Origin of the sequence: Janthinobacterium sp. B9-8 (genome assembly GCF_000969645.2) — a bacterium.
Classification (GTDB): domain Bacteria; phylum Pseudomonadota; class Gammaproteobacteria; order Burkholderiales; family Chitinibacteraceae; genus Iodobacter.
Map to the genome: position 1 here is coordinate 3,217,885 of NZ_CP014222.1, position 57,671 is coordinate 3,275,555.

General features: G+C 49.2%; 45 protein-coding genes, 1 tRNA gene and 4 rRNA genes (2 of these 50 only partly in view). 19 read left to right on the plus strand and 31 right to left on the minus strand.

Annotated features, from left to right (window positions below; translation table 11 throughout):
- From VN23_RS14455 to rnhA, 6 genes are all read right to left on the minus strand, one after another.
- Nucleotides 1–631, minus strand: the 5' portion of a protein-coding gene (locus VN23_RS14455) for a substrate-binding periplasmic protein (RefSeq protein ID WP_046352168.1). 95 nt of this gene lie to the left of the window's left edge; 631 of the gene's 726 nt are visible here — the first part of the coding sequence; it begins with the start codon at nt 629–631; its stop codon lies beyond the left edge, outside the window.
- A 66-nt stretch (nt 632–697) separates the two neighbouring features.
- The gene (locus VN23_RS14460) at nt 698–1,621 is read right to left on the minus strand and encodes a bestrophin family protein (RefSeq protein ID WP_046352167.1); all 924 of its coding nucleotides are present in this window, start codon (nt 1,619–1,621) and stop codon (nt 698–700) included.
- 205 nt (nt 1,622–1,826) lie between these two features.
- Nucleotides 1,827–2,300 carry a 2-C-methyl-D-erythritol 2,4-cyclodiphosphate synthase gene (gene ispF, locus VN23_RS14465; RefSeq protein WP_046352166.1) on the minus strand — a complete coding sequence of 158 codons (474 nt, stop codon included), beginning with the start codon at nt 2,298–2,300 and terminating at the stop codon, nt 1,827–1,829.
- Between the two features lie 48 nt (nt 2,301–2,348).
- Nucleotides 2,349–3,050, minus strand: coding sequence for a 2-C-methyl-D-erythritol 4-phosphate cytidylyltransferase (gene ispD, locus VN23_RS14470; RefSeq protein WP_046352165.1), 702 nt, complete (start codon nt 3,048–3,050; stop codon nt 2,349–2,351).
- On the minus strand, nt 3,017–3,733 hold the full coding sequence (dnaQ, locus tag VN23_RS14475; RefSeq protein ID WP_046352164.1) for a DNA polymerase III subunit epsilon: 717 nt from the start codon (nt 3,731–3,733) through the stop codon (nt 3,017–3,019). Before dnaQ ends, ispD begins: the two co-directional genes overlap by 34 nt.
- A complete protein-coding gene (gene rnhA / locus VN23_RS14480; RefSeq protein ID WP_046352163.1) occupies nt 3,733–4,176 on the minus strand; it encodes a ribonuclease HI in 444 nt (147 codons plus the stop codon). The genes dnaQ and rnhA overlap by 1 nt, the downstream gene beginning before the upstream one ends.
- Before the next feature lie 107 nt (nt 4,177–4,283).
- Between rnhA and VN23_RS14485 the strand changes: the two genes are divergently transcribed.
- Nucleotides 4,284–4,574: a hypothetical protein gene (locus VN23_RS14485; RefSeq protein ID WP_046352162.1), complete on the plus strand. Its 291-nt coding sequence runs from the start codon at nt 4,284–4,286 to the stop codon at nt 4,572–4,574.
- Between the two features lie 8 nt (nt 4,575–4,582).
- Here VN23_RS14485 and VN23_RS14490 read toward each other — a convergent pair whose 3' ends face one another.
- Complete coding sequence (locus VN23_RS14490) at nt 4,583–5,353, minus strand: class I SAM-dependent methyltransferase (protein ID WP_046352161.1); 771 nt, start codon at nt 5,351–5,353, stop codon at nt 4,583–4,585.
- 6 nt (nt 5,354–5,359) lie between these two features.
- Between VN23_RS14490 and gloB the strand changes: the two genes are divergently transcribed.
- Nucleotides 5,360–6,112 carry a hydroxyacylglutathione hydrolase gene (gene gloB / locus VN23_RS14495; RefSeq protein ID WP_046352160.1) on the plus strand — a complete coding sequence of 251 codons (753 nt, stop codon included), beginning with the start codon at nt 5,360–5,362 and terminating at the stop codon, nt 6,110–6,112.
- 100 nt (nt 6,113–6,212) lie between these two features.
- A complete protein-coding gene (locus VN23_RS14500; RefSeq protein WP_052746612.1) occupies nt 6,213–7,769 on the plus strand; it encodes a lytic transglycosylase in 1,557 nt (518 codons plus the stop codon).
- Between the two features lie 133 nt (nt 7,770–7,902).
- On the opposite strand, the gene VN23_RS14505 is transcribed toward VN23_RS14500, so the two are convergent.
- Entirely contained in the window at nt 7,903–8,625 is a 723-nt protein-coding gene (locus tag VN23_RS14505) for an LOG family protein (protein WP_046352159.1), read from the minus strand.
- 339 nt (nt 8,626–8,964) lie between these two features.
- Between VN23_RS14505 and VN23_RS14510 the strand changes: the two genes are divergently transcribed.
- The gene (locus VN23_RS14510) at nt 8,965–9,441 is read left to right on the plus strand and encodes an SRPBCC family protein (protein ID WP_046352158.1); all 477 of its coding nucleotides are present in this window, start codon (nt 8,965–8,967) and stop codon (nt 9,439–9,441) included.
- Here the strand turns inward: VN23_RS14510 and VN23_RS14515 are convergent.
- On the minus strand, nt 9,438–10,208 hold the full coding sequence (locus VN23_RS14515) for an HAD-IIA family hydrolase (protein WP_046352157.1): 771 nt from the start codon (nt 10,206–10,208) through the stop codon (nt 9,438–9,440). The two genes, VN23_RS14510 and VN23_RS14515, sit on opposite strands and share 4 nt — an antisense overlap.
- Nucleotides 10,209–10,510: 302 nt before the next feature.
- Between VN23_RS14515 and VN23_RS14520 the strand changes: the two genes are divergently transcribed.
- Nucleotides 10,511–11,083, plus strand: a complete 573-nt coding sequence (locus tag VN23_RS14520) for an acetate uptake transporter (RefSeq protein ID WP_046352156.1) — start codon at nt 10,511–10,513, stop codon at nt 11,081–11,083.
- Between the two features lie 91 nt (nt 11,084–11,174).
- On the opposite strand, the gene rrf (VN23_RS14525) is transcribed toward VN23_RS14520, so the two are convergent.
- The 12 genes from rrf (VN23_RS14525) to rplU form a co-directional block, all read right to left on the minus strand.
- Nucleotides 11,175–11,288, minus strand: a 5S ribosomal RNA gene (gene rrf / locus VN23_RS14525).
- A 129-nt stretch (nt 11,289–11,417) separates the two neighbouring features.
- Nucleotides 11,418–11,531 (minus strand): 5S ribosomal RNA (gene rrf / locus VN23_RS14530).
- Nucleotides 11,532–11,662: 131 nt separating this feature from the next.
- A 23S ribosomal RNA gene (locus tag VN23_RS14535) occupies nt 11,663–14,553 on the minus strand.
- 332 nt (nt 14,554–14,885) lie between these two features.
- Nucleotides 14,886–16,419: ribosomal RNA gene (locus VN23_RS14540) — 16S ribosomal RNA — on the minus strand.
- The 16S, 23S and 5S rRNA genes sit together here, the layout of an rRNA operon.
- A 387-nt stretch (nt 16,420–16,806) precedes the next feature.
- Nucleotides 16,807–17,979, minus strand: coding sequence for a THUMP domain-containing class I SAM-dependent RNA methyltransferase (locus VN23_RS14545; RefSeq protein WP_046351472.1), 1,173 nt, complete (start codon nt 17,977–17,979; stop codon nt 16,807–16,809).
- The gene (locus VN23_RS14550; RefSeq protein ID WP_046351471.1) at nt 17,976–20,798 is read right to left on the minus strand and encodes an ATP-binding protein; all 2,823 of its coding nucleotides are present in this window, start codon (nt 20,796–20,798) and stop codon (nt 17,976–17,978) included. Before VN23_RS14550 ends, VN23_RS14545 begins: the two co-directional genes overlap by 4 nt.
- Nucleotides 20,798–21,445, minus strand: coding sequence for a hypothetical protein (locus tag VN23_RS14555; protein WP_046351470.1), 648 nt, complete (start codon nt 21,443–21,445; stop codon nt 20,798–20,800). The genes VN23_RS14550 and VN23_RS14555 overlap by 1 nt, the downstream gene beginning before the upstream one ends.
- Nucleotides 21,446–21,646: 201 nt before the next feature.
- Nucleotides 21,647–22,297 (minus strand): hypothetical protein, encoded by a 651-nt coding sequence (locus tag VN23_RS14560; RefSeq protein ID WP_156455207.1) that lies wholly within the window; start codon nt 22,295–22,297, stop codon nt 21,647–21,649.
- Nucleotides 22,298–22,378: 81 nt separating this feature from the next.
- Nucleotides 22,379–23,650, minus strand: a complete 1,272-nt coding sequence (locus VN23_RS14565) for a hypothetical protein (protein ID WP_046351468.1) — start codon at nt 23,648–23,650, stop codon at nt 22,379–22,381.
- A 110-nt stretch (nt 23,651–23,760) separates the two neighbouring features.
- Entirely contained in the window at nt 23,761–24,987 is a 1,227-nt protein-coding gene (obgE, locus tag VN23_RS14570) for a GTPase ObgE (protein WP_046351467.1), read from the minus strand.
- Between the two features lie 197 nt (nt 24,988–25,184).
- Complete coding sequence (gene rpmA, locus VN23_RS14575; protein ID WP_046351466.1) at nt 25,185–25,463, minus strand: 50S ribosomal protein L27; 279 nt, start codon at nt 25,461–25,463, stop codon at nt 25,185–25,187.
- Nucleotides 25,464–25,499: 36 nt separating this feature from the next.
- Nucleotides 25,500–25,811: a 50S ribosomal protein L21 gene (gene rplU, locus VN23_RS14580; RefSeq protein WP_046351465.1), complete on the minus strand. Its 312-nt coding sequence runs from the start codon at nt 25,809–25,811 to the stop codon at nt 25,500–25,502.
- Nucleotides 25,812–26,084: 273 nt separating this feature from the next.
- Between rplU and VN23_RS14585 the strand changes: the two genes are divergently transcribed.
- From VN23_RS14585 to VN23_RS14595, 3 genes are all read left to right on the plus strand, one after another.
- Nucleotides 26,085–27,047 (plus strand): polyprenyl synthetase family protein, encoded by a 963-nt coding sequence (locus VN23_RS14585; protein ID WP_046351464.1) that lies wholly within the window; start codon nt 26,085–26,087, stop codon nt 27,045–27,047.
- A 57-nt stretch (nt 27,048–27,104) separates the two neighbouring features.
- A tRNA-Pro gene (locus VN23_RS14590) sits at nt 27,105–27,181 on the plus strand.
- A gap of 297 nt (nt 27,182–27,478) precedes the next feature.
- On the plus strand, nt 27,479–29,050 hold the full coding sequence (locus VN23_RS14595) for a methyl-accepting chemotaxis protein (RefSeq protein WP_046351463.1): 1,572 nt from the start codon (nt 27,479–27,481) through the stop codon (nt 29,048–29,050).
- 67 nt (nt 29,051–29,117) lie between these two features.
- Here VN23_RS14595 and VN23_RS14600 read toward each other — a convergent pair whose 3' ends face one another.
- The 3 genes from VN23_RS14600 to treP form a co-directional block, all read right to left on the minus strand.
- Nucleotides 29,118–30,326 (minus strand): maltoporin, encoded by a 1,209-nt coding sequence (locus tag VN23_RS14600; RefSeq protein ID WP_046351462.1) that lies wholly within the window; start codon nt 30,324–30,326, stop codon nt 29,118–29,120.
- Nucleotides 30,327–30,433: 107 nt separating this feature from the next.
- Nucleotides 30,434–32,086 carry an alpha,alpha-phosphotrehalase gene (gene treC, locus VN23_RS14605; protein WP_046351461.1) on the minus strand — a complete coding sequence of 551 codons (1,653 nt, stop codon included), beginning with the start codon at nt 32,084–32,086 and terminating at the stop codon, nt 30,434–30,436.
- 428 nt (nt 32,087–32,514) lie between these two features.
- Entirely contained in the window at nt 32,515–33,972 is a 1,458-nt protein-coding gene (treP, locus tag VN23_RS14610; protein ID WP_046351460.1) for a PTS system trehalose-specific EIIBC component, read from the minus strand.
- Nucleotides 33,973–34,332: 360 nt separating this feature from the next.
- Between treP and VN23_RS14620 the strand changes: the two genes are divergently transcribed.
- Both VN23_RS14620 and VN23_RS14625 read left to right on the plus strand, forming a co-directional pair.
- Complete coding sequence (locus tag VN23_RS14620; RefSeq protein WP_046351458.1) at nt 34,333–35,091, plus strand: threonine/serine ThrE exporter family protein; 759 nt, start codon at nt 34,333–34,335, stop codon at nt 35,089–35,091.
- Entirely contained in the window at nt 35,092–35,550 is a 459-nt protein-coding gene (locus tag VN23_RS14625) for a threonine/serine exporter family protein (RefSeq protein WP_046351457.1), read from the plus strand. It begins immediately after the preceding gene.
- Here VN23_RS14625 and treR read toward each other — a convergent pair whose 3' ends face one another.
- Complete coding sequence (gene treR / locus VN23_RS14630) at nt 35,551–36,255, minus strand: trehalose operon repressor (RefSeq protein WP_046351456.1); 705 nt, start codon at nt 36,253–36,255, stop codon at nt 35,551–35,553.
- A 586-nt stretch (nt 36,256–36,841) separates the two neighbouring features.
- Between treR and VN23_RS14635 the strand changes: the two genes are divergently transcribed.
- Nucleotides 36,842–37,357: a GNAT family N-acetyltransferase gene (locus tag VN23_RS14635; protein ID WP_156455208.1), complete on the plus strand. Its 516-nt coding sequence runs from the start codon at nt 36,842–36,844 to the stop codon at nt 37,355–37,357.
- Between the two features lie 64 nt (nt 37,358–37,421).
- On the opposite strand, the gene VN23_RS14640 is transcribed toward VN23_RS14635, so the two are convergent.
- The 4 genes from VN23_RS14640 to ccoG all read right to left on the minus strand — a co-directional run bounded on the left by VN23_RS14640 (nt 37,422) and on the right by ccoG (nt 41,679).
- Entirely contained in the window at nt 37,422–38,066 is a 645-nt protein-coding gene (locus tag VN23_RS14640) for a hypothetical protein (RefSeq protein WP_046351455.1), read from the minus strand.
- A gap of 279 nt (nt 38,067–38,345) precedes the next feature.
- On the minus strand, nt 38,346–38,573 hold the full coding sequence (locus VN23_RS14645; RefSeq protein ID WP_046351454.1) for a hypothetical protein: 228 nt from the start codon (nt 38,571–38,573) through the stop codon (nt 38,346–38,348).
- 62 nt (nt 38,574–38,635) lie between these two features.
- Nucleotides 38,636–40,009, minus strand: a complete 1,374-nt coding sequence (locus tag VN23_RS14650; protein ID WP_046351495.1) for an aminotransferase-like domain-containing protein — start codon at nt 40,007–40,009, stop codon at nt 38,636–38,638.
- 302 nt (nt 40,010–40,311) lie between these two features.
- The gene (gene ccoG, locus VN23_RS14655) at nt 40,312–41,679 is read right to left on the minus strand and encodes a cytochrome c oxidase accessory protein CcoG (RefSeq protein WP_046351453.1); all 1,368 of its coding nucleotides are present in this window, start codon (nt 41,677–41,679) and stop codon (nt 40,312–40,314) included.
- Between the two features lie 720 nt (nt 41,680–42,399).
- Here ccoG and dgt point away from each other — a divergent pair.
- The 6 genes from dgt to VN23_RS14685 all read left to right on the plus strand — a co-directional run bounded on the left by dgt (nt 42,400) and on the right by VN23_RS14685 (nt 53,634).
- Nucleotides 42,400–43,638, plus strand: coding sequence for a dGTP triphosphohydrolase (gene dgt / locus VN23_RS14660; RefSeq protein WP_046351452.1), 1,239 nt, complete (start codon nt 42,400–42,402; stop codon nt 43,636–43,638).
- Nucleotides 43,639–44,062: 424 nt separating this feature from the next.
- Nucleotides 44,063–45,745: a ShlB/FhaC/HecB family hemolysin secretion/activation protein gene (locus VN23_RS14665; RefSeq protein WP_046351451.1), complete on the plus strand. Its 1,683-nt coding sequence runs from the start codon at nt 44,063–44,065 to the stop codon at nt 45,743–45,745.
- A gap of 551 nt (nt 45,746–46,296) precedes the next feature.
- Nucleotides 46,297–51,171, plus strand: a complete 4,875-nt coding sequence (locus tag VN23_RS14670) for a hemagglutinin repeat-containing protein (RefSeq protein WP_046351450.1) — start codon at nt 46,297–46,299, stop codon at nt 51,169–51,171.
- Nucleotides 51,172–51,459: 288 nt separating this feature from the next.
- Nucleotides 51,460–52,050, plus strand: a complete 591-nt coding sequence (locus tag VN23_RS14675) for a hypothetical protein (protein WP_052746535.1) — start codon at nt 51,460–51,462, stop codon at nt 52,048–52,050.
- Between the two features lie 35 nt (nt 52,051–52,085).
- The gene (locus tag VN23_RS14680; RefSeq protein WP_052746534.1) at nt 52,086–52,838 is read left to right on the plus strand and encodes a hypothetical protein; all 753 of its coding nucleotides are present in this window, start codon (nt 52,086–52,088) and stop codon (nt 52,836–52,838) included.
- 244 nt (nt 52,839–53,082) lie between these two features.
- Nucleotides 53,083–53,634 carry an NADPH-dependent FMN reductase gene (locus VN23_RS14685; protein ID WP_046351449.1) on the plus strand — a complete coding sequence of 184 codons (552 nt, stop codon included), beginning with the start codon at nt 53,083–53,085 and terminating at the stop codon, nt 53,632–53,634.
- A 306-nt stretch (nt 53,635–53,940) separates the two neighbouring features.
- Here the strand turns inward: VN23_RS14685 and VN23_RS14690 are convergent, their stop codons facing one another.
- The gene (locus VN23_RS14690) at nt 53,941–54,723 is read right to left on the minus strand and encodes a DODA-type extradiol aromatic ring-opening family dioxygenase (protein ID WP_046351448.1); all 783 of its coding nucleotides are present in this window, start codon (nt 54,721–54,723) and stop codon (nt 53,941–53,943) included.
- A 141-nt stretch (nt 54,724–54,864) separates the two neighbouring features.
- Nucleotides 54,865–55,272 (minus strand): DoxX family protein, encoded by a 408-nt coding sequence (locus tag VN23_RS14695; protein ID WP_046351447.1) that lies wholly within the window; start codon nt 55,270–55,272, stop codon nt 54,865–54,867.
- A gap of 778 nt (nt 55,273–56,050) precedes the next feature.
- Here VN23_RS14695 and VN23_RS14700 point away from each other — a divergent pair.
- Entirely contained in the window at nt 56,051–56,989 is a 939-nt protein-coding gene (locus VN23_RS14700) for a LysR family transcriptional regulator (protein WP_046351446.1), read from the plus strand.
- Nucleotides 56,990–57,182: 193 nt separating this feature from the next.
- On the plus strand, nt 57,183–57,671 hold the 5' portion of the coding sequence (locus tag VN23_RS14705; protein ID WP_046351445.1) for a hypothetical protein. 30 nt of this gene lie beyond the right edge of the window; only the first 489 of its 519 coding nucleotides appear in the window; the start codon lies at nt 57,183–57,185; its stop codon lies off the right edge, out of view.

Sequence of the window (57,671 nt, forward strand, 5' to 3'; positions counted from 1 at the left end):
GCTGAGGCATTTTTAATGAAGCTGCCACATACAACGTTGTACGCATCAGCACCTCCCCACGCACCAAGTCTTCCGCCGCCAAGCCCGCCTCTCTTTGTGCATAAAGCGCCGTATTCCACGAAGCCACCCAAACACCAATTCGCCCTGCAGCAAGCTTTTTAGCATTGGTTGCCTCCATTGATACCCCATCGATCGTGGCAGAAATAAGCGCTGCAGCCAGCCCCTCTCCTACAGAATTGTGCATCACCCCGATAACCTGCCTCTCCGCCTGCTCGCGACTTAAAGGCTGTGCCTGATATTTTTTATGACTAATCAGCACAAACACCTCATCCATTAAAGGTGCCACCCATTGATATTTATCTTCGCGAGAGGCCACCCGGCCCAGCGGAGTAACAAGAATGTCTGATCCTTGCATTGTCACTACCATCGCGCGGGCAAAAGGCATCACGCTTACCGCTGCAGACTCATTTAATCGCCTGGCCGCTTCCTGGAGTATTTCAACAGCAAGACCGCTGCCTCCTCCAACACCGTTCGTTGCAAAAGGAGGTACCTCAGCCCCCACCAGTTGCACACCATTTGCCGGGCAAGCCAAGAATAAAGAAAACAGTAAGCTGCATCGCCTTGCGTACATAGCCAGCCTTTTTCATCCAAAGCGCATCCAATAGCGATAACCCGCCCATCAAAGCAGGAGAGGGACTTAATCCAGAATATAATTTTTCTGCGGTAAACACGCAGGCGGTAGAGTGGTCTCTCCACGCATTTCTAAAAGGCTACGCTCGATGGTGCGGCAAATGGCATTCAGTGCTAAATCATTGGGCTCAAAACCAAAGGGTAACTCTAAAGAACTTGCGATATTTTCTAGCGCCATAAAAGTATAGGCAATAAACACTGTAATTAACGGTGTAAGAACACCACAGCTATCCACCAGCCCCAAGGGCAACAAAATACAATACATATAAATAGTGCGGTGAATCAGTACACTGTAGGCATAAGGAATAGGCGTAGTCATAATTCGCTCGCATCCGCCCTGAATATCAGATAAATGATTTAAATTAGCATCCATTGCCTGAAACAAAATAACGTCTATTTTTCCTGTGCGATACCAAACAGATAAATGCTGAGCCAATTGCACTAAAACCATTGAAGGAATATAACGCACAACACTTAACTCTTTTGCCAGTGGATAAGGCAATAAGCGATACAAATCAGAGCGAGGATCGGTACAACGTAGCTGGTGATTTAAAGCGTAAGCGAAAGCTTGTAATAATTGAGAAAACTCATGTAACTCCGCATGATCGGCAGGTAAAGAGGTCATCGACATAGCCTGCCTTTGCAAAGATCTAGCATTAATCAGCAACGCGCCCCAAAGCTTTCTTGCCTCCCAATAGCGCTCATAACTCGAGCTATTTCTAAATCCCAAAAAAATAGCTAAAGCAAGGCCAATTAAGCTAAAAGCACCTACAGATAATTGCAAACCAAAGCCTTGAGTAAAGCGATGAAAAATCACCACCCCCAAGGCACAGCTTAATACCAGCATCAATCGTGGAAAAATAGCGGGCAAAATCGATCCTCGCCAAGCGAATAAGAGGCGAAACCAATGTACAGGGGGATGCACAATCATAAGGAACACTTTCTTTAAACACAGCGCAGTCAGGATACGCTTAAAGAAAAGTATAAAAAAGACAAAGAAGTACCAATAAATTTAAATCAATTTGACTTTTATTTATAAATAAACTTTAAATATTAAATTGTATTTAAAGTTTAAATAGGGCTAAAAATCTAAGCTTCACTTGCAAAGATGCCCTGCCAGCAGCAGGGCAAGCTCATCATAGCGGCAAGAGCAGGCACACGGCCTGTGCTTCAACGGCTTCTGATGCACCCACTGGCCCTAATTTTTCATAGGTCTTGGCTTTTACATTCACTTGCCCTAGCGCCACACCCAAATCACTGGCGATATTGGCCACCATTGCCGCAATATGCGGAGCCATTTTAGGCTGTTGAATTAAGATAGACGCATCCACATTGCCAATCTGCCAGCCCGCCTCCTGCACACGGCGCACCGCTTCTCGCAACAAGACACGACTATCAGCCCCTTTAAACTCGGCAGCCGTATCAGGAAAATGCCGGCCAATATCGCCTAAGCCCGCGCCCCCTAAAACCGCATCGGTAATGGCATGCAGCAGGGCATCGGCGTCTGAATGGCCTAACAGCCCCTTATCAAAAGGAATATGCACTCCACCCAAAATTAATTTACGCCCTTCTACCAGACGATGTACGTCCCAACCTTGCCCTATTCTCATTGTTTTCTCTGTGTTGTTTAGCAGATTTCCACTCGCTTTATAACTTCTCTAGCAGCCAGCCGCCAAAATTAGCTCAGCCAAGCGCAAATCCTGTGGGTAAGTGACTTTTAAATTCCACGGGCTGCCCATGATTAATTTGGGCTGCAAGCCTAGTTTTTCTAAAGCACTCGCTTCATCGGTAATATCCGGCCCCATTCCTATCGCCAAGGCATGAGCCAATTGTGCTACGCGGAACATTTGTGGCGTTTGGGCTTGCCATAGGCCATCCCTTGGATGGGTATGTGCAATATGTTGGCCTGCCTGCGCCAGTTTTAAAGTATCCGCCACTGGCACTGCCAGAATACCGCCTACGGGGTGATTGGCCAGCTCAGCAATCATTTGGCTAACCAAGGCAGGGTCTAAGCAGGGCCGCGCGGCATCATGTACCAAGACCCAGTCATCAGGCCCTTGCAATGCGCGCAAGCCATTGAGTACCGATTCTGCACGGCTGGCTCCGCCACAGCGCAGCACTTCCAGACGCTTAAACTCGCGCCAATCAAAGCTCTCCCACCATTCATCTTCCGGCGAGATCACCACCACAATACGATCCAATTCAGAGACCTTGGCTAAAGCACACAGGGTATGCCAAATCAGCGGCTTACCCGCCAGATCGAGGTATTGCTTAGGCGTAGCCGACACCATCCGTGAACCACTGCCCGCGGCAGGAATCAGTGCGATCATTCGCTTTTTTCCATCTGCCGCCACAGGCATTCACCCTTCACGCTTTTATCTAATGCAGCCAGATACGCCTCATGCTCGGCTCGCTCTTCTGGTGTCGCCATAATAATACGTAATGGCTTACGATTGCTTTTAGCAAAAGCCAGCGCGGCATCGTTGCCCGCATAAGGGTCAAAATCAATCAGCAGGCTATCTTGACCACGCGTCAGGCCCAGATACACTTCGGACAACAACTCGCAATCGATCAGCGCGCCGTGCAGGGTACGGTTACTACGGTCGATATCAAAGAAATCGCACAGGGCATCCAGATTATTACGCTTACCCGGCCGCTGATCTTTGGCCATTGCCAAGGTATCGATCACATTATCAACATGATCTTTAAACTTGCCGCGACCAATCTTGGCCAATTCCATATTCAAAAAGGCCACATCAAAGGGCGCGTTATGAATAATGATTTCGGCACCGGCAATAAAGTCGAGGAACTCGTCAGCAATCTGCGCAAACTTGGGCTTATCCGACAGAAACTCGGTGGTTAAGCCGTGCACATTCAGCGCGCCCTCTTCACTATCCCGGCCCGGGTTGATATAGCAGTGAAAATGCCGATCTGATGAGGATAAACGCCGGTCTATCATTTCTACCGCAGCGATTTCCAAAATACGATTACCGTCTTCAACCCGCAAACCGGTTGTTTCGGTATCAAGAATAATTTGCCGCATCAGCCGCGCCCCAGCGCAACTTCTACGCCTTTATTTGCTAGCTGATCGGCGCGCTCATTGCCTTCCTGCCCCGCATGGCCCTTCACCCAGCACCATTCGATCTGGTGCTGTGCCTGTGCCGCATCCAGCTCGCGCCATAAATCGGCATTTTTAACCGGCTGCTTGGCTGCTGTTTTCCAGCCGTTTTTCTTCCAGCCATGAATCCATGTGCTGATGCCATTTTTAACATACTGTGAGTCTGTCCAAATCACCACTTCACAGGGGCGGCTTAAAATACCCAGCGCTTTAATCACGCCCATCAATTCCATGCGATTATTGGTCGTATCCAATTCACCGCCACATAATTCTTTTTGTTTATCGCCATACTGTAACCAAGCTCCCCAACCACCGGGGCCGGGATTACCTTTACACGCGCCATCGGTGTAAATCACTACTTTATTCATGCTTGTATCCTGGAAAAACGCAATGCGATGTGCTCACAACGCGGCAAAGCTCAACGCGATGAGCATCTTAACTACTTTTATTCACTCAAATATTCTGGAAAACTCAAATGAACCCTTACTTAATCATCGCCACTCTGTTTTTTAGTCATGCAGCCTTGGCTGCTCCTTTTTGCCTCTGGCCTGTGCCGGGTAGCGAAACAAAGCGCTTTATTAACCTTACCGTGGTGCAAACCATCGATATCAGTCATGAAGAGCTGCGTATTGCTTTTGACGGTGGCAATTTAGGCAGCGGTCACGAGATTAAACTCGCCATCAAAAACCAAGCAGAAGGACTTAAAATCTTACAAGAAATGCATGAAACAGCACGCCGCTGTGATCAGCCCGTCCCTAAAAACTAGCTGGCCACTTATTTTTTAAGTGTTTTCTCCTGCTGAAATTCTTGTTCTAACACATTACGCTTATCCACCCCAGCGACGGTTACTGCCCCTGTCACCGCAGGTGCTACACGCCATTTCGGACCAATTAGGCGCATGCCATGCACCCGCTTCACCATATCAAGGCAATACACACCGCCAGCAGCTGGCCACCAACGATCCCCGGCGTCTTCTAAAAACCGACTTCTGGATAACCATTTTTCTCTTTGCACCGGCAAGCCATAGCAAAGAAACTCCCCCCGCATGGTTTCAAAACCCAATAAGGCTAACCAATCTTTCAGCCTTGGCAAAGCCACAAAATTGCCACGCCAAGGCGCAGGATTTACCCCGTTTTTTAATCGACGCAGGCCCCATAAACTCCAAGGATTAAAGCCCGTAATTAGTAAACGCCCTTCTGGCATTAATACGCGCTCAGCTTCCCGTAATACGGCTTGCGGATTGGCTGCAAAATCCAGCACATGGGGCAGGATAAGCAAATCAATACTCTGATTAGCAAAAGGGAGTGCTTCGCCCATACAACGCAAAGCCACACCAGTGCTTTGCCCGGCTTGCAAACGCCACGCCATACGGTTAGCGCGCAGGCAATCGAGCTGCGGCAATTCGAGCTGCACCGCCTTATAACCAAAGATATCGGTGACTGTGCGGTCGTACCAATCCATCTCCGCACTAGCCAAATAGTGACCTAATGGGGTAGCGAGCCAATCTGCGAAGTGGTTCAATCGAGCATCAACATTTAAAGGCATTCTTTTATGATCCGCATCAGCGCTGTGCCGATTTTCGAAGACAATTATATCTGGGTTTTGCAGCAGGGCCGTTATGCCATTGCAGTAGACCCTGGCGATGCGCTGCCCTTAATCCATTATCTCAAAGAAAATCAGTTAGAACTGGCGGGGGTTTTGATTACTCACCACCATCATGATCATGTCGATGGCCTGCCCGTGCTCTGGTCACATTACCAGATGCCAGTATTCGGACCAGCCGGCATCAAAAATGTTTCCAATCCTGTGCAAGATGGCGAAACATTACATCTACTCGGCACAGATTTTAAAGTAATGGCCGTACCTGGGCACACCCTCGATCATTTAGCTTATGTCGGTGCAGATGCACTCTTTTGCGGAGACACCTTGTTTGCAGGGGGCTGTGGACGGCTATTTGAAGGCTCTGCCGCGCAAATGTATGCATCATTGCAGCGCTTGGCAGCGCTTCCTGATCACACTCTTGTTTGCTGTACCCACGAATACACACTGGCTAATCTCAAGTTCGCCCTTGCTGTAGAGCCTGATAATTTAGCACTGCAAGAGCGGATACAAAGCGATACTGCACTACGTGAGCAAGCGCTCCCTACCTTGCCATCAAGCATAGGCAAGGAAAAAGCCAGCAATCCCTATTTACGTTGCAATCAAGTCGATGTGATTCATGCAGCTCAACAGCAAAATCCGCAGGCAGAGACCGCCGTAGATGTTTTTGCTGCACTGCGCAAGTGGAAAGATAACTTCCGTTGATTTCAAAGGAATATCTGCCATTAAGCATAAACAGATTGACAAGACTAGACAGCAGCGGCAGCATCGCTCGATTATTTGTATTTATTAAGCGCAGGTACCCATGAAACAACGCATCCTTGTTGGCCTTATCTCAGGTTTCTGTTCCTTGGGTTCGTACGCTGATACCCTGGCTCCCATCAAAATCGATTACCAGCTACACAATCCCAATTTTATCCTGCAAGACGACACGCATCGCACCATCGACGCGCTGTTTTCTGAAGTAGTCAGCGCACCAGAGTACGCCGATTTATGGGCCCGTGTCCGTACAGGATTTACCATTCCGGAGCTGGATCATCAATTGGTCAGCAAATGGGAAAACTACTACGCCAGCCGCCCAGAATACCTAAACCGCATTATTAAACGCGGCACCCCCTACTTATATTATGTGGTAAATGAAGTTGAAAAACGCGGTATGCCCATGGAAATCGCGCTTTTACCTATGATTGAATCTGCCTTCAACCCACGGGCAGAATCATCGGTAAAAGCAGCAGGAATGTGGCAATTTATGCCCGCCACTGGCAAAGACTACGGATTAGAGCGTACATGGTGGTATGACGGCCGCCGCGACGTGGTAGCAGCCACCAGTGCCGCTCTGGACTACCTAAGCGGTAGTTACAGCCAGTTTGGCGACTGGCAGCTTGCCTTGGCTTCTTATAACTGGGGTCCAACGGCTGTGGCACGTGCCGTAGCTAAAAATGAAGCCGCCAGCCTTGGTACGCAGTTTATTGATTTACGCATGCCAGACGAAACACGTAACTACGTGCCCAAGCTACTAGCAGTGCGCAATATCATCGCCAATCCTGGCGCCTATGGTGTAACGCTCGAATCCCTGCCGAATAAGCCTTACTTTGCCACGCTCACCGTCGGCAAGCATATGGATGTTAAAGTTGCGGCCGAGCTAGCCGAAACACCGGTTGAAGAATTACTACGGCTCAACCCGGGTTTTATCCGCCCTGTAATTGCTTATAAAGACGATCGCTCTCTCGTCTTGCCAGTTGCCAAAGTAGCCGCTTTCCAAAAAAATCTGGCTGATTACGACAAACCACTGCTCAACTGGCAACCTTATGTCACCAAGCAAGGCGAATCATTCGAGCAACTGGCAAGCGCCTTTGGTGTTGCTGCAAGTGAGCTTAAAGAAATCAATGATATCGGTGGCCGTGAGCGTATTGCCCGTGGACAAACGATCCTGGTCCCGAAAATCACTGGCTTAGATGTGTCTGATCGACAAACCCTCACGGCCTTAGCTGCAAACCGTGCAGCAGAGCCCGTTGATACCGGAGCAAACGATAAGCCTCATGCACCCGTGCTAGCCAGTGCTGAGCATCGGGTCACCAAAGGTGACACCGTATACAATATTGCTAAGCGCTATGGAATGAATGTAGCGCTACTGCAAGCCATGAATAAGACAGAAGATGGGCAAATACAAATCGGGCAAATTTTACGTGTATCAGTGAAACGCGAGAGCGTAGCAGCTGGTAAGGATGGCCGTGAATATATCGCCAAACGCGGTGATACCTTTGCATCCATTTCAAAGCGTTATAAAGTGGCTACAGCAGATTTAAAAAAATGGAATAGCGTAAAGTCCATTCAAGCTGGCACCAAACTTGTTATCTATTAAGACTCCCCGAGCGACTTACTATTTAGCCCACAATGCTAAATAGCAAAAATAAATAATAAAGCCCTCGATCATTTGAGGGCTTTATTATTTGAAACATGCAGTATCTGATACTCAACTGAGCTTGGCGCACCATTTAATTATTTAATAATGCCCCCATCATTTGCCATTCTTCATGATGCTCGCGAATCAGCTGTACCGCATCTTCGATCGTGTCAACCACAATCGGAATCTGCATATCCACTTCACTGGCTAATCCGGCATTATTTTCAACCATATAGCGCCGCGCCCAATCAACCTGTTCATGCCACATTTCCCCCACCAGAATCAAGGGCGTATCGTAGAGCTTACGAACCTGAATCAATTGCCACACCATCGCTAGCTCTAATAGAGTACCAATCCCGCCCGAGGTCACAATAAAAGCATTAGAGCGCAAAATAAAATGATGTAAACGGGAAAAAAATGTTTTGTGCTCGTAAACCTTACCAACAAAATCGTTTACATTTTGCTCAAAATCTAAATCAACCCGAATACCTACTGAAGCTTCAGGGCGATCAGGCGCACCATCTCGCGCGCCTTCATTCGCTGCCTGCATCAAGCCAGGCCCACCGCCAGTCACAATACGGCAACCCATTGCCGCTAATTCGCTAGCCAGTTGTTTAACGGCCTCATACGATGAAGACCCCTCCTGAATACGTGCCGAGCCGAAAATAGTAACGTGATAATCTGGCGTATGTGCAGGGCGTAAACGTGCTAATTCATCGACTACATCCCACAGTTTGAGTACAGCATCGCCGACAATATCTAAAGCTTGCTCATCATCAATCACGCCAATCGGTTTATTATTTGGATTTATCATTTTTTTTATCCCATGCAACACACTAAAGATATGAACGAACTATCACTGCAAAAAATTAACAATTAGATAATCAATCCCCCATAAGAATCAGAATTATCTTTCAAGATGGCATTTATTTTGCATTATCACAAATGAATTTTTATAAAAATAAATTGCTATCCGCACTAAATTATATACACATAAAAATAATTATCCAAAGTACAATTACAACTACAATTTATATTGTTTGATCACAGATCACTGCAGCACGCCCCCATATCTACAGAGCTTGAAATAAATGCTACTGTTCAATGAGTGCAGCACGGCATTCGCTATACTAGCGGTTTAAGGAGAGTTATTTTGCAGCTAGAACACTTGATCGCGGTTAATGACCCGTCTAACGATTTTGCCCTGAGCAGAGCAACGCTCTGGCAAGGTTTAGTACTGCGTGCAGAAGCGCCTGATCTATTTATGGCCCATATAGACAGCGTAGAAATTATCGAACGCAGCGATATCCATCTGCTGCGAAAAATCACCATTGGCGCGATGCAAATTCAAGATCGAATTCATTTAGTCAACGAATTGCATGTTCGCTACGATACCGAACCCAGCGAGCAACATGCGGGCGGCACTTTGCTTATGAAAATTGAAGAGCCCGAAAGCAATATGCTATTTGTACGTTTTCATTACCAAACGCCAATGGATGATCAGGGTGAGGAAGAAGAGTACGCAAAATATCTAAAAGCCGCTTGGCAGCAGGCCGACTTAGAAACCATTAGAAAAATTCGTGAATTAGCCGCAGAAGGCCGGTTTGATGCGCCGGCCACCCCAGCCTAAAGCGCAGTAAAATCAATCTCCCCGACATGATTGAACACATAATCCGGCTTATACGGGAATTGTTCGATCATCTCGGTGTTTGATACCCCGGAAAGCACTAAGGCGGTTTTCATTCCTGCCTCCATCCCTCCTACAATATCCGTATCCATCCTGTCACCAATCATCAGAGTATCTTCTGGATGCACGCCCAATTTGCGTGTCGCCAATGTCATCATTAAGGCATTAGGCTTGCCCACAATATATGGCGTCTTGCCGGTAGCGGCTGAAATCGCAGCGAGAATCGTCCCTGCAGCAGGCTCACTCCCGCCCTCAACCGGATCAATCATATCAGGATTGGTACCAATAAATTTCGCGCCCCCATCAATAAAGCGCACTGCTTTTTTCATTTGATCAAAATTAAAACTGCTTGATTTCGCCACCACCACATAATCAGGCTTACTTTCCGAAATAGAAAAGCCCACATTATATAGCTCGTTAATTAAGCCTCCACCACCAATAATAAAAACGGTAGCACGCTCTTTCTGGCTACGCAAAAACATTGCAGTAGCCATTGCACTGGTAATAAAGTTTTCTTCGCTCAGCCCATGAATACCCAGGGCTTCCAGTTTTAGCTTCAAATCAAGCGGCGTTTGCTCCGCATTATTAGTCAGAAACAAAAAAGGAAGTTTGCTGCTTAATAAGCGCTGGACAAATTCATTTGCGCCAGGGATTAATTGCTTGCCACGGTAAATCACACCATCCATATCAGAAATAATACTCTTAACCATTTCCCTCTCCTTATAAATAAATCATTGCCTTAGGCTTACCCAAGCTTACTCTTACAGCTATTTTATTAACAGGCCAATACGCAACACTCCGTCTTTTATCTGATATAAAAATAATGAAGACTAAGAAGATTCAAGGCACAGCATTATTACAAGGCAGTTCAGCCTAAATCAAACTAATGCATTAAAAACAAATAGATAGCACCGTTCAGAAGGTAAATACTGCCAAGTTAATCTATGCCAAATTTTTATATGAAGAAGCTCGGTATAATCGCGCCTCTTTAAAAATTCAAACAGAACTTAATATGTCTCAGACTCTTCATACCCAGGATCAAACCGCCAATCCAGCCCCATTAGGATTACTGGGGTTTGGCATGACCACCGTGCTGCTCAATCTGCACAATGCAGGTATAACTGAGCTCAGCGCAATGATCTTAGCCATGGGCATTTTTTATGGGGGCATAGCCCAAGTTATTGCAGGTATTATGGAATGGAAGAAAGGGAATACCTTTGGCACCGTCGCATTCACCTCATACGGCATGTTCTGGCTTACTTTGGTAGCACTACTGCTCTTACCCAAGCTAGGCCTTGCAGAAGCCAGCTCTGCCAACAGCATGACAGCCTACCTCACCATGTGGGGCATCTTTACCGCATTTTTATTTATTGGCACACTTAAACTAAATAAAGCCACTCAATTTATTTTTGGATCACTCACAATTCTTTTTGCCTTATTGGCCATTGGCGATTACACAGGCAGCCCGGTTATTAAACAAATCGCGGGAATTGAAGGGATCATTTGCGGCGCATCCGCTATTTATGCTGCAATGGCCCAGATCTTAAATGAGATGTATGGCAAAACAATATTGCCACTAGATTAATGATGTAAAACCCAAACAAAAAGCCCCGATATCAAACGATATCGGGGCTTTTTTTGGTCTGAACAAATCTTAAACTTGCTCAATATAAGGTGTCTGGTAATGACCTACTTTCACACAGGTAATCTGCACTATCATCGGCGCTAAGGTGTTTCACTGTCCTGTTCGGGATGGGAAGGAGTGGGGCCACCTTGCTATGGTCACCAGACTTAAACGGTCTGTACTTGCTCATTATGCTCAGCAAGTAATCTAATTTGTTGTAGCAAAAACAACTGCTTCACTAATAGCAAAACCCCCGCCTCTTTCGAGTACGGGGGTTCTGTTTACTGCATAAGGTGTCTGGCAATGACCTACTTTCACACAGGTAATCTGCACTATCATCGGCGCTAAGGTGTTTCACTGTCCTGTTCGGGATGGGAAGGAGTGGGACCACCTCGCTATGGTCGCCAGACTTTAACGGGTTAACACGTTGTGCTTATTGCTCCACAACGCATTCAGTTCAATAGAAGAAGTAATTCAATACTCAAACTTAACTCTTAATCTGGGTAGATTATACCGTCGCGCACACGCGTCTCAGGTTATAGGATCAAGCCTTACGGGCAATTAGTATCGGTTAGCTTAACACATTACTGCGCTTCCACACCCGACCTATCAACGTCCTGGTCTCGAACGACCCTTTAAAAGGCTTAAAGCCTTGGGGAAATCTCATCTTGAGGCGAGTTTCGCGCTTAGATGCTTTCAGCGCTTATCTCTTCCAGATTTAGCTACCCGGCGATGCCACTGGCGTGACAACCGGTACACCAGAGATCTGTCCACTCCGGTCCTCTCGTACTAGGAGCAGCCCCCCTCAAATTTCCAACGCCCACTGCAGATAGGGACCAAACTGTCTCACGACGTTTTGAACCCAGCTCACGTACCACTTTAAATGGCGAACAGCCATACCCTTGGGACCGGCTACAGCCCCAGGATGTGATGAGCCGACATCGAGGTGCCAAACTCCGCCGTCGATGTGAACTCTTGGGCGGAATCAGCCTGTTATCCCCGGAGTACCTTTTATCCGTTGAGCGATGGCCCTTCCATTCAGAACCACCGGATCACTATGTCCTGCTTTCGCACCTGCTCGACTTGTCTGTCTCGCAGTTAAGCCGCCTTATGCCATTACACTATCAGTACGATGTCCGACCGTACCTAGGCGACCTTCGAGCTCCTCCGTTACAATTTGGGAGGAGACCGCCCCAGTCAAACTGCCTACCATGCACGGTCCCCGATCCGGATAACGGACCAAGGTTAGAACCTCAAAGGGGTCAGGGTGGTATTTCAAGGACGACTCCACACAGACTAGCGTCCATGCTTCAATGTCTCCCACCTATCCTACACAAACCACTTCAAAGTCCAATGCAAAGCTACAGTAAAGGTTCACGGGGTCTTTCCGTCTAGCAGCGGGGAGATTGCATCTTCACAAACATTTCAACTTCGCTGAGTCTCAGGAGGAGACAGTAGGGCCATCGTTACGCCATTCGTGCGGGTCGGAACTTACCCGACAAGGAATTTCGCTACCTTAGGACCGTTATAGTTACGGCCGCCGTTTACTGGGACTTCAGTCAAGAGCTTGCACCCCATCATTTAATCTTCCAGCACCGGGCAGGCGTCACACCCTATACGTCGTCTTTCGACTTTGCAGAGTGCTGTGTTTTTGATAAACAGTCGCAGCCCCCATTTCTCTGCGACCCATTTCTGCTCCAGCCGCAAGGGCCTTCACATACTCTGGGCTCACCTTCTCCCGAAGTTACGGTGATAATTTGCCGAGTTCCTTCTCCTGAGTTCTCTCAAGCACCTTAGAATTCTCTTCCTACCCACCTGTGTCGGTTTGCGGTACGGTCAATATAAAGCTGAAGCTTAGAGGCTTTTCTTGGAAGCATAGGATCAATCACTTCAGTCCGAAGACTTCGTCGTCACGTCTCAGCGTTAAAGCAGCCCGGATTTGCCTAAGCCACACGCCTACTCGCTTAAACCACCTATTCCAACAGATGGCTGACCTACCTTTCTCCGTCCCCCCATCGCACTTTACATCGGTACGGGAATATTAACCCGTTGTCCATCGACTACGCATTTCTGCCTCGCCTTAGGGGCCGACTCACCCTGCGCCGATGAACGTTGCGCAGGAAACCTTGGGTTTTCGGTGTGCGGGCTTTTCACCCGCATTATCGCTACTCATGTCAGCATTCGCACTTCCGATACCTCCAGCATCCTTCTCAAGACACCTTCGCAGGCCTACGGAACGCTCCTCTACCATATGCACATCGTGCATATTCGCGTCTTCGGTTATCAGTTTGAGCCCCGTTACATCTTCCGCGCAGGACGACTCGACCAGTGAGCTATTACGCTTTCTTTAAATGATGGCTGCTTCTAAGCCAACATCCTGGCTGTCTATGCCTTCCCACCTCGTTTTCCACTTAACTGATTATTTGGGACCTTAGACGGCGATCTGGGTTGTTTCCCTCTTGACCATGGACGTTAGCACCCACAGTCTGTCTCCCATGCTCGCACTTGACGGTATTCAGAGTTTGCCATGGTTTGGTAAGTCGCGATGACCCCCTAGCCATAACAGTGCTTTACCCCCGTCAGTGATACATGAGGCACTACCTAAATAGTTTTCGAGGAGAACCAGCTATTTCCAAGTTTGTTTAGCCTTTCACCCCTATCCACAGCTCATCCCCTAATTTTGCAACATTAGTGGGTTCGGACCTCCAGTGCGTGTTACCGCACCTTCATCCTGGCCATGGATAGATCACTTGGTTTCGGGTCTACGCCCAGCAACTATGCGCCCTATTCGGACTCGGTTTCCCTACGCCTCCCCTACTCGGTTAAGCTTGCTACTGAACGTAAGTCGCTGACCCATTATACAAAAGGTACGCAGTCACCCCATTTTTCAAGGGCTCCCACTGTTTGTATGCATCCGGTTTCAGGTTCTATTTCACTCCCCTCCCGGGGTTCTTTTCGCCTTTCCCTCACGGTACTGGTTCACTATCGGTCGATGATGAGTATTTAGCCTTGGAGGATGGTCCCCCCATCTTCAAACAGGATTTCTCGTGTCCCGCCCTACTTGTCGCATGCTTAGTACCAACCAATCTTTTTCGTGTACGGGGCTATCACCCACTGTCGCCAGACTTTCCAGACTGTTCCACTAAAGTTTGATTTATCACATGCAGGCTCTTCCCATTTCGCTCGCCACTACTTTGGGAATCTCGGTTGATTTCTTTTCCTTCGGCTACTTAGATGTTTCAGTTCGCCGAGTTCGCTCTACACTGCCTATGTATTCAGCAGTGAGTGACCCAAAAGGGCCGGGTTTCCCCATTCGGATATCTACGGATCAATGCTTATTTGCCAGCTCCCCGTAGCTTTTCGCAGGCTAACGCGTCCTTCTTCGCCTATCATCGCCAAGGCATCCACCAGATGCACTTAGTCGCTTGATCCTATAACCTCAAACACGTGTTGCACTCTATTCGTCAATGAAGACGAGCAAAGCGATTCACATCCTTAAAGTATCTGATTTCGCTTTGTTTGCGACATCGATCATTCAGTTCTGACTTCGAATAATCGATTTTGATACAATCTACCCTTATTTATTTCTAAATTTGAGTATTACTTCTTCTATTTTTTTAAAGATCAATTTACTGTCTTGCTGATTTTAGAAATCAGAATTAATGTGACTTTGATAAGCCCTATTAATTCCGAATCCTATTCAACAATCCTTAAACCTACAGTCGATGAGTGTGAGTACTCAATCCAAAAGACTTTTCTCTTGAAAGGAGGTGATCCAGCCGCAGGTTCCCCTACGGCTACCTTGTTACGACTTCACCCCAGTCATGAATCCCACCGTGGTAAGCGGCCTCCTTACGGTTAGCCTACCTACTTCTGGTGAAACCCATTCCCATGGTGTGACGGGCGGTGTGTACAAGGCCCGGGAACGTATTCACCGCGACATGCTGATCCGCGATTACTAGCGATTCCGACTTCATGGAGTCGAGTTGCAGACTCCAATCCGGACTACGATCGGTTTTATGAGATTAGCTCCACCTCGCGGCTTGGCAACCCTCTGTACCGACCATTGTATGACGTGTGAAGCCCTAGCCATAAGGGCCATGAGGACTTGACGTCATCCCCACCTTCCTCCGGTTTGTCACCGGCAGTCTCCTTAAAGTGCCCAACTAAATGGTAGCAACTAAGGACAAGGGTTGCGCTCGTTGCGGGACTTAACCCAACATCTCACGACACGAGCTGACGACAGCCATGCAGCACCTGTGTTCAAGTTCCTTGCGGCACTCCTCTATCTCTAAAGGATTCTTGACATGTCAAGGCTAGGTAAGGTTTTTCGCGTTGCATCGAATTAATCCACATCATCCACCGCTTGTGCGGGCCCCCGTCAATTCCTTTGAGTTTTAGCCTTGCGGCCGTACTCCCCAGGCGGTCTACTTCACGCGTTAGCTGCGTTACTAAGGAACGAATTCCCCAACAACTAGTAGACATCGTTTAGGGCGTGGACTACCAGGGTATCTAATCCTGTTTGCTCCCCACGCTTTCGTGCATGAGTGTCAGTATTAGCCCAGGGGGTTGCCTTCGCCATCGGTGTTCCTCCGCATCTCTACGCATTTCACTGCTACACGCGGAATTCCACCCCCCTCTGCCATACTCTAGTTGAACAGTTTGCAATGCAATTCCCAGGTTGAGCCCGGGGCTTTCACATCACACTTAATCAACCACCTGCGCACCCTTTACGCCCAGTAATTCCGATTAACGCTTGGACCCTACGTATTACCGCGGCTGCTGGCACGTAGTTAGCCGGTCCTTATTCTTCCGGTACTGTCATCCCCAATGGATATTAGCCACTAGGATTTCCTCCCGAACAAAAGCGCTTTACAACCCGAAGGCCTTCTTCACGCACGCGGCATTGCTGGATCAGGCTTGCGCCCATTGTCCAAGATTCCCCACTGCTGCCTCCCGTAGGAGTCTGGACCGTGTCTCAGTTCCAGTGTGGCGGATCGTCCTCTAAGACCCGCTACAGATCGTTGCCTTGGTGAGCCTTTACCTCACCAACTAGCTAATCTGATATCGGCCGCTCTAATAACGAGAGGTCTTGCGATCCCCCTCTTTCCCCCTCAGGGCGTATGCGGTATTAGCTATCCTTTCGGATAGTTATCCCCCATTACTAGGTACGTTCCGATATATTACTCACCCGTTCGCCACTCGTCAGCGGTGCAAGCACCCTGTTACCGTTCGACTTGCATGTGTAAAGCATGCCGCCAGCGTTCAATCTGAGCCAGGATCAAACTCTTTAGTTTAATCACTATGCTAGTACTTACTGGCTTACTTTATTCAGAGCAACCATCGCTGGTTACTCCTTACTAATGCAAGCACTTGTTTCGCTTCCAAATCAAGCACTCACACTCATCGACTGTATTTTTTTAAAGATCGTTTCGCCACTGCTCGAACACTGTGTTGCTGTGTGTGCTGCAGCGAGAGGCCGAAATATACCGGCGACACCCTATTCGGTCAACACCTAAGTAGCAATAAAGTGCATAAAACAAGGTAAACGGTTGATTTTAAAACGATCAGACTAATAGCTACTTTCGAGAAATGGCTATTAGCTTGTTATGCACAAACACAAAATCATGCGAAACAAAACAAACAAGCCGCTTTTTAAGCGGCTTGTTTCAATTTTCAGCGATTTATTCGTCTGAACCAGTAGGCTTTCTGCGCATACCGCCTGAAATCATGATGTATTCAAACAAACGGCACTCTAAGCCACCGTTATAGAGCGGTGTACGTTTAGACGCTTTAAGACCCATATGCTTGGTGATATCCATATCGGCAGTCAGGAAATAAGCTCTCCAGCCTGAGAAGCGCTTTTTCAAGGCATCGCCCCACTGTGGATAAAGCGCAGCCAGCTTTTCTTTCTCATCCAAGCGCACACCATAAGGCGGGTTAGATATCCACACGCCTGGCATATCAAACGGCGGCTTAGCATCCATCGCGTTCAATTGTTTTAGATGAATGGTGTCATCAAAGCGGGCGTAATCCAAATTAGCTTGGGCGTGGGCAATTGCAGCCGCAGAAACATCACTACCATAGATAGGGAAGATTTCTTTGGTTTCAGCCGCTTTTGCCGCAGCAACTTGCTCTTGCCACATTTCTTCGCTGTGCAAACGCATTTTTTGGAACGCAAATTCACGACGCGCACCCGGTGCAATTTTGCGGGCAATCATGGCGGCTTCAATTAAGAAGGTCGCCGAACCACACATTGGATCGTACAGCGCTTCGGCGGGAGTCCAGCCAATCAATGCCAAAATACCGGCGGCGAGATTTTCGCGCATCGGTGCTTCGCCGGTTTCAATACGATAGCCACGCTTAAACAGCGCGTCGCCAGAAGTATCTAAATAAAGAGTGGCGTTGCGATCGGTCAAATAAAGCTGGATACGCATATCTGGCTCAGCCGTATCTACGCTTGGACGCTTACCGCCTTTCAGGCGGAAACGATCGCAGATGCCGTCTTTAATCCGCAGCGCCACAAATTCTGGGCTGCGAATCTGTGGCACACGATAGGCCGTGACGCCCACCTTGATGGTGCAATCCACAGAAAACATTTCAGCCCAATCTAAATCACGCGCCATGGCGTAAAGATCGTCTTCTGTTTTCCAGCTTTTTTCTGCCACGCGCCAAAGAATACGGCTAGCAATACGGGATTGCAGATTGGCTTCATACATCAGCGCCCAAGAGCCAGCGAAACCCACGCCACCATCGGTTGCTTTGATCTGATCAGCGCCAAGTGCTTCTAATTCGGCAACGAGTGGCCCTTCCAGACCTCGTGGGCAGGGGGCGAAAAAATGGAATACTTGTTTCATACGATCAGCTCTTGTTGTGCAGTTTCAACCCGGCGACGAGTTTGAAGAATAAGTGGCGCCCAAGTATCCCCCGGGCGCTTTTTACGTGTGGTCAGCGTCAAATCAGATGGCGCGTAAACATTGGTGTTATGAGTCAGCGGCGTAGTAATTAAATACTGCGCCTGCGTAGCTTTCAGGAATGCGCCAACGCGATCAATATTAAAGATATCCAAGTGGGCAAACGGCTCGTCAATAAACACAAAACCCGATGGATTGGCATCATCCATCATTAAGCCAATCAGCAGAATCAAGGACTTCATCACCTGCTGGCCGCCCGACGCTTCACCGTCGTTCATGCCCATCATGCCTTTCTGGTCAAAATTGAAACGCGCCGCCAAGCCCGCTTGCGCCAGTACGGCATCGTCGTTATCCAGATGCGGCATTTCAGCTTCTACATCAATTCCTGCCAGCTCGCCCAGACGGGCAATATTGCGGCAGTAAGCACGTACCGTGGCACGCAGCTTATTAATATAGGCCGCACGCGCTTCATGCGTCAGATCCCCAGTACGTTGTACTTCTTTGTAATGGACTTCGGCATCATTTTGCACATCGTCATAATCTTTTTGCAGCTTATCCCGGCGTGCCAGAATCGTTTCGTCGGTTTCCCACTGACCATTAGCCAGCTGCTGACGTTGGCGCTCAAGCAAATGCTGCACTTCACGCACGCTGCCAAATTGCTCACGCACGGCATCCAGTGCGGACACATCGCTTAAATGATCCTGCATACTGGTTTTTAGCTCGCGCAGCTGGCGCAATTGCTTATGGATTTCCAGCTGCTGGCGCTGTGCCTGATCTTGCTGATAATTAACTTGCCCAGCCAAACGCTCACGCTGATCTTTGCTGCGCTCAAAACCCACACGCAATTCTTCACGTGCATCTCGTGCAGCCTCCCAAGCGGCTTGTGCTGCAGCCAGCTCGGCTCCCAAGTTTTGAACAGATTCCTGCTCACCTGGGAAACGTGCTGCTGCCGCTGCAAATTCTTCCTGACGCGCTGCCAGCTGCACCACCGCCTGCATTCCCATCAATTGCTCGGTATGGGCACTAATATCGCGGCTTAAATCTACATCGCGTGCTTCTGCATCTAAGATCTGATGGTTCAATACTTTTAAACGGCTCAGCGCATCGCCTAAACGTGATTGCCGGGCGGCCTCACCAAAAGCAAAATCACTCGGGCGCACGCTAATATCGCGGCCACCACGGCGCTCTTTGTGATAACCCTCTTTGGTGATCCAGTCACCATCGACCTTGCCACCCGCTTCAACGGTGACAACGCGCTGAGTGCGGTTAAGCAATTGCACCACCCAGCTTGGCGCATCGCCATTGAAATCGACCACTTCCAGCACCGAGCCTTTATTGGCCCGCGGCACAGGCTCGCTATCAGGCACGATAAAGTGGCGATAGCGTAAGCGCTGGGCAATTTCCCATGCACGGTTTCTATCACCAGCACGCTTGAGCAATACAATATGGCGATAAGGAGCAAGCAAGGCTTCCACCGCCTGCTGCCAGCTTGCATCAGTGACTTCAACGATTTCAGTTAGCACTTGATGCGGAATAGCCGCCTCATCCAAGGCTGAACGCATATTGCGGGTAAAATCTGGCGATGGCGCTCTACCCGCTTGCAAGGTGTTTTGCATATCGGCCAACTGCTGACGCTCTTCTTTGGCGGTACGCAGCCACTGTCTTAAGCTGGCAAGCTGCTCTTTTAAAGCCAGTAATCGGTCATTAATGCTAACCGCATCACGGCCATGTTCTGACTCGGCCAGCTCACGCAGACGCGTTTCTTCTTTCAGCAGTTTTTCTGTATCACGGGCCGCATCACGCACCTGTTGAAACAGGGCAAAGTGATTATCGTAAGCCTGTTTGGCTTCACGCTCGCCCACCAAAGCGACTTCGCGGCGCTGATCGAACTCCGAATACGCTAGATTCAACTCATCTAGCTCTTGCTTCTTTGCTCGTAAATTGGTGCGCGCAAGGCGGAACTGCTGCAAACCTGCCAGCAAGCCATCCCACTGCTCTAAATATTTAAGGCCCGGCACAACATCTTTTTCTAGGCGAACCACATCGCGTTGCAATGCTTGCCATTCCAAAAAGCTATTGGAGCGCAGCTTCATCCGCTCCACATCTAGCCCAATCTGGGCCATCTGCTGCTCGACTTTTCCCAGCTCGCCTTCGGTTTCTTTTAAGCGCAGCTTGGCTTCCTGATAGTTGTCCAGCACCTGCTTATCGCCAAACACCTGGAAAACCAAATCCAGCAAAGCCTTAGGGCTGTACTCACACAGCTTATCGGTGTCGCCCTGCTCTAGCGCCAATACTTCAGCAATCGCCGCAGTCAGGCCCGCCGATTCAAGACGGCGCTTGTATTCATTCACCCCTAGCCATTGCAGGCCGCTTTCGGTTTCTGGCGTTAGTTCAACTACGCCCTCAGCGATGGCATAATGGCGCACCCAGTCACCACCTTGCTTTTTTACGCGGCAAAATAGCGTGACTTCAGGGCTAGTAATGGGGAAAAACAAATAGGGAAACAAGCCGCCTTCGCCACGGCGCGGATTGGAAACCACGCCACGTAGCCAAGCAAAGTTTTCTTTATTATTGCGAACATAGCGCTTGTAATCACGGCGGCCCGAACAGCGCAAAGCCAGCAAGGTACGCAGCGCATCCAGCATAGTCGTTTTGCCTGAGCCATTTGGCCCGACAATGGTCACAATCTGGGCATCCAGCGGCACACGAATCGCACGCCAAAAATCCCAATGGACCATTTCAATTTCACGAATTTGAAACATTAGTCCTCAACCTGCTCTGCCACATGGACAGCATCAATCTTCAACAAATCAGCCAGCGCACCATTAATAATCCGCGGAGCCAGACGTGCGTAATCGATCATCAGATCAAGCAGTGGCCCTTCAAAGATCATTTTATTGCGGCGATTAATAAAGCCGAGTTTGGCAAGCTGGCTTAAATTCATAGAAAAGCGCGCCTTACCGCCGAGTTTTTTACCAAAATCAGCGTAAATCGCTTCTTCAGGAATCCCTGGAGCCACCTCATCACCAAACTCAATCGGCGATGCTTCGCCAAACATATCGTCAGGATCGGAAGCCGAAAGGGCAATCTGGCGCTGGCGTTTTGGCAAAATAATCAAGGCCCAAACCACAATCAGCAAGGCAATCGCGTCCCTTGGCATACCCATATTATTGGACAGCCAGTTTTCGCCCTCGCCGAACACCCAGTCTTCCATTTCGGAGGCAAGGCCAACGGCAATATATTCTGCGTAGGGATTTTCTAAGAGGCGCAAGCCACAACCGGCCAGCCGGTGATCCAGCGATTCACGGAACGCTTCGTCAATCAAAGCGCGCCGTGCTAAAGGATCTTTGCGCGGTAAAAAACGATGCGCCAAGAGGCGCGCGACCAAAATATTAAGAGCTTGATCCATGTACACCCATACAGATATAAAACGCCTAAATTAAACGAATAACTCAAGCAAATAACAAAACGTAGCCCGAACCTTGGCATGCCTTACAGATTATGGCGGGATCCCACTCAAATAGATAAGGCCAAATTCACTGGCGAACTTGCAGGGTTTACCCAACACAGCTCAAACCCGCACACTTAGCGCAGCAGATCCAAAGCCCAACTAGCCGATTAATTCAGCCAAATGATGCGGTTTACCCAGCATGGCTTTTGCCAGCTCTTCACAGAGCACGGGCGTACATTGTGCAGGGCTTAACACATGCTGATCTTCGCCCAGATTAGCCAGATTGCGGAGATTTAAGCGAATCTTGCCGGTTTCATACACCGCATCAAAACGAAAACGTGTTGGCACCAAAGGCTCAATCGTAATCGCCGAGCGGATAAACTTACCATCCGGTGCGGCTTGAATTTTTTCTTCCAGCTTGCAGCCGTACTGCCACATCTGCTCTTTTAAGTGTTTGGCAGCACTTTGTGATGAGCAAACGGTGCGTAAAGGCTCCCTACCCTGCCACTCAACAATAAACTCGACATAATCAGGATGGTCCCCACCTTCAAGCGATTTATTACGCGAATTTGCCGCAGCCAACGTCATATTCATTTGAGTAAACTCGCCCACTCCCCATACCCGATAGATATGCGGGCTAGCCGGTTTAACCACCTTAAGCTGATTGGCCAGCTCGTAAAAATAAGCCAAGACCGCACGCATCGCGCCATCTATCAGACCCATATTGGCAAGATAAACACGTCTTTGCTCTGCGCTATCTGTTTCTACTGACGCGGCTTGCTGCTTCAGATCATCCAAAAGACCCATCATGCGCTCCACAACGATTTAATCAGGCTGAAAGCCTACCTTATTAATACTGTCCAATACAGAAAGCAATACACACAATTTAAGCTAACGTACGTCAACAGGGCGTAAACGACCTCGGCTAATTGCGGCAACTTCTATGTGCTCCAGCAACTCCACCCCTTCCTCTGCTTCTAGGAACAAAGGCAGGCGTACTAAATCTGCCACCACACTTTGTTCTAGCGCAGCATCGGCGTCGCCAAGCAAAGAAAGCAAAGATAAGCGATAAGCTGTTACGTTGTAAGTATCCGCCACCACTTGTTCAAATAGCTCGGCCGTGCCGCCACGGGCAGCCAGTGCGCCCAGCTCTTCAAACAGCGCTTCTGCATCCAAGAGGCGCTCTACCTCCATCGCTTCAACGTCTTCTGCTATTTCGCTCGATGGCAGGGCGCTCTCGATATATTCAAGACGCTCACGACTAACTAGCTCGTACTCAGAAATATCTAATAACTCATCCGCCGTTACAAACACCGGCTCGGGATGGAAGATCAATAAATCACGACCCAGATCAGCCAATTCATCCTGATCAAGGCGGCGTAGCCAATCGGCCACATTAGTAGAAGTCAGCCCGGATTCGCCCAAATGCACACGCTGCGCGGCCAGCTCACTTAAACGACGTTGAAATACGCTGGTTAAACGCAGCATACGGCTTTGTGCGGTGGCAATGGCTTGCGCCTGATTCAGAGTCAGCAGATCCAGCGTGTCATCATCCAAAATGGCATGCATGACTTCGGTGCCTTTCTCTACCCACTTCCAGACACTTTCCAGCTTAGATTGCGCCTTGCGAATTTGGAACTCAGATTGCGATTCGAGTGCTTCTTCAAAATCACGATATAACTCATTCAAGCGAGCCAAGAGATGCTGTAACGCTTCATGCGCCACTCGCCCAACCGACTGCCCCGCCGCCACTTGCGCGGTTAAATACCCTAACTCGGCATCGCCATCTGAAAACTGCACCAGGGTGCCGATGGAAGCCAATGCAATGCGGCCCGGCTCAGACAAGGAATAAAGCTGCTCATCCGAATCCCATACCAAAAGGCCGTTATCGCGGATCCGCTTTAGAACGGTTTCAAGCTTTACAGGATTGATATAAGCAAAGTGCGCTTGCAAATCTTGCGGCGTCCAGCGCGGCGCCTGTGCGCGCGCACCAATTTCACGCAGCACCAAGAGGCGCACCATGACTTCTTCCTCACCCCCTCGAAAGAGCGTGATAAAAGCGTCTAAATAGGGGCGAGCGCGGATCAGCCCTGCCAATGGCGGCAGATCGAGTGGCACAAAGCCAGGCTGAAAAAATTCTAAGAGAGCGGAGTCGTTCTGCATGTGACCGGCAGATGAGTACAAAGGGAAGGGAGCTTAACGCGTACACCCCGCAAGTGCCAGCCCGAACATTTCACGTTCAAGGCTAGCACTTGGCGGAGTATTAAATCTAATTACGCGCTAGCGCTATCGTCAGAAGCCAATAAATCTGCCTGTGTAGCAGCAACTTTTGCAGCCTCTTTGGCGGCTTCTTTTACCGCATCAGCGGCCGCTTTTGCAACAGCAGCAGCTTCACGAGCGATTTCTAATTGTTCGCTACGAATTTTGTCTTGATTGCGCGTGTAAATACGCGCGGCTTCTAGGTAATCCATGATCGCGTAAGTTAGATCGCGACAACCTTCGCCTGTTAAACCAGAAATAGTAAACAAGCGCGGCTGCATCGGATCAAACGCTTCATAGGCATCATGCTCACCCGCTTCCCAGCCATAGGCTTTCAGGAAGTTGGCCACACGCTCTTCCCGCTCTTCTTCTGGAATCATATCCAGTTTATTAAGCACCAACCAACGCGGTTTTTTATGCAGCTCTTCGTCGTATTTACGCAGCTCTTCAACAATTGCGCAGGCTTCAGCGACTGGATCGGTCGACTCATCAAACGGAGCCAGATCAACGATATGCAGCAAAATACCAGTCCGCTGCAAATGCTTCAGAAAGCGATGCCCCAGGCCAGCGCCCTCAGCCGCGCCTTCGATCAAGCCAGGAATATCAGCCACAACAAAGCTGCGGTTATCATCGATACGCACTACGCCCAAATTAGGGAATAAAGTGGTAAACGGATAATCAGCCACCTTGGGTTTAGCCGCAGAAACGGCGCGAATAAAGGTTGATTTACCGGCATTAGGCATACCCAACAAACCGATATCAGCCAGTACTTTAAGCTCTAAACGCAGCTCACGGCGCTCGCCTTCTTCAGCCGGTGCAGTTTGGCGTGGGGCGCGGTTAACAGAGGATTTAAAGTGCAAATTACCCAAACCGCCCTTGCCGCCCTTGGCGATCACAACGCGCTGGCCACTTTCGGTTAAGTCTGCAATTAACTCGCCTGATTCAGCATCTACAATCGATGTGCCCACTGGCATGCGCAATTCAACATCATCGCCACCCTTGCCGTAACAATCTGCACCGCGGCCGTTTTCACCATCACGGGCTTTATATTTTTTTACAAAACGGTAATCAACCAATGTATTGATGTCTTCATCCGCAACCGCCCAAACGCTACCGCCGCGGCCACCATCGCCGCCGTCCGGGCCACCACGAGGAATAAATTTCTCACGGCGCATACTTGCGGAACCACTACCACCTTTGCCGGCAATGGCTTCAATTTTTGCTTCATCAATAAATTTCATGCGTAGAGCTCCAACAAAATACTTTAGAAGACTGCCCGCTTGTTTTGGGCAAGGCACTGTTGCTTGTTGTTTTTTTAGCCTTGTTTAGCCCAATGTAGGCCAAAAAATAACAAGCAACAGAACCAAAACTTCCGATAGAAAAAAAGCCCCATCCATGATGGACAGGGCTTTAAAATATACCAGTATTGCTTAATAAATTAAGCAGCTACTTCTTCACCAACGTAAGGCAAGATGGTTACAGTGCGACGCTTCAGAGCGCCTTTCACTGCGTATTTTACATAGCCATCTTTCAGCGCAAACAAGGTGTGATCCTTGCCGACACCAACGTTATCGCCTGGGTGGAATTCTGTACCGCGCTGACGCACGATAATAGAACCAGCAGGAATTAATTCGCCGCCGTAAACCTTGATACCAAGTCGTTTTGAATGTGAGTCGCGGCCGTTACGTGAACTACCGCCAGCTTTCTTGTGTGCCATGTTGCAACACTCCTACTGAATTACGAAAAGGCGGAATTACTTAACAATCGCGTCGATACGCAATTCAGTGTAATTCTGACGATGGCCTTGATGGCGCTGATAATGCTTACGACGACGCATTTTAAAAATGGTCACCTTATCGCCACGACCGTGTGTTACCACGGTTGCGGAAATAGATGCACCAGCTACCAGTGGGGCACCAATCACCACTGCTTCACCGTCTGCCACCATCAATACTTCATTCAGTACGATCTGGCTGTCGATGTCTGCAGTAATCTGTTCTACTTTAAGTTTTTGGCCGACGACAACTTTATACTGCTTGCCCCCGGTTTTTACGACTGCATACATAACAAGCTCCATTGGAGAGTTTGGGTCTTGCGCTTTACTACCTGTCACGCCCTCTATTATAAATAGCGCGAGCAGCAAAACGTCTTCCCGAATCGGGAAACGCGCGATGCTACGCCGAACAACGAATCAAGTCAAGCACTTACGCACAGCGGTGACGAGTGCCACAGCGCTATAGCGGCAATCTCCTATAGCTAGGACAAAGCGGAGCGCTGAAGTTTCTGCTAACATGCGCGATTAATTCATGCACGAGCAGTACGGGGCACAAGCGTGGCAATGGCGTTCGTAAAATCAGTTATCGGCGAAGAAATGCAGGCAGTGGATCAAGTGGTTCGCGATCGCCTCTATTCTGACGTCATTCTAGTGCGGCAAGTCGCCGAATATATTGTGAACTCAGGTGGCAAACGCCTGCGTCCGATGATGGTACTACTGTCGGCAAAAGCCTTAGGCTATGAAGGCACCCATCACCGCGAGCTGGCTGGCGTCATCGAGTTTATTCATACCTCGACGCTACTGCACGACGATGTGGTCGATGAATCCGATCTGCGCCGTGGCCGCGACACCGCCAATGTGCTGTTTGGCAATGCCGCATCTGTTTTAGTTGGCGACTTCTTATACTCGCGCGCGTTTCAGATGATGGTGAGCTGCGGTTCCTTGCGAATTATGCAAGTGCTGGCCGATACCACCAACATCATTGCCGAAGGCGAAGTGCTGCAGCTGATGAATATCGGTAATGTCGATATTGATGAAGCCGCTTATTTAAAAGTGATTCGCTACAAAACAGCTAAATTATTTGAAGCAGCGGCCCGCCTTGGTGCCATCCTTGCCGAAAGTGATCCTGATACCGAAGATCGCATGGCGCGTTTTGGTATGCATTTAGGCACCGCCTTCCAGATTATTGACGATGTATTAGATTACTCTGGCAAAACCAGCGAAATTGGCAAAACCCTCGGCGATGATTTAGCTGAAGGTAAAGCCACCTTGCCGCTGATTCATGTGATGAGCCACGGCACGGCAGAGGCAGCAACGATTGTTCGCACCGCCTTGCAACACGCCAACCGTGATGAATTGCCAGCCGTACTCACAGCAGTACAAGCCAGCGGCTCTTTAGAATACGCGCGTGCTGTTGCTGCCCAAGAAGCTCAGCTGGCTAAAGATTGCCTGGCAGGATTGACGATGAATCCCTATCTGCAATCGCTGCTGTTGCTGGCCGACATATCAATTAACAGAAACAGTTGACAAGCGGTACAGCCTCAGTAATAATGCGCACCTCTTCGCAGCAATGCGAAAGAGATTCGGGGCGTAGCGCAGCCCGGTAGCGCATCTGCTTTGGGAGCAGAGGGTCGTGAGTTCGAATCCCACCGCCCCGACCAAATATTAAAACCCCAAGACTTCGGTCTTGGGGTTTTTTATTGCCTGTTATTTCAAGCGTTTTTCTAACGCCTTAGCACTCATCCTCATCCGCCCCTGCATTACCCACTTTGTTATTGGGGCTAATATTAATAGTCAGCCCACGACATTAAGTAGTAATCTCTAATGTATGTCACTTATGTAAACGTATTTTTAGAAATTGCATCTTTTCAAGTAAGCTACAACTTGCTTCAGAGTAAATTGTAATCCTATTATTCAATGACACCTTTTCCGCTTAGCCCGCCCTTCTGGATATCCTCATGCGTAGCAATTTGCCCATTACCGAGCACGAAATCAGCGTAGACCCACGCCGCCCCATTGTGAGTAAGACTGATTTAAAAGGCCAAATCAGCTATGCAAATTCCTCTTTCAGAGATATTGCAGGTTTTAGTAATGAAGAATTAATTGGTGAACCACACAATATTGTGCGCCACCCCTTTATGCCAAGCAGCGCTTATGCAGATATGTGGCAAACTTTAAAAAAAGACTTACCCTGGCGCGGCATTGTTAAAAACCGCTGCAAAAATGGCGATCATTACTGGGTAGAAGCTTTTGTAACTCCGCTATTAGAAAACGGTAAGAAAATTGGCTATATGTCGGTGCGTAATACACCAAGCCGAGAGCAAATTGCTGCCGCTGAAGCGCTCTATATCAAAGTCAATTCCGGACAAGCTCAGCTTACTGCCACCAAATGGCCGCAAAAACTCTCTTTAAGAAATAGAATCTGGCTCGTTATTGCAGGGATTACTATTCCAGCACTCGCCTCACCCTTTGCCCCTATGCTCTTAGCCCTATCTGCACTCGCAGCAGTTGGTGGTGGCTGGTATTTAACTCAATCTTTTACAGATCCGATTCGCCGGATTGAAAATGCCTTTTCTCAACTAAGCGAAGGAAATTTTCGATTTGATGTAGATGCTCTGGCCCCTAAGGAATTTAGCCATTTACTGGTTTCCTTAGAATCAATGCGTATCAATTTACGTGCTATTTTTGCTGATGTTGTACTCGCTGGCAGCCGGGTAGATGAAAGAGCCAAAGACGTTGCAAAAAGAGCAGAAGCGCTTATTAAGCGCAGTCAAGAGCAATCAAATGCAGTAGCCACCGTTGCTGCTGCACAAGAACAAATGAGCGTCAGCGTCGATGAAATTAGTCAGGCAACGCGTCTGAGTGTTAATCATGCCGCCCAAGCCAATGATTTGGCAACGAGAGGTGCGCAAGAAATGAATGCAGCCCAACAATCCACACAGGAAGTAGTCAATGTTGTTGATCAGGCTCGCATTACGCTCGGCCAGCTTTCAGATGCAGTGCGCGAAATTAGCGTAGTAACCCAAACCATTCGTGAAATTGCCGATCAAACTAATCTGCTCGCCCTCAATGCAGCAATTGAGGCAGCAAGAGCCGGTGAAACAGGAAGGGGATTTGCCGTTGTTGCCGATGAAGTTCGCAAATTAGCAGAACGAACCAGCGCCAGTACCGTCAGCATTGCCAGCACTATTCATAGCGTAGAAGCTCGTACCAAAGAAGCACTCTCTACCATGAGTGAAGCCGTCAATTCAGTTCATGCAGGCACAGCAAAAATTGATGCCTGCACGCTCACCTTAAGTGAGATCGCCACCAGCAGCCACGGTGTAGATCAATCAGCAAGGCAAGTAGCAGAAATGCTCAATAATCAATCTGCAGCGTCCTCAGAAGTCGCACAGACGATGGTGAAAATGAATACCCTAAATGAGCAAAATGTAGGGCATATCATCGAAGTAGGCCAAACCGCATCGCAGCTCACGCAAATTGCTGGCGAGCTGCATCAACTGGTGCAGCAGTTTGAAAAATCGCTGTAAATAGAACTACAAATAAAAATAGGGGCGCATTTAGCGCCCCTATTTTTATTAATATATAAAACCCGCTTTACCACCAATATTCAAGCTGCACGCCGTAAGTAGAGCCATTTAAATCGGCACCAAACGTACCTGTCTTAGACATCGCAGATCCGCTACTTGCCGCATTTTGAGCTGCTTCATTCCAGCGGGCATAGGTGTAAAACAGACGCAGCTCCGGGCGGCTCCAGAATGCTTTATCTAAGGTAAACGTTGGCGCAATGGTCAGCTTGCTTAGATTGCGCGTTTGCCCATCGAAAGCCTCAACGCGATCATGGCCCACCTCCCCCACTAATTTAAAATTCTGGCTAAAGGCATAAACCGGCCTTGCCCCAGCCGACCACCACGTTTGCCTGCCTGCATCACTTTGATCACGCTGATAAACCGCAGTCAGCTGGCCACCGAATTCCGGCGTAGCTTGCCAATCAAAGGACTCGATCAAACGCAGGCGCTTATTGCTTTGGTTTGCCAACAAGGATCCGGTATAGCCCAAGCCCGTACCGGGGCCAACACCATACTGAATGGCAAATTTATTGCTGCCACCCAGCCAGCCCTTCTGCTCATGCTGCGCGGTGAGCGACCAGCCGCTATTGGCCCCGCTCACCTGCCCTGCGTCCTGGATATAACTCAGGCCCAGCGCCACTTCACCGCCTTTATTTGTGGCAATGCCGCCAAGCTGAATGTCATGCTTATTGGCGTAATCCGCCTGATAAATATTGTCCTCACGCGAGAAGGCATAGCTAAGCTTTAAATCGCCCACTTTATAGTCCTCAATCCCCAGCCCTGTGCCGCTTGGATTCCAGTAATAAAAGTCGGTGATATGCACATCATGGCGCTTGTAATAGCGACGACCTGCCCACAGCGTTGCACCATTTAGCTCAGGGATATTGCTGTATTTGGCGTAAATCTGCGGCGCTCTGGCGCTACCATCATCGGGCTGAAAAGTGGGCGATCTATCGTTGCGGTTATAGAGGCTGCCCATTCCCACTACGGTAAAGGTGCTGCCCTGCTCGCTTTTATAAAAGTCATGGCTCATTTCCAGCTCGCCGTATAACTCGCACTCATTACCAAGGCGATATTTGGTCTCGGCACCCGCCAGCTGAAAACAGCTTTGCGCACCACCAGATCCTGTTGAAGCCCCCGAGCCAATCCGGCCATAGCCATGAAACTCGAATGCCATTGCGGGCAGGCTTATCAACAAACTACTCAACAGCATGGCTTTCATCGATGAGTTATACATCGCTCTACTCCTTTTATGTTTTTACAAGCAAAAGCGTCCCCACCCGCAGCGCATAGCAGCGACGGGGACAAAACTGCCTGACGGCAGAAATCAGGGGATGAAGCTTATTAAGAAGGGCTAAATCGAATCAGCAGCGATTCATACGGGCGTAATTTAAAGTGCTTGAAATCGTTAGTGCTGTGCTCGTAATTGGCCAGCAGCACTTCAGCAGCCCAATCCGCTGGAATAGTCAGCGGAGGGAGGGAGAAATCTGCCTCGCTAGCGCTAAAGTTGCTCACGATCAGCAAGATTTCATCCGGCAAGCTGCGGGTATAGGCCCATACCGCAGCATCTTGCTCGCTCAGGCATTGGTATTCGCCGTATTTAAGCGCTGCCGATGTTTTGCGTAGTGCGATCAGTTGGCGGTAGTGATGCAGCACCGAGTTTTGATCGGCCATCGCCGCAGCCACATTTACTTTTTCTGGCTGGCTGGCGATGCCTATCCACGGCTCAGCGCTGGAGAAACCTGCGTTTAGGCCATCATTCCACTGCATTGGGGTGCGGGAATTATCACGGGATTTTTGCTTAATTGCAGCCATGATACCGGCCTCGGGTACGCCCGCTGCGCTCAGGTTTTGGTAAGCATTCAGCGTTTCCACATCACGGTAATCGCTGATCTGGGAGAAGGCCGGATTAGCCATGCCGATTTCCTCGCCCTGATAAATATAGGGCGTGCCCTGCAGGCCGTGCAGCGTGGTAGCCAGCATCTTGGCCGATTCCAGCCGATACTCGCCATCGTCGCCAAAGCGTGAAACCACGCGCGGTTGATCGTGGTTGCACCAAAAAATAGCGTTCCAGCCACCGCCCTCATTCATACCGCTTTGCCAATCCGACAAGATGCGTTTTAGCTCGATAAAGTCGTAAGGCGCAGCCACCCATTTCTCGCCATTCGGGTAATCCACTTTCAGATGGTGAAAATTAAACGTCATAGATAATTCATGGCGATCTGGCCGCGAGTATTGAATACAGTGAGGTAAGGTAGTCGATGACATTTCACCTACCGTTAGCAAATCACGCCCGGCAAATACGGCGCGATGCATTTCTTGCAGATATTCATGCACGCGCGGGCCATCGGTATAAAAACGGCGGCCATCGCTCTCGTCGTCGCTAAAATCTTGCTGTTTGGAGATCAGATTAATCACATCAAGGCGAAAACCTGCCACGCCCTTATCAGCCCAAAACTGCATCATTTCAAACACGGCTTGGCGCAGCTTTGGGTTTTCCCAATTTAAATCCGCTTGGCTTTCATCAAATAAATGCAGGTAATACTGGCCGCTGGCCGGATCAAGCGCCCATGCTGGGCCGCCAAATTTGGATTGCCAGTTATTGGGCTGATCGCGCCAGATATAAAAATCACGGTAAGGGTTATCACGCCCCTTTAAAGCCTCCTGAAACCAGGCATGCTGCACCGAGCTATGGTTCACCACGATATCCAGCATGATTCGTAAGCCCCGCGCCTTGGCCTCGCTCAGCAACAAATCAAAATCGGCCATGCTGCCGTAAGCCGGATCAATCGCGTAATAATCGCTGACATCGTAGCCATTGTCTTTTTGCGGTGAGGCGTAAATCGGCGTCAGCCACAGATAATCTACGCCCAGCCATTGCAAATAATCCAATCTGTCTACTATGCCCAGAATATCGCCCGTCGCCTTGCCCTGATGGCTGCTAAAACTTTTAGGATAAATTTGATAAACCACTGATGATTGCCAGTCTTGTTGCATCTTAAAACTCCCTGCTTTACTACGAATGCTTGTTTGGTGAAATGAGCTGGCAGCTTCCAAATACGATGGAAGCTTGTCGGGAATGCTACAAATCAGTGAGCTTCCCCCAAACACGTGCCAGCCAAATTCAAAAGACTCTTTTTAGTGCCTTCGGCACATTGATTTTGGTGCGGCATCCCCGCGGGGACTCACTTTCTTGAACGGCCAAGAAAGTAAGCAAAACCGCAACCTCAAAAGCACGAAGGCCCCTCACTGCGGATAATCGGCTCGGCGAAAAAGGCTGCTCGGGAGCAAGCCCGCTACCCCTTTTCCGAAACCCCGATCCGCTTATTCCTCGCTTCGGCGTGCTTCAAGGGGATTTTTAAGCCCTATGCAAAGTGCGTGGTCATTAATTAACAGACTCGCCATCACCAAAATCCACCCACGATTTAAACCGACTGCCCCGCCAATACCGCTTCGCCTTTCCACGATGCGCGTTTGGCAAACAGCCATGTCAGCGTAAATGGCACAATGACGGCGACTAAGGTGCCGAGTAAGAACACCGGAATATGCACCGGCACAATCGAGATAAACGCGGGTAAGCCACCCACGCCAATCGCGGAAGCTAAAACGTGGTTGAGGGTAATCAAGACCGAAGCGCAGGCAGAGCCTATCAACGCGGCGTAGAAAGGATATTTAAAGCGCAGATTTACCCCAAACATGGCGGGCTCGGTAATGCCGGAGAATGCCGAGATTGCCGAGGTAGACGCCATGCTTTTTTCGGTGGCACTTTTTGCAATGCAAAACATCGCCAAAGCCGCACTGCCTTGCGCAATATTGGATAGCGCAATAATTGGCCAGATAAAAGTGCCGCCGTGGCTGGTAATCAGCTGCAAATCCACCGCAATAAACATATGGTGCATACCGGTAATCACCAGCGGCGCATACAGCGCACCAAAAATCGCCGCGCCCAGCACTGGAGCCACTTCAAAAACATGCACCAAGCCTTGGGTAATCAACACGCCGAGGCCACGTGCCACCGGCCCAATCACCGCGAGAGCCAGCACGCCGCTAACTACGATGGTGGTGATCGGCACAACCAGCAGTTGAATCGCATTAGGCACGCGTGCTTTCAGCCAGATTTCTACCTGACTCATCACCCAAGTGGCGGCCAGGATAGGCAAGATCTGCCCTTGGTAGCCCACGCGCTCAATCTTAAACAGGCCCAAGATATCGAAATAAGGAATCGCCTGACCATCTAGCCCCGCTGCGGCCTTGCCGTAATTCCAGGCATTGAGCAGATCCGGATGCACCAGCAGCAATCCCAGCACAATGCCCAAAACTTCGCTGCCACCAAAGCGCTTTGCCGCCGACCAGCCCACCAAGGCAGGCAAGAACACAAAAGAGGTATTGGCCATCATATTAATCAGCTGCCACAAACCACTGAGGCCCGGATACGCATCCAGCAAGCTTTTGCCAGGGATAAACATATCCTTGGCGCCGAGCAGATTGTTTATCCCCATCAAGAGACCGGCGACAATGATCGCGGGCAAGATTGGCATAAACACATCAGAGAAAATCTTTACCAAGCGCTGCAAAGGGTTAAGCTTATTGTCGCCGCTGCCTTTTACATCGGCCACGGTAGCGGCGCTTCTGCCGGCCAGATCGATCAGCTGGGCATAAACCCTATCCACATCGCCCGAGCCAATCACAATCTGAAACACGCCGCCGTTGCTGAACTGGCCTTTCACCAGATCAACCACCTTCAGCGCCTCATGATTGATTTTGCCTTCGTCTTTTAAAGCAATGCGCAGCCGCGTAATACAGTGCGCCGCCTGCTCGATATTTTCTGCCCCACCTATTGAATCAAGGATCTGCTGTGCAATCTGCCGGTAGTCGTAGCTCATCTATCTGCCTCTTTGTGTAATATTTACAGTAATGCATTTAACTCGTACAGACGAGTTGTGTCAATACTCGTATGTACCAGTTAAGTACTTAAATTCACTGACTTTTAAGCTAAATCAAACACAGCAACCATCAGTATGAGCTGGATAAACGCCCTTTTTAGGGGGTATTTTCAAAGCACAAATGGCTTAAAACCACGCACATCAGGGCCGCGCACGGGCCAATGCACAAAAATCCACAAACCCACGCAAAAATAGCCTGTTTTACTGCCTGCTTGATCGTGGATAAAGCATTCCAATGTAATTACTTTATGATGAAAGCTCTGTTGACGTTTGTTTCGCGCCTGCGCTGAGCCTAAGCCTATGAAAGCCATCTACGCACTGACCGATATTCTGACGCTGGCCTTAAAGGCTGGCCTGCTTGCCCATCAATCTGGGGCGGGCACGCATCGCACCTCCCTGATTATTCAGCGCACGGCCAAGGCGCTGGGCGCGGTGCAAGTTGAGGTGATTATTTCATCCACCAATATTGGCGCCACTATAGAGCGAGAACACGAGCGGGAAACCGGCTTTAGAAAAGCACCGCACATGGGGGTGAATTTTTCATTATTAACTGCATTAGATGACTGGCTATTAGCCCTAGAGAAAGACCAACTGAATGCCGACGATGCCCAATTGGCATTAGATGAAATTGCCCAAGCTAAAGGCCATTACCCACGCAGCGTGGTGACTTTATTTGTGGGCTTATCTTGCGGCGCATTTGCAGCTTTATTTGGCGGCGATACTGCGGCAATTATGATTACTACTCTGGGCGCATCATTAGGAATGGCGGTGCGCTTTCAACTCGTATTGCACCACTTTAAGCCCTTTGTATTTGCAAGCGTGGCCAGCTTTGTGGCCCTGCTTTGCACCGGCTTATTAAGAGATTTCACCAGCACGCCCGATACCGCGATGGCCGCCTCGGTATTATTTTTAATTCCCGGCGTGCCCTTAATTAATGGCGCATCTGATTTGCTTAATGCCAATTATTTAAATGGCATTGTTAGATTTACCATGAGTGCCGTCATTGTTCTGGGTATTGCCATTGGCATTAGTCTGGCACTGCGTATATTAGGAATCTAAATGTCTACACCCTGGATGATAGAGCTGATGGCAGCGCCCGCCGCATTAGGCTTTGCACTTTTATTTAATGTGCCGCCCAAAGCATTATGGATGTGCGGCATTCTGGCCGTATCAGGCCATGCGGTGCGTAAGCTGGTATTAACCATGGATGGCGATATGGTATTTGGCACGCTATTGGCGGCATTATTAATCGGCATCGTGGCCGAGCTGTGGGCAGACCGCCACAATCAGCCCGGCGTGATTTACGCCATTAGCGCCGCTATTCCCATGATTCCCGGCAAATCGATGTATCAATCTGTGCAAGCCTTATTAGGCATCGCCACCATGTCGGCAGAAGCAGACGGCACGGCCCTTTTAATTGCTGCCGGTGTGCACGGCGTAAAAGCCATCATGATTGTATTAGCGCTAGCCTTTGGCATTGCCGCACCTTTATTGCTATTGCCAAAGCGGAGCAGATAATCAACGCCGTGCAATATCAGAGAAAAAGAATTTATCCAGCCGGTGCCGAGATTCGGTGTATTCAAACTGGCGGCCATCGTAGAAATGGGTGTGGTTTTTCACCACAATCACATGATCCATACCATTTAAATCTAAATAGCGACGATCGTCTTCAAGACAGGGCTGGGCTTCAAATACCCGCTGGGCATAGCAGATATTTAACTTCAGTACTTTCTCTATATATTCATAAATCGAATTCTGCGCAATTTGCGGCGTAAGGCCGGGAATCAGCTCGGCCACAAAATAATTAATATCCAGAATCACGTTTTCGCCATCAATATTACGCACCCGCTTAATACGCACCAGCTCGGTTTTTTCTGCCACCTGCAAAAGCTTAGCCTGCGATTTATCTGCGCTGATCAATTGAAAATCAGCAATCTGCGTCGTCACCGCCCGCCCTAAGCGCTCGTAAGATTCTTTAAAGCTGACAATCCCGCTGAGTTGAAATTCGATATTGCCCGGCTTTAAAACAAACACCCCCTTGCCGTGGATTTTTTGCACATAGCCACGCTCCTGCAACTGATCCACCGCCTTACGCACCGTACCTCTGCTTGCCGCATAGCTATTCATCAGCTCAGATTCTGAAGGAATCTTCTCGCCCTTTTGCAAACGCTGATTATCAATATCCGCAACGATATCGGCAAAAATCTGGCTGTATTTGTTCACGCTGGGGTCACTTCGGGGGAATCAGGAATGGAACAGGCAGTCTGCCTGAAACTGACTTTTGATGCCAGTTTGGGGAGAGGGGATGTTGATTTATATAGGGGGTAGAGCTTGTGCTTCGCTCAGCGCTTAAGGTTTAGCCCACGCAATACAGATAAAACAAATTTATTTAGTGCCTTCGGCACCTTGATTTAGGTGCGAGATTCCCCCGCGTGGGACTCACTTTCTTGAACGGCCAAGAAAGTAAGCAAAGAAGGCCGCCCCGACCAGCACGAAGGCCCCTCACTGCGGATAATCAGCTCGGCGAAAAAGGCTGCTCGCTCGCTGCCTCGCTACCCCTTTTCCGAAACCCCGAGCTGCTTATTCCTCGCTTCGGCGTGCTTCAAGGGGAGTCTCAAAAGCCCAGTGCAATCATCGTGGTTAATAATTCATTCAATAAAATGCATAAAAAAACAAATATCACATGGTTTCGTAAGGAAGGTTAGACAAAAGCACTTCACCTTTGGTGTAACCCACCGATTTTCAGTGCAATAAAATATTGGGCTGATAAACTTTAGCCCGTGCTTCAACTTCAAACTCGAGGGCTTCAGTGCCGATCTCTTTTATTGAGCCAAGACAGCCTCATCATGCTGCTGAATTATTCCAGGTCATGAACGATCCCCTGCTCTATGAGTATGTTGACATCGCTCACCGCCCCGCCACAGCAGATGCGCTGCGTGAGCGCATTGAACGAAATGCCAGCGGCAAGTCACCGGATAGATCGCAAGATTGGCTGGGGTGGGTTATTAAGAATGAATTGGGCCATATCGTCGGCTATTTAACTGCAACTATTCACCAAGATGGTGATGCGCATATCGCCTATGGTATTGCTAGCCGGTTTTGGGGAAATGGCTATGCCAAGATTGCTACGAAACAGCTACTACTACTTTTATCCAAAAATTATCCTGTGCAACGCTTTTGCATCATTGCAGAGCGTGCAAACACGCGCTCGGTGTTGCTTGCAAAGGCACTTGGCTTTATTGAAGAAACTTCAGACATAGAGCGGCAGAAAAACGAATTGAGTCAGTCGGAAATCTTATTGCATAAGCACGGAGGCTTGGTCTAGGGATTTATCAGCCCAACATTTTTCAGCATATTGAAATGTTGGGCTGATACGGCTTTAGCCCAACCTACCTTGCTATATATTTTCGTGCAGTATCAAAACTCATTCCTGTCAACAAAGATGAAACAGCAAGAACAATACACGTAATTGCCATTACAAGGACATATCCTCCCCCAGCCCAGCTATTGTAGTGTATTGCCAAAGGAACTCCATATAAAAGAATCAACCCGCCAAATGACCCAAGCAGACAATATGAAATATAAGAATTAACCATTACTGCATGTAGACGATACCTTTTTCCAAAGATATTAATATTATATCTTTTTTGCTCTTTTTTAAAAAAGAAACGCTTTGCCTTTCCATTTTCAACTATCAAAGTCAAAAATGGACGAGATTGTAAATATTTTTTTATCGACCGGAGTGGCTCGTCTTTACGTAAAAGCTCCCTAATTTCTAGGCAACTCAAATCTTTACCATAATGTGCTTGAAAAGCCAATTCCAACCGATACTTTAAATAATCTTTATGCTCTGCATCACTAGACAAATAATCTTTCAGTGCTAATAAATAGCCATCTAATTTATCTTTTCTAACCCCATAACGGGAACGTCTAGCATCTTCTAAAAACTTTAGCGCAGGTAAAAGAGAAAGAACGATAGCAAAAATAACAAAGTACGAATTACCTGTAGAAAGAGCTTTTAGTATCTCACTCATCATAAATCCTTTATGAGGCTATTATTTAATAACTAAAAAATAAAAAATTAATTTATAAAAAATCAACAAATAGCCACGAGGCTATTAATTAACATTTAAGCACAATGGTTAAATAAGTATATATTCAATGCTCCGTAGCATGTAAATTTCTATTTTTAGGAGTTATCTTATTTTTCTAACAAAAAATAAAGAACTTACAAAAAATGCACACCTAAATCACTCTAGTGAGTGATTTAGGTTAACAATCTAGATATTTTTTTAATTAGGCCTTAACCCAAGCTAGCGCAACTTTTCTGCATACGCTTTACGAACTACTCGTGAAATAAAACTATTCAGCCCTTGCCCTGCTCTAGCCAAACGCTGCATCTCAATAATATTAGCCTGACCAGCACTCTGGTTGTTGTATAGGTACATTGCACCATCCTTAAACTGGACAGTAATCGCCCCCTGGCCAATCTCGTATGCTGCCACACCAGAACCTCGCCCCAAATTCATATAAACTTCCATGAAATTCTCCTTTTGCTCAACAAAAAAAAACAAAAAAACATTACACGAAAATTTATAATAGCTTATTCAAAAAGTAAACAACAGAGTATCCCCTCCCCCAACCACCCCAGCTCCTCCTTCTGCCCCAAATAAAAACTGGCATTCAAGCGCATTTGCTTACAAACCGGCCCGCCTTGGGGGTAGCAGAGCCAGCCGGGGGCGAAGTGGATTCCTTTGGCTAGGGCTTTTTTTAATAGGGCACTTAGATCGATGGCTTGTGGCAAGGTGATCCATAGCAGGTAGCCACCGGCGGGGATTTCTACATGGGTGCCAGCGGGAAAGCAGGCGAGGATGTCGCTGCGCATGGCTTCAGTGCGTTTTTGTAATTCGGCGCGTAGTTTGGCGATGCTGCGGGTGTGTAAATCGCCCGCGAGTAAGGCGGCCAGCGCCAGTTGGCTGGGGAGTGGCGAGCTGAGTGAGCTGCAGAATTTTAAGGCGCGGATGCGATCGCTCCAGCGGCCGGGCTCTATCCAGCCAACCCGATAGCCGGGGGCGATGGTTTTGCTGAATGAGCAGCAATGCAGCACTAGGCCCAGCCTGTCGTAGGCTTTAAGCGGCAAGGGCGCTTGCCCGCTAAAGTGCAGGGCGCGGTAGGTATCGTCTTCGATAATCGCCAACTGGTGCTGATAGGCCAAGTCAAGCAGCGCTTGTTTATCTGCCTCGGGCATGCAGCGCCCGCTGGGGTGCTGAAAATTGGGCATCACCAGCAAGGCGGTAATGGATTGCTCTTGTAATAGCGCCCCAAGGGCGGGCAAATCTAAATCAGGCTCGGAAGCGACTTCAACTACGCTGATCCCCAACTGGCGAATCAGGCTAAGCACACCGGGGAAAGCGGGTGTAACTACGGCAAGGCAGGGCTTACTAATGCCTTGCACTACGGCTTGAATCGCCAGCGATAAGGCTTCCATGCCGCCACAGGTAACGATCAGGTTTTCCCAATGCAGATGCACCCCTTCGCTGTGATACATGCGGGCAATTTGACGGCGTAATTGATCTAGCCCAAGCATGGGCTGGTGATTAAGCGCTTGCGGATAAGAGGCCATGGCCCGCATCAATTCACGATTCAGGGCGCGGGTATCGAGCAGCTCGGCATTAATAAAGGGCGAGCCCCAAGGCGCGGCGACGTTTTCTAACAGGCAGAGCGGATCGAACTCGCCAGCGGCCAGCGCATCGACCTTTTTACCCTGCCCCGCCACAATCACCCTAAAAGCCGCCCGCGGTTCGGCTTCTACATAGGCCAGCCGCTCAAGTTCATAAAAGGCTTTTTTGGCGGTGGTCATGCTGACTTGGTGCGTTTGGCAAACCGAGCGTAAGGAAGGCAGCTTATCGCCAAGCTGGTAATCCCCCCTATCGATGGCAAGGGTAAAGAAGTCGATTAATTGCTGAAATTTGCTCATACACTCAGGGCTGGATTGCGGCCTGGCAGGCCGCTCTGCCATAGTGTAAAGCATTGGTAAATTCAGCCCCAACCTAGAAATGGTAGCTGGACAGGGTGAGTGGTGTGGATATTTGGCTTTCCAGCAAGGCGCGACGAAGCGGAATAGTCATTCTATTCAATGAGGAGCAACGTAGCTGGGGAGCCAAAGAACCGCGCTAATCATCCTGTAGCGGCACTCACCCGATAGCTAATTAAGTAAAGCAATGCTAAACCAAACAATGCACGAGATAGATGTGAAGATCGAGCGGTCAGCTGCCATTTTTAGGTTCCATGTAAGGCCAGAAAACTACTTTGAGCGCTGACTTTCCACGCGGGGTGGTTGCGGCTTTTGGCGGTGAAGACGATAGGCACGCTGCCGCTGGATTGGGCGACTTCCAGCCTTACGGTGATCTGCCGGTTGCTGCCTGCGGGCAGAGCAATCACAGGCTCGTCGCTATAGATTTCTACGCCGGGCAGGCCCTCAACAGTTAGCTCTAAATGCTGCTCGGTGGCCGAGCTGTTGCCCAGTTGCAGGGTGTAGCTGTTTTCCAGCCAGCCTCGGTCTGTTTCACGGGCGAGGATATTTCTGTCCCTGGCGATATCCAGCTTAAGCGGCTGGCGCTGCATTAGCGACACACTAGCAATGCCCAATACCAACACCACGGCCAAGCCATAGAGCGCCGCTCTTGGCCGCATCAGATGCTGCCAGCTTAAGCCCACCGCGCCGGGCTTTTGCATATTTTGCTCATTGGTAAAGCGAATCAGGCCACGTGGTTTCTCGATTTTATCCATCACCACATCACAGGCATCAATACAGGCAGCGCAGCCTATGCACTCGTATTGCAGGCCTTGGCGGATATCAATGCCCACCGGGCAAACCTGCACACAGATATTGCAATTCACGCAATCGCCCTGCGCTGCTGTGGCCTTATGCTGGGCACCACGCGGCTCTCCCCGTACTGCATCGTAAGCCACCACCAACGTTTGCTGATCAAACATCGCACTTTGGAAACGTGCATAGGGGCACATATGCTTACACACTTGCTCACGGAGCAAGCCCGCCAGTACATAGGTAAAGCTGCCGTAGCTAAAAATCCATAGCCATTCAATCGGCCCAAAAGACAAGGTTGGCAAAGAGCCCGCCATATCGCGAATCGGGCTGAAATAGCCCACAAAACTAAAGCCGGTCCAAAAGCAAAACAGCAGCATCAACGCGTGCTTGCCGGATTTACGCAGCACTTTTTCTGCCGACCACGGCGCGGCATCCAGCTTAGCCCGCTGTGTATGCGAGCCTTCAGTCAGGCGATCTATCCACAGCATAATGGTGGAATACACGGTTTGCGGACAGGCATAACCGCACCAGATGCGCCCGGAAAGCGTGCTCCAGAAAAACAGCGCAAACGCCCCCGCCATCATCAGCGCCATTAAATAGATAAAATCCTGCGGCCAGAAATTCATCCCAAACACAAAAAACTGTTGCCGCGCCAGATCAAACCAAACCGCCTGCTGCCCCTGCCAATGAATCCACGGCAAGCCAAAGAAAATCAGCTGGGTAATAATAATCATCAATACCCGCCAATTATTAAACCGCCCCTTAGTCAGGCGCGGATAAAATTGTATAGGCAAGGCTTTAACAGGCTTGGCGGACATGGCACAAATCCAATCAGCAAAAGCCACTTTATACTTGCCCCCGCGATCCAATCAAAGACACAGGCAGGCAGAGATAAGGGTACACAGACGGTAAATGAATCAGCTAAGCTGTGCTTTAAGGCAGGGGAAGGATTGTGTAATCTGAGGGGGGGGGTAGTGCCTGCGGCACGTTTGATTTAGGTGCGGGCGTCCCGCTGGACCTTCCTTTCTTGCTTCGCCAAGAAACGAAGCCAAAGAAGGCGACCCCACAAACGCGAAACCCCTTCGCTGCGGACAATCGAGCGGCGGCTGCGGAACTCGCTTCGCTCAGACAGTCCTCGCCGAAACCCCGCCCGCTTGTTCCTCGCTCGGCGCGTTTTCAGGGGAGGGTAAAGCAGCCCCATGCAATGATCGTACTCATATTGAGCGACATTAAGTGCCATAGGCAAAGTTACAAAACGACGAATATCAACGCAAAACTACCGTACCAAAATCTACGTGCCAGAGGCACTATCTTTTTGACTTTGCTTAGCGCAAGCGCACACGGGGTGAAACCCGCCGAGCTTTGCTGAAACACGAAAAACGGCGGGTTGCACCCGCCCTACGATGATTCAATGCTTGTCATTGCGTGGCCGTACCATGATGGGATTTATCTTTACCTAGCCAAAGATAAAGCACAGCCCTACAAATTTAAACATCCCAGCTGATATCCAGCCTGAGATTGCAGCACAAAGGATCACCATGTACTCAGCTCAAACCATAGAATTTGCACAGCATAAAGAAAATGAAGCCGAAAAATTAGCCTACCGCTTCCACGCCGAAAAAAGCATGGGCGGCAGAGATCGCGATAACTATATGCGCGACTATGCCCGCGTTTTATACAGCTCATCGTTCAGACGCCTGCAAGGAAAAATGCAGCTGCTTAGCGTGAACAACACCAAATTTAGCCGCAACCGCCTAACGCATAGCTTAGAAGTTGCCCAAATTGCCCGCAGCATCGCCATGGATTTAGGCCTGAAGCACCCAGCCGTTACCGAAACCTGCGCGCTGATTCATGATATTGGCAATCCGCCATTTGGCCATCATGGCGAGCGTATTTTGCATTCGCTCTCTAAAGAAGTAGGCGGCTACGAGGGTAATGCCCAGGCATTTAGAATTGTGCATAATTTAGAAACCAAGAGTATTCATTACTCAGGCCTAAATTTAACCCTGCGCACGATATGGGGCACGATTAAATATTTTCATACTTCGGCAGAAAACCCGAATAAATTTCTTTACGATGATAATTACACTTTTTTAAAAGAGCAATTAGATAAAAACAATATCACCGACACCAAAAGCATTGACGCGCAAATCATGGATATTGCCGATGAAATTGCCTATGCCGCGCACGATTTAGAAGACGCCATTAATGCCGATATGGTGGATATGGGCGAGCTGCTGTACTCGTTTAAAATTAACGAAAAATACAATAGTGCTTACGATACGTTCAAAGACATTATCGAAGCCTGCCAAAAAGAAGCCGGGGATGCTTATTTAATGCGCACTTCGGAAGAATACTCTTATATTTTTATTAAAGAGCTCACTTCAACGATTATCCATACCCTTTGCCAGGATATTGCAGTGGTGAATAATAATGGAGTTGAAGAAATTGGCTATCGCCAGCACGCTAAACTAGCGGCAGGCTTAAAAAATGTTTTATCTAAAATGATTCTTAAAAAGAAAAGCATTCTGCAATATGAAAAACGTGGCGAGAATATTATTCGCGGTTTATTTCAGGTTTATTCGGATGAGCAATATAATCCAGACCTACAACTATTCCCTGCCGAGTTGCGCTACCGCGTAGGCAAGGAAAATAGAATCCGCCTGATTACCGATTATATCTCCGGCACCATGGATGCCTTTGCTACGCAAGAATATATTAAGTATTTTGGTGAATCTGAATACAATAAATTATATAAAAACCATATTGCACCATAGATCTTTGCCCATTGACCGCATTGTAGGGCGGGTGCAACCCGCCCTACAAAAACAACACTTCACCACCACAAGCCCACCATAAAAATATCTATTGCTTCAACGCCGAAGTCACGGCCCATCAGGCGACTTCACTGGCGCTAGAGGGCTATCTCTGCGGGCTAAACCCCGAGTTTCATGCGCTCACCGCTGGTTCACTGCGAGCCACAGCCATTGATGAGGTAGGGGATATTCACGCGATTAAGCTGGATAAGCATCCGTCGCCACACTGTTTCAGCCAGAGCGCAAAGCATTAAGCGACCTATGCCCGCCCATTGTGAAAACTTTTTCTTCCGCTACCCACTAAGCACTATGAAGTACAGACATTCATTTACAACTTGCCTAATTTAAAAAAAGAAAACGAATCAATTAACGAAGATACCCCCCCTTGACTAAAACTCAGCGCACTCTTTTATCCGCCCTCCTTGCCAGCCTTAGCTTTGCGAGCACAGCAGCAGATACGAAGCCGGATCTGCCCATTATGCAGCAATCAATGGAAGAGCATTCCCGCCGCATGATGCAAGAAAATGCGGATAGATTCCGTAACATTGTGAACGATCAGCGCATGCGTCAACTTAAAAATGACGACAGCGCTCTGCCAGCCAACCCAGCCATGACGATGCAACAGTTTGATTGCCTAGCGATTAAGGGGCTAAAGCTGGCGGGAATAGAGCTACTAAGCCATGCAGAAGTCAATGCGCTAGGTTTACCCAATGCCGAATGCCTGAGCAATCAGGATATCAATCGCTTTATTCAGGCACTCACTACGCTTTATGTGCAAAAAGGCTATATTGCCGTGCGCATTTTAGCGTCGGGGCCGGATGCGGATGGGGTGTTAACACTCAGGGCGGTTGAAGGCCATGTTGAAGCCATCCAAAGCGTCGATCGCCGCCTGAACACGGTTACTTTATTTCCGGATGTAATCGGCCAGCCGCTTAATATCAAAGATATCGATCAAGGGCTGGATCAGGCGAATCGCTTGCAATCCAACCAGGCCACCGCCGATATTTTGCCTGGCACAGCTCAGGGCGGCTCAATCCTCGTGCTGCGCAATCCTGAATCCCAGCCTTGGCATGGCGGCTTATCACTTAATGATGGCGGGCAAGAATCAACCGGCGAGTGGATTGCCGGCATCAATGCATCTTGGGATAGCCCATTTGGCGCGTCTGATTTCATTAGCATATCCAGCCAAAGCAGCACCGATAATCCCAATACCCGCTATAGCCGCAGTAGCTCTTTGTTTTACTCCCTGCCCTATGGCTACTGGACTCTCAGCGCCTTTGCCAGTGAATCCCGCTATTTAAACACCCAGCAATTAAATATTTACTCTGTTCAGCTATCAGGAGAATCCAGCCAAAGCGGCGTGCGGCTTGATCGGGTGCTCGCCCGCAGCCAGCACGCCACCAGCACGGCCAGTGTGCAGCTTAGCCATAAGCGCTCGGATAATTATTTTGAAGATGGCTGGCTGGATATCAGCAGCCCCAAGCTTACCGTCATGGAGCTGGGCTTTAACCAGATGTTGATCAGCGATAGTGGCATCTGGGTGCTGGATGCATCGCTAGAAAAAGGCCTCACTTGGTTTGGTGCAGATCAGGAGCGGCCCATCGCCGACTGGCCCACGCCAGAATTCACCAAGGCCAAGCTAGGGATCAAGTTATATCGAAATTTTGTTATCGCAGAGCAAGCCATCAGCCTGCAAAGCAGCTGGAGCTGGCAAGGTAGCCGTGATCGCCTGCCTGCCATTGAGCAACTAGAGCTAGCCAGCCAATCTGCAGTGCATGGCTTTAAGCGCAATTCTTTATCAGGCGAAACAGGCTGGTATTGGCGCAATGCCCTATCTACCCGCCTCCCCATATTGGGCGCTTATTTAAGCCCAAGAATCGGCCTTGATGCTGGGCGTGTTTTACAAAGCAATTTGGGCTATCAAAGCCTGGCCGGAATAACGATGGGCTTAAGCTTCAATATGCAGGATATTAATATTGATCTGGAATACAACCGCGCACTCCATATGCCGGATGGATTCAAAAATGAAGAAGGCCAGATTATTTCCAGATTAAGCTGGCAGTTTTAAAACGGCTTTTCTATTCAAGCCAATGACATACAGAATATCTTTCGCAGGGCGGGTAAAACCCAATCCTATCAACTTAAGTCCCCCCCGAAATGATGCTCTTGTAGCTTGGGTTAGCGGGTTGGTTCGTCGATTTTAGGCGAACAAACTCGCGTAACCCAACATGTAGGCGCAAAAGAATATTGGGTTACGCGATATATCGCTGGGTGAGGTAAACCTCACACGCAGACTGCTAACCCAACCTACAAATTCACATTAAATTGATTGGATTGGGTTTCACCCGCCCTACGCCTCCCAAAACCCAATCTGTAATATTCACAAAAAAAATCTGCAAGAAGCATAAGTTTACTGCGACTAAGTATTTGCAAAGAATAATGAGTCCTGATCACCCGCTATTTTGTCTATTTTCAGAAAAAAATGCCCCTTAGTGTGAATACCCTATTAGGCAAGGCCTATAAGGCTGTATTAGCCTTTACTAATAACAACTTAACAGCATTTCTGCGATAAATCATGTGGTGATTGGCACTCTGTCCAACAAACTAGAGGTACGAATAATGAACTTTAATCTTTCTATCAGCGGCAAAATTTCTGCGGCGCTCATTATGGCCTTTGTGCTTACAGAGAATGTATCTGCCAACGGCATTGTGGCGGGAGGCGATGCTGCCAAGCAGGCACAAATCAGCACCGCGAATAATGGTGCAGCCGTGGTGAATATTGTGGCGCCTAGCGCGGCGGGTTTATCGCATAACCAATTTAAAGACTTTAATGTAGGCACCGCCGGTGCTGTTTTAAACAACTCTACCATTGCTGGCCAATCACAATTGGCAGGCCAGTTGAATGCCAATAGCCAATTGGGTAATCAAGCCGCTAAAGTGATTTTAAATGAAGTAGTGAGCCGCAATCCTTCGCTGCTATTAGGTAAACAAGAAATCTTTGGTATGGCTGCCGATTATGTATTAGCCAATCCCAATGGCATTACTTGCGATGGCTGCGGCTTTATTAATACCCCTCGCGCCTCTTTGCTGGTGGGTAATGCCAATGTGCAAGATGGCCAAATTCAATCACTAGAAGCGGCAAAAAATAATAATTTATTGCAGGTACAAACGGGCGGCGCGCGCGGCGAGAAGGTATTAGATTTAATTGCCCCACGTATTGATGTGCGCGGCAATGTGCAGGCAGAAAAAGCCGTGAACGCGGTAGCAGGCTTTAATAGCGTCGTTTTTGATCATTCGGTGGATAGCATCAGCGGCAAAATGCTCACTAGCACAGCGGCCCCGGCAGTCAGCGGCTCTTTAGATAGCTATTACCTTGGTGCAATTCAGGCGGGGCGGATTAATTTGATCAGCACCGCAGCGGGTGCTGGGGTCAATATCACGGGCCAAGTTCAGGGGCAGGAAGCGCTTAATATTGAAAGCTCTGGCAAGCTTAGCCTGAGTGCAGCCCAGCTTAAGGGCCAGGCCATCAGCTTGACCGCCCAGGATATCGAAAGCCGCGGCAAAATCAGCACTAAAAACACGCAAGACCAAAGCCATAATGAAAGCTGGTTTATCTGGAAAACCGGCGAAACCGATACAAAATCCGCCAGCAGCAAAAGTAGCATTGAGCGCAGCAGCCTTCAGGGCGATGACATCAGTATCAAGGCTAGCAATGCCGCATCGCTCGCCGCCACAGATATCGATAGCAATAATCTAAACCTTAGCGCAGCCAAAATTGATTTAGACGGCCAATTACTCAGCAATAGCGAAAGCAGCAGCAATAACGCCTGGAAAAACTCCTGGGCGTATAACAAGGCCGAATCAAGCAGCACAGAGCAGCAAATTGGCACACGGATCAAAGCCAGAAACGATATTCAAATTAGCGCCACCGCTGGTGACCTCAATCTAAAAGGCAGCAGCATTCAGGCGGCAAACCAGCTAGAGCTGGCAGCCAGCGGCAATATCGCACTGGCAGGCTTAACAGAGCGTGATAGCAAATCAGATAAGGGCAATCGTAAAAACGACGGCGCCAGCCTGCAAACCGGCTCATGGGACAATAGCAGCAGCAGCGAGCGCTTAGTGAGCACGGCATTGCAAAGCGGAAAATCGCTGATTATTAACGCTGCGGGCAATATCGATGCCACGGGCGCGCAAATTAATGCCGGGGCAGATAGCCAGATTGCAGCCAAAGGCACGCTTAATATCGCCACACAGAGCATTGCCAATAGTAGCCAAACTCAAAACCAGCAAAAGTATTGGGGCGGGATTGGCGGTGGGGGTGAAAAAAACAATGGCACCGAGCAAAGCATTAATGTGCGCTCCAATATTAATAGCGATGGCAAATTAAGCCTGATTGGCGAACAAGGTATTCGCGTTAATGGCAGCACCGTTAAAGCCAAACAAGGCGCTTATGCCCAAGCCACAGCAGGCGGCGTTATCATTGATAGCGCGCGTGATTTAAGCAAAACCAGCATCGATCAGCGTAATGGCACGGTGTTCAATATCACCAGCAACTCTAATCAAACCAAAAGCAGTGTCGAAACCAATCAGGCATCTACTTTGCAATCAGATGCAGATTTAAATATCGTTTCTGCTCAGGATATCGCGGTGATTGGCAGCAATATCAAGGCCAAGGATCAGCTTAGCCTTGCTGCCAAAGGCAATGTTGATATCAGCAGCGCCGCTAATACCGAGACCAGCAAGGGCACGGAAACCAAACTAGAAGTCAAAGGCTACGCCAAAGAGCAAAGCGATAAGCAATACCGTGCTGGCGTGCGTATTGAGCACACCGAAACCAAAACCGATATTGAAAAAACCAGCAACACCGGCTCTGCCATCAGTGGCGGCAGCATCAGTGTGAGCGCTGGCAACGATGTGGCCATTAAAGGCTCCAGCGTTGAAACCACAAAAGGCAATGCAGACATCAGCGGCAAGAATGTAGCCATTACCGCCTCGCAAGATACAGAAAAATCCAGCACCAGCAGCACCGTAACCGGCGGTGGTTTTTACTACACGGGCGGAATTGATAAAGCAGGCAGCGGCTATGAAGTAGGCCAAAGCAGCCAGCAAACCGATAGCAACAAATCCACAGCCAACACCTCATCGGTAAAAACGGCAGGCGATTTAAACATCGATGCAGGCAAGATCAGTAATGAAGGCACACAGCTGGCAGCTGGCGGCAATGTTGCACTTAAAGCCGACAGCATTGATAACAAAGCCGCCACCAATACCAGCCATACCGACACCAAGAACAGTAACTGGAGTGTGGATCTGGGTGCCAATGTGGATTACAGCAAAATCACCCGCCCGGTTGAAAAAGCCGTCAGCGGTGTAATTAAAGGCAATGTGACCGAAGTAAGCGCACTGGGAGACATTGGCGCGCCCAATGTGGGTATCGATGTGCAAATTAAGGCGGGCAATAGCCAGGGCAGCAGTAACAGCAGCAAGGCAATCGTCAGCCAAATCAGCGGCAAAGATATCAGCATTAACACGAAGGGCGCACTGAGCGATCAAGCTACGCAATACAAGGCAAATGGCAAAGTAGATATCCAGGCAGGCAGCCATGATTTAAGCGCCGCAGCCAATACGCAATCGTCCACACAAAACACCGTGCAGGGCCAAGCTGATGCGCGGGTTTATACCGAAACCGGTAAAGACGTAAATGTGAATGCCAGCGGCAAGGGTGGAAATCAAACCACCGCCTCCAGCCAATCGGATGCGATTACCGGCAGCATTAATGCTAAGCAAGGTATCAATATTAATGTGCAAGATCATGCCAGCTATCAAGGCAGCCAGATTAATGCAGGCGCGGGAAAAACCGTCATCAATGCCGGTGGCGATGTGCGCTTTGATCAGGCCAGCAACAGCCAGAGCGCCAGCAGCAAAAGCCTTGATGGCAACGCCAAACTGAATATAAATGTGAGCAAATCAGCCGGCGGCGGCGCAGGTGTGGGCGGGCAAATTAATAGCAGCGAAAACAAGGCCAGCACGGCGGTGGTTGCTAGCCTCGATGGCAAAGGCGGTGTAGAGATTAAATCTGGTAAAGATCTGACACTGCAAGGCACGCAAATTGGCAAGCAAAACGCCGCAGGCGATGTCACGCTGCAAGCTGCCAATAAGGTAGATTTCCAAGCGGGCAGCAATAGCAGCAGCAAAACCGGATCTACTATTGGCGGCAATATCAGCGGTGGTGGCGGCTCTAGCAACAGCAGCGAAAAATCATCTAGCAATGTGAACTTTGCTGCCGATTTTAATATCGGCAAGGTGAATGAATCGGCCCATAGCCAGACCGCGGGCAGCATTAATAGTACGGGCAATGTAGTGATCAACGCGGGAGCCACCGCTAAAGACGCAATCAACCTGGCTGGCACGCAAGTTAAAGCAGAAAACGTGGCGCTGGATGCGGCCAATGGCGGTATCGGCATTCAATCTGCGCAATCTGGCAAAGAAAGTAATAACTGGAATGTAGCCATCGGCGGCGACGCAAAAGCGAGCCAGTCTTTTAATAAAGACAGCAAGGGTAAGGTAGATGAAGGCAAAGACACTTACGGCATTAACGCTAAAGTTGCGGTGGGCGTGGATAAGCAAGATATCTTGCAACACCAGAATGCCAATATCGATGCCAGCAAGGTCAGCATAAATAGCAGCAAAGATGTGAGCATTCAGGGCGGCAATATCAAAGCTGATGCGGTAAACGGCAAAGTGGGCGGCGATTTAATCGTTAGCAGCCAGCAAGATCGGGATCACAGCACAAAGGTAGATATAAGCCTTAGCCTGAATGCTGAAAAACATCAGGGCGAAAATGGCCTCGTTGCCGATAAATTAGGCGGGTTTGGCGATAAGGTAAAAGGCAAAGCCACCGACGCAGTCAATAAGGCTGCCGATAAAGTTGAAGCCAAATACGAAAGCTTCGCCTTTAACAAAGGCTTAAAAACCGACACCACCCAAGCGGTGAGCTTTTCTGCCAAAGATGGCGGTAGCGTAACCCTGCCAGAAAAAGCCACCAGCGGCCCATCTGAGGGTGGCAAGGTAGATGGCTTGGCGCGTAAAGCAGGTAATGGGATTAAAGATGCTTTACTTGGCAATGATAAAGAAGGCTCATCGATTACCCCATCGCTTGATTTAGCCGTTAAGCACAGCGCCAGTGATTTTGTAAAAACCGAATCAGGCATCAGCGGCAAGCAAGGCGTAACGCTGGATGTAGCCGGTAAATCGATTTTGACAGGCGCTAAAGTAGAATCCGCCGCGGGTAAAGTGGATATCGGCCAGGTTGAAACGCATCAGCTTAGCGGCCAGGAGTATTCGGTATCTGTAGGCATCAACGCATCGACCTCGGTTGGCGCAGTGATCTCTAATGGCATAGACAAAATCAGCTCAGGCACTACACCGGTGCTTCAAGTGGGTGTAACAAACAAGGCGCAGACTATAGATGGCGGGGTGATTTCGGCTCAATAAATCTTATTATTTGCCTGCGTGTATCTTACGCAACAGGTAAATTAAATAGCGTATATGCAATATGCGTAAATGTAACGATGATCGCTTTATGGGCAAGCTGCTTTAAGGAGGCCGCTTAGCCCAGCCGATCAAGGAATAAACAAGGCAAAGGTGGTACCAGTTTGTGCTTAAGACCCAAATTGGTGCCGCCTTGTTTATCCGAAAAAGCACGAAAAGCCCCTGCCAAAGGCGCTAAAAAACGTTGCTTTGATTGACTCTTAAAACTGAGCACTTACCGAGTATATCGCCATGAAATGGCCTTATCTGATTGCTGCAGTGACCCTTATTGCGCTTGGCGCTTATTCCCAATGGCCCACAGAGGCACAATCTGCCCCCGCAGCAGTAGCTGCTGGCAGCCCCCCTTCCAGCTTTCCCTCCCGGCCATCGGCCAGCACTCCCTGGTTAGCCACCGCATCAGCCGTAGGCTCCGCCAACACACAGAGCGATAGCGATCAGAATCATGATGGCGTGCCCGACGATGTAAATGCCTATATCGATCAGACCTACGCCTCATCCAAAACCAACCAGCTTGCCTTTACCCAGCTAGCCCAAGGTTGGGGCGAAGCCATCAATGATATTTCTACTTCTGCCCAAGCCAAGCAAGCCGGCGAAAAAATTGCCCGCGGCATTGCCTGCCTGATGAGCGATGACGTCACGCAAAAAACCGGTAAAACAGCACAGACCATGTATGACGAGCTGCTGAAAACCCGCGCCGAAATGCTAGGCACACCCAAACGCACCGAAGCCTATTTACGCTTTCAAACGCTGGCATCTGGCCAATATTTTACAGACCCCGGCAATCAGCCTTGTAATTTTAAACCTGCAGAACTAAGCAGCTAACACCACGATTTACCCACCCTTAACAGGAATTAATCATGTTGAAACGCCTTGCCCTGCTCGCCTCTCTGATGGCTGGCCCAGCCTTTGCTGCGCCTGCTGCCGTGGTTTTTGTAAATGGCATTCAAAATACCTTTGATGATTCTGTCGCCAGCATGCTGGTGCTTAAAGGCAATATGAAGGCCAAAAAGCTGGATAAAGACTTTGTCTATGGCAATGCCTATAACGCCAGCAATGGTTTTTTTAGTGATATGTGGCAGGTGTTTCAGCAAAAGAATCATGAAACGCAAGATGCCAAAGATTTCTGGCGCATGCTGGACGGCGGTACGACGCAGGCTGGCTGGATGAGCCAGGCCATTTACGATAAATATTTAAATGCCTTTGGCACCAGCTCAATGCCTGAGCTGCCCGAGCATTTAAAAATGTACCGCCAATATATAGCCGAAGGCCGCAAGCTGGTGCTGGTGGCGCATTCACAAGGCAATCTTTACGCCAATGCCGAGCAAAATATGCTGATCTCCGGCCCTAATAGCGCACAGGGCAAAGTGAGCAGTGTGGGCGTTGCCAGCCCGGCGCAATACCTGATGCCAGGCTCCAGCTATATCACCTCATCGTGGGATCAGGTCATTAACGGGTTGCGCCTGATTAAAAAAGCATTGCCATCCAATATCAGCATCGGTTTTCACCCCACAAAAGACACCATGGGCCATTCTTTTGTAAAAATTTATATGAACACCGAATACCCTGCTGCCGGGCAAGTGCTTAGCAAAGTAAGCCTGCAGGCGGCTTAATTAGGATCTGTTGACGTCTCATTCACAATTACGCTGAGCGAGAAAAATCCCTCACACATAGAGGGCGGGCTGGGGAATCATTTCACCAGCCCTATAAATATTTATCTGCCTGTGAAAAATCGTACGCTGATTGAAAACTAAGTCAGCTTGCGCAATTGATCCCTGCGGCGTATCACTAGATGTGCGAGTAGCGCCGTTTATAAAAGGCGCATTGCATCATCCACTTTTACCAAGGGGCATTAAGATGACAATCAAAGCAATCGGTTTTTCTGGCAGCTTACGTAAAGCATCAACCAATAGCGGCCTGCTACGCTGCGCCAAAGCCAATTTACCTGCAGGTATGGAATTAGAAATCGTCGATATCTCGGCCATTCCTTTTTATAACGGTGATATCGCAGCAAACGACCGCCCTGCCGTATTGCTTGAGCTACTGGCTAAAATTGCCGCCGCCGATGCGCTGGTATTAGCTTGCCCCGAATACAATTACTCCCTAGCCCCAGCGCTTAAAAACGTGATCGACTGGGCATCGCGCGAAGCCGACAACAAAGTGCTTAACGGCAAGCCCGTTGCGATTTTAGGCGCGGCTGGCGGCATGGGTTCTTCCCGCTCGCAATATCATTTGCGCCAAGTGTGCGTCTTTGTAAACTTGCTACCCTTGGCAAAACCCGAAGTCTTCGCCAACGCCTTTGCGGGTGGCTTTGACGCTAATGGCAATGTGACGGATGAAACCATCAGCAAAAACGTAGCGGCTCAGATGGTGGCACTGCAAGCGTGGACTAAGCAATTGCAGAAGTAAGATTGGGTGGGCAGCAAGTTAAGACAAATACATAGCAAAAGAGCTGATTTTTATAGGGTGTGCAAGTCGTTCTTCTTGCGCACCGGCCTGATTTTATCGTGGCCTCAGCTCGCTTTGATAAAGTGCTAAACCTTGAACCACGGAGTAAAACGAGGGCACAGAGGGTCACAGAGGAAACCACCGAATCTATCGTTTCCTCTGTGAAACTCTGTGTTCTCTGTGCTCTCTGTGGTTCGAGATTTTGCTTACTCAGCTTTAAGCTGAAGGGCCTTTATATGCCGCTAAAATTTGCTCACCAAAGCGCATTTAATCCTGCCAACGATACACATCCATCGCCAACACACCGCCGGTAATTCCACTATGGCTGCGCTCTACTTTCCCGCCTTGAGCTGCGCCCATCACCACAAAAATAGGCAATAGATGCTCGTCGCTTGGATGCGCACGGCTAGCTTCCGGAGCCTGACGGCGGTAATCGAGCAAGGCGTTAATATCGTTCGCCAACAGCTTTTCATTCATCCAGGCCTGAAAAGCAGGCACGTAGGCGGGTACGCGTGGATCGCCCTCAGTGATATCCCCCATCACCTCGTACAGATTATGGGTCAGGCTGCCCGAGCCGATAATCATCACCCCTTCCTGCTGCAAACCCGCCAAAGCCTGCCCTAGCCGGAAATGATGCTCTGGGCCTTGTCTTGGCTGAATAGACAGCTGCACCACCGGCACATCGGCTTTTGGGTACATCACCCGCAGCGGCACCCAAGCGCCATGATCCAAGCCTCGGCTAGGGTGAATCGCCACCGGTAAACCTGCGGCCTCTAATACAGCAGCCACTTTTTCTGCCAACCACGGCGCGCCGGGCGCTGGGTATTGCAAATCAAACAGCGCCGCAGGAAAACCACCAAAATCGTGAATCGTCTCAGGCTGGCTAGCCGCACCTACCGCAGGCTGCAAAGAGCCCCAATGCGCCGACACCATCAAAATCGCCTTAGGCTTAGGCAAATCCGCCACCAAAGCCTGCCAGGCAAGACCCGTTTTCCCAGCATCCAAAGCCAGCATGGGAGAGCCGTGAGAAATATAGAAACTGGGAAACATGGTTAATCCTTAGTGTTTGGGTATTTTAAAAACCTGAAATCTATAGACACAGAGCGCACTGAGATTCAAAACTGCACACAGAGAATCGCTTTTCTCCGTGAAACTCTGTGTTCTCTGTGGTTCAAGATTTGGGTTTAAATCTTAATCCGCAAAACGAGGTGAGCGTTTCAGAGCAAATGCGCCATCGCCCATCAATACTTGTACCAAGGCCGCAGCAATCAGAAACACGGGGTATTCCCAGCCGCCATTCGCATTGCCAAACGACCAGCCATTAGCAAAATGAACCGTGCTTGCACCTATCAATACCGGCAACAAGGCCGCCGCCACCAAACGTGGGTAAAGGCCAAGCAGCAAGAACAAGCCACCAAACACCTCAGCCCCCGCTACCGGATAAGCCATCCAGCCTGGAAAACCCACCGAGGCAAAAAACTGTGCCGTGCCTGGCAGAGTAAACACAAACACCTTGGTTAAGCCATGCGCCAGAAACATAATGGCAAGAGCAAGGCGAAGAACAAGGGCTGCGTATGGGGCGGTTTTGTTATCAATCATTTTGAATCTCCAGTGGTTTGCGCCATGTGTTTGGCATCGATGGAGTGCAGTATGACGATTGCCACTTAAGGGATAAATACAGATATCATCAAATAATTATCCCTGAATATGGGATAATTGGATGGGGGGTGGTGTAGCTCAAAGCAAAGTCAAAAGGATCTTTTTAGTGCCTTCGGCACGTTGATTTTGGAGCGGTTAGCCACTGCGGGGCCTTCCTTTCTTGCTTCGCCAAGAAACGAAGCCAAAGAAGGCGACCCCGGCCAGCACGAAGGCCCCTCATCTGCGGACAATCGAGCGGCGGCTGCGGAACTCGCTTCGCTCAAACAGTCCTCGCCGAAACCCCGCCCGCTTGTTCCTCGCTTCGGCGTGCTTCAAGGGGAGATTTAAGCCCCGTGCCGAAAGCGTGGTCATTACGTTTTTTCTTTGTTAGCTACTAAAAAATAAATGAGCCACACACAACAAAAAAGCATTAGGGACAGCGCTCTTGATACGGGGCTATAAAGTCCCCTTGAAGCACGCCGAACGAGGAATAATTAGCTCGGGGTTTCGGAAAAGGGGCAGCGAGGTAGCGAGCGAGCAGCCTTTTTCGCCAAGCTGATTATCCGCAGTGAGGGGATTTCGTGCTTTTGGGGTTGCGGCTTGGCTTCGTTTCTTGGCCGCGCAAGAAAGGAAGGTCCAGCGGGACGCCCGCACCTAAATCAACGTGCCGAAGGCACTAAAAAGATCTTTTTGAATTTGATTACGGCGGGCCCCACCCGCCCAAAACGAGCCCTCCATCATGGACAAACTCACCGCCATGCAAGTTTTCACCCGCGTTGTTGACGCGGGTAGTTTTGTAAAGGCTGCCAATCAGCTAGATATCTCCACCAGCGCGGTATCGCGTTTGGTGGCCGAGCTGGAAGCGCATTTAAATACCCGCCTCTTGCAGCGCAGCACCCGCAAGCTCAGCCTTACCGAAGCGGGCCGGCTTTACCATGCGCGGTGTTTGCAAATTTTGGGCGATGTGGCCGAAGCCGAATCAGAGTTGGGGCAGGAGGGCCAGCGCCCCTTTGGTTTGCTGCGGATTAATGTGCCCGTGTCTTTTGGCCAGCTGCATCTCTCCCCGCTTATTGCCGCCTACCAAAAAGCCCATCCCGATGTGATCGTGGAAATCGAGCTGACCGATCGCAGTGTTGATCTGGTAGAAGAAGGCTTTGATCTGGCGCTGCGCATCTCCGGCCAGATCACTGACACGCTGGTGGCGCGGCGTTTGGCAACGATTCGTATCGTAGCGGCCGCAGCGCCAAGCTATCTGGAGCAGCATGGCAGACCGCTTACTCCGGCGGATTTAGCCAATCATAACTGCCTGATTTACACCCATGGCACACGCCGGGGCGAGTGGGATTTTAGCGGGCCAGACGGCAATATCACGATTAAAGTGGCTGGGCATTTTCGCGCCAATAATGGCGATCTGCTACGCCGCGCAGCCCTTGCCGGGGAAGGCATTATTTGCGAGCCGAGCTTTTTAATTGGTGAAGACTTAGCCAGCGGCGCGCTAGAAATACTGCTGCCCGATTACGCCACGCCCCAGCTCGCCCTCTACGCCGTCTACCCCAGCCGCCGCCACCTCTCCGCCAAAATCCGCAGCTTTATAGACTTTCTGCCCGCACAAATGAGCAAGCCACCGGCTTGGGATGGCTGGATGAAAAAAGAGTACCCAGAAAAACCCAAATCTTGAGCCACGGAAAAAAGAGGTTTGATAGGTTTTTTCTATGAAATAAAGGCTCTCGTTTTATTCTGTGGTTCAAAGCTTAACCCCCTAGCAATCTAAGCTGAATAATCTTGTAAAGCAAAAAAATAAACCATTACATATGCCAAGAGATTGCCCGTGTATATTGCCTGCACTATTTGCCACTTTTGGACTCCTGCCCATGAAATCCCTAATCCTGATCAGCACCCTCTGCTCGCTCTTAGTGGCTTGCGGTGGGGGTGATGTTACTGTCAATAGCGATGGTATCAATGTTGTTGCCGTCGACACCGTGCCCACAATCAATGCCCTGCGAGTGATGGCTGGGGACAAAGACGCCAGCGGCGTTACCCCAATTAACGACGGCTTCTTTACCGTGGAATGGGATGCAAAAGCGACAGATGTAGCGACTTTCAATCTGCACCTCAGTAAAGATGCGCTGGTGAGCAGTGATGATACCGATTTGTTTTTTACGCTAAACCCAGAAAAAAACGCAAGGGCAACCCTGAAATGGGAGGCAGACAAAGACAATATCTCGCTCTCTGGCGTACCCACTTCGGTTAATTCTTTCTTAAGCAATAACTCAGAAGCCAAGGGCTACATCATTGCCAAAGCCTGCGGCTTTAAAATGGATACAGCAGGCGGATCGCGCAAGGAATGTGTGCAAAAAGAA

Bases quoted from the DNA above. Each gene is read 5' to 3' on its own strand.
- VN23_RS14460 (WP_046352167.1), bottom strand. From the start codon at position 1,621: ATGATTGTGCATCCCCCTGTACATTGGTTTCGCCTCTTATTCGCTTGG.
- ispF (WP_046352166.1), bottom strand. From the start codon at position 2,300: ATGAGAATAGGGCAAGGTTGGGACGTACATCGTCTGGTAGAAGGGCGT.
- ispD (WP_046352165.1), bottom strand. From the start codon at position 3,050: ATGCCTGTGGCGGCAGATGGAAAAAAGCGAATGATCGCACTGATTCCT.
- dnaQ (WP_046352164.1), bottom strand. From the start codon at position 3,733: ATGCGGCAAATTATTCTTGATACCGAAACAACCGGTTTGCGGGTTGAA.
- rnhA (WP_046352163.1), bottom strand. From the start codon at position 4,176: ATGAATAAAGTAGTGATTTACACCGATGGCGCGTGTAAAGGTAATCCC.
- VN23_RS14485 (WP_046352162.1), top strand. From the start codon at position 4,284: ATGAACCCTTACTTAATCATCGCCACTCTGTTTTTTAGTCATGCAGCC.
- VN23_RS14490 (WP_046352161.1), bottom strand. From the start codon at position 5,353: ATGCCTTTAAATGTTGATGCTCGATTGAACCACTTCGCAGATTGGCTC.
- gloB (WP_046352160.1), top strand. From the start codon at position 5,360: ATGATCCGCATCAGCGCTGTGCCGATTTTCGAAGACAATTATATCTGG.
- VN23_RS14500 (WP_052746612.1), top strand. From the start codon at position 6,213: ATGAAACAACGCATCCTTGTTGGCCTTATCTCAGGTTTCTGTTCCTTG.
- VN23_RS14505 (WP_046352159.1), bottom strand. From the start codon at position 8,625: ATGATAAATCCAAATAATAAACCGATTGGCGTGATTGATGATGAGCAA.
- VN23_RS14515 (WP_046352157.1), bottom strand. From the start codon at position 10,208: ATGGTTAAGAGTATTATTTCTGATATGGATGGTGTGATTTACCGTGGC.
- VN23_RS14520 (WP_046352156.1), top strand. From the start codon at position 10,511: ATGTCTCAGACTCTTCATACCCAGGATCAAACCGCCAATCCAGCCCCA.
- VN23_RS14545 (WP_046351472.1), bottom strand. From the start codon at position 17,979: ATGAAACAAGTATTCCATTTTTTCGCCCCCTGCCCACGAGGTCTGGAA.
- VN23_RS14550 (WP_046351471.1), bottom strand. From the start codon at position 20,798: ATGTTTCAAATTCGTGAAATTGAAATGGTCCATTGGGATTTTTGGCGT.
- VN23_RS14555 (WP_046351470.1), bottom strand. From the start codon at position 21,445: ATGGATCAAGCTCTTAATATTTTGGTCGCGCGCCTCTTGGCGCATCGT.
- VN23_RS14560 (WP_156455207.1), bottom strand. From the start codon at position 22,297: ATGATGGGTCTTTTGGATGATCTGAAGCAGCAAGCCGCGTCAGTAGAA.
- VN23_RS14565 (WP_046351468.1), bottom strand. From the start codon at position 23,650: ATGCAGAACGACTCCGCTCTCTTAGAATTTTTTCAGCCTGGCTTTGTG.
- obgE (WP_046351467.1), bottom strand. From the start codon at position 24,987: ATGAAATTTATTGATGAAGCAAAAATTGAAGCCATTGCCGGCAAAGGT.
- rpmA (WP_046351466.1), bottom strand. From the start codon at position 25,463: ATGGCACACAAGAAAGCTGGCGGTAGTTCACGTAACGGCCGCGACTCA.
- rplU (WP_046351465.1), bottom strand. From the start codon at position 25,811: ATGTATGCAGTCGTAAAAACCGGGGGCAAGCAGTATAAAGTTGTCGTC.
- VN23_RS14585 (WP_046351464.1), top strand. From the start codon at position 26,085: ATGGCGTTCGTAAAATCAGTTATCGGCGAAGAAATGCAGGCAGTGGAT.
- VN23_RS14595 (WP_046351463.1), top strand. From the start codon at position 27,479: ATGCGTAGCAATTTGCCCATTACCGAGCACGAAATCAGCGTAGACCCA.
- VN23_RS14600 (WP_046351462.1), bottom strand. From the start codon at position 30,326: ATGTATAACTCATCGATGAAAGCCATGCTGTTGAGTAGTTTGTTGATA.
- treC (WP_046351461.1), bottom strand. From the start codon at position 32,086: ATGCAACAAGACTGGCAATCATCAGTGGTTTATCAAATTTATCCTAAA.
- treP (WP_046351460.1), bottom strand. From the start codon at position 33,972: ATGAGCTACGACTACCGGCAGATTGCACAGCAGATCCTTGATTCAATA.
- VN23_RS14620 (WP_046351458.1), top strand. From the start codon at position 34,333: ATGAAAGCCATCTACGCACTGACCGATATTCTGACGCTGGCCTTAAAG.
- VN23_RS14625 (WP_046351457.1), top strand. From the start codon at position 35,092: ATGTCTACACCCTGGATGATAGAGCTGATGGCAGCGCCCGCCGCATTA.
- VN23_RS14640 (WP_046351455.1), bottom strand. From the start codon at position 38,066: ATGAGTGAGATACTAAAAGCTCTTTCTACAGGTAATTCGTACTTTGTT.
- VN23_RS14645 (WP_046351454.1), bottom strand. From the start codon at position 38,573: ATGGAAGTTTATATGAATTTGGGGCGAGGTTCTGGTGTGGCAGCATAC.
- VN23_RS14650 (WP_046351495.1), bottom strand. From the start codon at position 40,009: ATGAGCAAATTTCAGCAATTAATCGACTTCTTTACCCTTGCCATCGAT.
- ccoG (WP_046351453.1), bottom strand. From the start codon at position 41,679: ATGTCCGCCAAGCCTGTTAAAGCCTTGCCTATACAATTTTATCCGCGC.
- dgt (WP_046351452.1), top strand. From the start codon at position 42,400: ATGTACTCAGCTCAAACCATAGAATTTGCACAGCATAAAGAAAATGAA.
- VN23_RS14670 (WP_046351450.1), top strand. From the start codon at position 46,297: ATGAACTTTAATCTTTCTATCAGCGGCAAAATTTCTGCGGCGCTCATT.
- VN23_RS14675 (WP_052746535.1), top strand. From the start codon at position 51,460: ATGAAATGGCCTTATCTGATTGCTGCAGTGACCCTTATTGCGCTTGGC.
- VN23_RS14680 (WP_052746534.1), top strand. From the start codon at position 52,086: ATGTTGAAACGCCTTGCCCTGCTCGCCTCTCTGATGGCTGGCCCAGCC.
- VN23_RS14685 (WP_046351449.1), top strand. From the start codon at position 53,083: ATGACAATCAAAGCAATCGGTTTTTCTGGCAGCTTACGTAAAGCATCA.
- VN23_RS14690 (WP_046351448.1), bottom strand. From the start codon at position 54,723: ATGTTTCCCAGTTTCTATATTTCTCACGGCTCTCCCATGCTGGCTTTG.
- VN23_RS14695 (WP_046351447.1), bottom strand. From the start codon at position 55,272: ATGATTGATAACAAAACCGCCCCATACGCAGCCCTTGTTCTTCGCCTT.
- VN23_RS14700 (WP_046351446.1), top strand. From the start codon at position 56,051: ATGGACAAACTCACCGCCATGCAAGTTTTCACCCGCGTTGTTGACGCG.